Source organism: Bacillus sp. GZB (genome assembly GCF_001975995.1).
In the GTDB taxonomy this organism is placed as follows: domain Bacteria; phylum Bacillota; class Bacilli; order Bacillales; family Bacillaceae; genus Bacillus; species Bacillus velezensis.
Genome location: NZ_MTQG01000016.1, coordinates 515776 through 571371, shown reverse-complemented (window position 1 = coordinate 571371; position 55596 = coordinate 515776). Strand labels below are relative to the sequence as shown.

General features: G+C 46.9%; 63 protein-coding genes (2 of these 63 cut by a window edge). 38 read left to right on the top strand and 25 right to left on the bottom strand.

Annotated elements, in window-relative coordinates; all coding sequences use genetic code 11:
- On the bottom strand, window positions 1-149 hold the start of the coding sequence (locus BXO87_RS08680; protein WP_032875973.1) for a DUF5362 family protein. The gene continues 238 nt to the left of window position 1, outside the view; only the first 149 of its 387 coding nucleotides appear in the window; it begins with the start codon at window positions 147-149; its stop codon lies beyond the left edge, outside the window.
- Window positions 150-284: 135 nt separating this feature from the next.
- Entirely contained in the window at window positions 285-1733 is a 1449-nt protein-coding gene (cls, locus tag BXO87_RS08675; RefSeq protein ID WP_007407575.1) for a cardiolipin synthase, read from the bottom strand.
- A gap of 220 nt (window positions 1734-1953) precedes the next feature.
- Here cls and BXO87_RS08670 point away from each other — a divergent pair, with 220 nt between their 5' ends.
- Entirely contained in the window at window positions 1954-2391 is a 438-nt protein-coding gene (locus BXO87_RS08670; protein ID WP_014419085.1) for a DUF5392 family protein, read from the top strand.
- A 31-nt stretch (window positions 2392-2422) separates the two neighbouring features.
- Here BXO87_RS08670 and BXO87_RS08665 read toward each other — a convergent pair whose 3' ends face one another.
- Both BXO87_RS08665 and BXO87_RS08660 read right to left on the bottom strand, forming a co-directional pair.
- Window positions 2423-2872, bottom strand: a complete 450-nt coding sequence (locus BXO87_RS08665; RefSeq protein ID WP_007407573.1) for a DUF5362 family protein — start codon at window positions 2870-2872, stop codon at window positions 2423-2425.
- Complete coding sequence (locus tag BXO87_RS08660) at window positions 2869-3360, bottom strand: GNAT family N-acetyltransferase (RefSeq protein WP_087920810.1); 492 nt, start codon at window positions 3358-3360, stop codon at window positions 2869-2871. The genes BXO87_RS08665 and BXO87_RS08660 overlap by 4 nt, the downstream gene beginning before the upstream one ends.
- Window positions 3361-3498: 138 nt before the next feature.
- Between BXO87_RS08660 and spoIIQ the strand changes: the two genes are divergently transcribed.
- Both spoIIQ and BXO87_RS08650 read left to right on the top strand, forming a co-directional pair.
- Complete coding sequence (gene spoIIQ / locus BXO87_RS08655) at window positions 3499-4368, top strand: stage II sporulation protein SpoIIQ (protein ID WP_038460154.1); 870 nt, start codon at window positions 3499-3501, stop codon at window positions 4366-4368.
- A gap of 91 nt (window positions 4369-4459) precedes the next feature.
- Window positions 4460-4882, top strand: coding sequence for a VanZ family protein (locus BXO87_RS08650; protein WP_038460152.1), 423 nt, complete (start codon window positions 4460-4462; stop codon window positions 4880-4882).
- 16 nt (window positions 4883-4898) lie between these two features.
- Here the strand turns inward: BXO87_RS08650 and BXO87_RS08645 are convergent, their stop codons facing one another.
- Complete coding sequence (locus BXO87_RS08645) at window positions 4899-5474, bottom strand: undecaprenyl-diphosphatase (RefSeq protein ID WP_012118646.1); 576 nt, start codon at window positions 5472-5474, stop codon at window positions 4899-4901.
- Window positions 5475-5638: 164 nt separating this feature from the next.
- Here BXO87_RS08645 and ftsW point away from each other — a divergent pair, with 164 nt between their 5' ends.
- A complete protein-coding gene (ftsW, locus tag BXO87_RS08640) occupies window positions 5639-6793 on the top strand; it encodes a putative lipid II flippase FtsW (RefSeq protein WP_038460150.1) in 1155 nt (384 codons plus the stop codon).
- 51 nt (window positions 6794-6844) lie between these two features.
- On the opposite strand, the gene BXO87_RS08635 is transcribed toward ftsW, so the two are convergent.
- The gene (locus BXO87_RS08635; protein ID WP_003151222.1) at window positions 6845-7195 is read right to left on the bottom strand and encodes a P-II family nitrogen regulator; all 351 of its coding nucleotides are present in this window, start codon (window positions 7193-7195) and stop codon (window positions 6845-6847) included.
- 17 nt (window positions 7196-7212) lie between these two features.
- On the bottom strand, window positions 7213-8424 hold the full coding sequence (locus BXO87_RS08630; RefSeq protein WP_003151223.1) for an ammonium transporter: 1212 nt from the start codon (window positions 8422-8424) through the stop codon (window positions 7213-7215).
- A 252-nt stretch (window positions 8425-8676) separates the two neighbouring features.
- Here BXO87_RS08630 and BXO87_RS08625 point away from each other — a divergent pair, with 252 nt between their 5' ends.
- The 3 genes from BXO87_RS08625 to BXO87_RS08615 all read left to right on the top strand — a co-directional run bounded on the left by BXO87_RS08625 (window position 8677) and on the right by BXO87_RS08615 (window position 12221).
- On the top strand, window positions 8677-9243 hold the full coding sequence (locus BXO87_RS08625) for an isochorismatase family protein (protein WP_007614320.1): 567 nt from the start codon (window positions 8677-8679) through the stop codon (window positions 9241-9243).
- Window positions 9240-10604, top strand: a complete 1365-nt coding sequence (locus BXO87_RS08620; RefSeq protein ID WP_038460148.1) for an MFS transporter — start codon at window positions 9240-9242, stop codon at window positions 10602-10604. Before BXO87_RS08625 ends, BXO87_RS08620 begins: the two co-directional genes overlap by 4 nt.
- A 162-nt stretch (window positions 10605-10766) precedes the next feature.
- The gene (locus tag BXO87_RS08615) at window positions 10767-12221 is read left to right on the top strand and encodes an NCS1 family nucleobase:cation symporter-1 (protein WP_032875989.1); all 1455 of its coding nucleotides are present in this window, start codon (window positions 10767-10769) and stop codon (window positions 12219-12221) included.
- Window positions 12222-12255: 34 nt separating this feature from the next.
- On the opposite strand, the gene BXO87_RS08610 is transcribed toward BXO87_RS08615, so the two are convergent.
- On the bottom strand, window positions 12256-13452 hold the full coding sequence (locus BXO87_RS08610; protein WP_014419077.1) for an MFS transporter: 1197 nt from the start codon (window positions 13450-13452) through the stop codon (window positions 12256-12258).
- 22 nt (window positions 13453-13474) lie between these two features.
- Window positions 13475-13888, bottom strand: a complete 414-nt coding sequence (locus tag BXO87_RS08605) for a MarR family winged helix-turn-helix transcriptional regulator (RefSeq protein ID WP_038460146.1) — start codon at window positions 13886-13888, stop codon at window positions 13475-13477.
- Between the two features lie 331 nt (window positions 13889-14219).
- On the opposite strand from BXO87_RS08605, the gene spoIIID reads away from it, so the two are divergent.
- The 4 genes from spoIIID to BXO87_RS08585 all read left to right on the top strand — a co-directional run bounded on the left by spoIIID (window position 14220) and on the right by BXO87_RS08585 (window position 17486).
- Entirely contained in the window at window positions 14220-14501 is a 282-nt protein-coding gene (gene spoIIID, locus BXO87_RS08600) for a sporulation transcriptional regulator SpoIIID (protein WP_003151236.1), read from the top strand.
- A 180-nt stretch (window positions 14502-14681) separates the two neighbouring features.
- On the top strand, window positions 14682-15683 hold the full coding sequence (mbl, locus tag BXO87_RS08595) for a cell shape-determining protein Mbl (RefSeq protein ID WP_003151237.1): 1002 nt from the start codon (window positions 14682-14684) through the stop codon (window positions 15681-15683).
- A 159-nt stretch (window positions 15684-15842) separates the two neighbouring features.
- Complete coding sequence (locus tag BXO87_RS08590; RefSeq protein ID WP_038460144.1) at window positions 15843-16640, top strand: flagellar hook-basal body protein; 798 nt, start codon at window positions 15843-15845, stop codon at window positions 16638-16640.
- A gap of 24 nt (window positions 16641-16664) precedes the next feature.
- Window positions 16665-17486, top strand: a complete 822-nt coding sequence (locus BXO87_RS08585) for a flagellar hook-basal body protein (RefSeq protein ID WP_032876942.1) — start codon at window positions 16665-16667, stop codon at window positions 17484-17486.
- Between the two features lie 17 nt (window positions 17487-17503).
- On the opposite strand, the gene BXO87_RS08580 is transcribed toward BXO87_RS08585, so the two are convergent.
- Window positions 17504-18568, bottom strand: a complete 1065-nt coding sequence (locus tag BXO87_RS08580; RefSeq protein ID WP_007407559.1) for a tetratricopeptide repeat protein — start codon at window positions 18566-18568, stop codon at window positions 17504-17506.
- A 195-nt stretch (window positions 18569-18763) separates the two neighbouring features.
- Here BXO87_RS08580 and fabZ point away from each other — a divergent pair, with 195 nt between their 5' ends.
- Together fabZ and mscL are read left to right on the top strand one after the other, a co-directional pair.
- The gene (gene fabZ / locus BXO87_RS08575; protein WP_003151242.1) at window positions 18764-19189 is read left to right on the top strand and encodes a 3-hydroxyacyl-ACP dehydratase FabZ; all 426 of its coding nucleotides are present in this window, start codon (window positions 18764-18766) and stop codon (window positions 19187-19189) included.
- A 56-nt stretch (window positions 19190-19245) separates the two neighbouring features.
- Window positions 19246-19641 (top strand): large conductance mechanosensitive channel protein MscL, encoded by a 396-nt coding sequence (mscL, locus tag BXO87_RS08570; RefSeq protein WP_003151243.1) that lies wholly within the window; start codon window positions 19246-19248, stop codon window positions 19639-19641.
- Window positions 19642-19686: 45 nt separating this feature from the next.
- Here the strand turns inward: mscL and BXO87_RS08565 are convergent, their stop codons facing one another.
- Entirely contained in the window at window positions 19687-20097 is a 411-nt protein-coding gene (locus BXO87_RS08565) for a YwpF-like family protein (protein WP_012118638.1), read from the bottom strand.
- A 172-nt stretch (window positions 20098-20269) separates the two neighbouring features.
- Here BXO87_RS08565 and BXO87_RS08560 point away from each other — a divergent pair, with 172 nt between their 5' ends.
- The 4 genes from BXO87_RS08560 to BXO87_RS08545 all read left to right on the top strand — a co-directional run bounded on the left by BXO87_RS08560 (window position 20270) and on the right by BXO87_RS08545 (window position 22907).
- A complete protein-coding gene (locus BXO87_RS08560; RefSeq protein WP_003151247.1) occupies window positions 20270-20623 on the top strand; it encodes a hypothetical protein in 354 nt (117 codons plus the stop codon).
- A 97-nt stretch (window positions 20624-20720) separates the two neighbouring features.
- On the top strand, window positions 20721-21062 hold the full coding sequence (locus BXO87_RS08555) for a single-stranded DNA-binding protein (protein WP_007614303.1): 342 nt from the start codon (window positions 20721-20723) through the stop codon (window positions 21060-21062).
- Window positions 21063-21270: 208 nt separating this feature from the next.
- Window positions 21271-22053 (top strand): DeoR/GlpR family DNA-binding transcription regulator, encoded by a 783-nt coding sequence (locus BXO87_RS08550; RefSeq protein WP_003151250.1) that lies wholly within the window; start codon window positions 21271-21273, stop codon window positions 22051-22053.
- Complete coding sequence (locus BXO87_RS08545; protein WP_038460142.1) at window positions 22050-22907, top strand: Cof-type HAD-IIB family hydrolase; 858 nt, start codon at window positions 22050-22052, stop codon at window positions 22905-22907. Before BXO87_RS08550 ends, BXO87_RS08545 begins: the two co-directional genes overlap by 4 nt.
- A gap of 112 nt (window positions 22908-23019) precedes the next feature.
- Here the strand turns inward: BXO87_RS08545 and BXO87_RS08540 are convergent, their stop codons facing one another.
- On the bottom strand, window positions 23020-25794 hold the full coding sequence (locus BXO87_RS08540) for a DEAD/DEAH box helicase (RefSeq protein ID WP_038460141.1): 2775 nt from the start codon (window positions 25792-25794) through the stop codon (window positions 23020-23022).
- Complete coding sequence (locus BXO87_RS08535) at window positions 25781-27391, bottom strand: SWIM zinc finger family protein (protein WP_038460139.1); 1611 nt, start codon at window positions 27389-27391, stop codon at window positions 25781-25783. Before BXO87_RS08535 ends, BXO87_RS08540 begins: the two co-directional genes overlap by 14 nt.
- A 203-nt stretch (window positions 27392-27594) precedes the next feature.
- On the opposite strand from BXO87_RS08535, the gene BXO87_RS20515 reads away from it, so the two are divergent.
- The 12 genes from BXO87_RS20515 to BXO87_RS08470 all read left to right on the top strand — a co-directional run bounded on the left by BXO87_RS20515 (window position 27595) and on the right by BXO87_RS08470 (window position 37321).
- The gene (locus BXO87_RS20515; RefSeq protein ID WP_003151259.1) at window positions 27595-27738 is read left to right on the top strand and encodes a YwzD family small protein; all 144 of its coding nucleotides are present in this window, start codon (window positions 27595-27597) and stop codon (window positions 27736-27738) included.
- A 215-nt stretch (window positions 27739-27953) separates the two neighbouring features.
- Window positions 27954-28700 carry a protein-tyrosine kinase activator TkmA gene (tkmA, locus tag BXO87_RS08520; RefSeq protein WP_032876005.1) on the top strand — a complete coding sequence of 249 codons (747 nt, stop codon included), beginning with the start codon at window positions 27954-27956 and terminating at the stop codon, window positions 28698-28700.
- A complete protein-coding gene (locus BXO87_RS08515) occupies window positions 28687-29376 on the top strand; it encodes a CpsD/CapB family tyrosine-protein kinase (protein WP_038460137.1) in 690 nt (229 codons plus the stop codon). Before tkmA ends, BXO87_RS08515 begins: the two co-directional genes overlap by 14 nt.
- 45 nt (window positions 29377-29421) lie before the next feature.
- A complete protein-coding gene (locus tag BXO87_RS08510; RefSeq protein ID WP_038460135.1) occupies window positions 29422-30186 on the top strand; it encodes a tyrosine-protein phosphatase in 765 nt (254 codons plus the stop codon).
- Between the two features lie 199 nt (window positions 30187-30385).
- On the top strand, window positions 30386-31711 hold the full coding sequence (locus tag BXO87_RS08505; RefSeq protein WP_038460133.1) for a UDP-glucose dehydrogenase family protein: 1326 nt from the start codon (window positions 30386-30388) through the stop codon (window positions 31709-31711).
- Between the two features lie 63 nt (window positions 31712-31774).
- Window positions 31775-32563, top strand: a complete 789-nt coding sequence (locus BXO87_RS08500) for a YwqG family protein (protein ID WP_084191236.1) — start codon at window positions 31775-31777, stop codon at window positions 32561-32563.
- Window positions 32564-32844: 281 nt separating this feature from the next.
- Window positions 32845-33279, top strand: coding sequence for a coiled-coil domain-containing protein (locus BXO87_RS08495; protein WP_007407544.1), 435 nt, complete (start codon window positions 32845-32847; stop codon window positions 33277-33279).
- Window positions 33279-33539: a YwqI/YxiC family protein gene (locus tag BXO87_RS08490; protein ID WP_007614257.1), complete on the top strand. Its 261-nt coding sequence runs from the start codon at window positions 33279-33281 to the stop codon at window positions 33537-33539. Before BXO87_RS08495 ends, BXO87_RS08490 begins: the two co-directional genes overlap by 1 nt.
- A 19-nt stretch (window positions 33540-33558) precedes the next feature.
- A complete protein-coding gene (locus tag BXO87_RS08485; protein ID WP_038460131.1) occupies window positions 33559-35706 on the top strand; it encodes a ribonuclease YeeF family protein in 2148 nt (715 codons plus the stop codon).
- Window positions 35707-35715: 9 nt separating this feature from the next.
- Window positions 35716-36153: an SMI1/KNR4 family protein gene (locus BXO87_RS08480; protein ID WP_038460129.1), complete on the top strand. Its 438-nt coding sequence runs from the start codon at window positions 35716-35718 to the stop codon at window positions 36151-36153.
- A gap of 170 nt (window positions 36154-36323) precedes the next feature.
- Window positions 36324-36578 carry an SMI1/KNR4 family protein gene (locus BXO87_RS08475; RefSeq protein ID WP_228842197.1) on the top strand — a complete coding sequence of 85 codons (255 nt, stop codon included), beginning with the start codon at window positions 36324-36326 and terminating at the stop codon, window positions 36576-36578.
- Window positions 36579-36604: 26 nt separating this feature from the next.
- Complete coding sequence (locus BXO87_RS08470) at window positions 36605-37321, top strand: endonuclease V (protein WP_038460127.1); 717 nt, start codon at window positions 36605-36607, stop codon at window positions 37319-37321.
- 87 nt (window positions 37322-37408) lie between these two features.
- On the opposite strand, the gene BXO87_RS08465 is transcribed toward BXO87_RS08470, so the two are convergent.
- Complete coding sequence (locus tag BXO87_RS08465) at window positions 37409-38290, bottom strand: LysR family transcriptional regulator (RefSeq protein WP_038460125.1); 882 nt, start codon at window positions 38288-38290, stop codon at window positions 37409-37411.
- A gap of 122 nt (window positions 38291-38412) precedes the next feature.
- On the opposite strand from BXO87_RS08465, the gene BXO87_RS08460 reads away from it, so the two are divergent.
- Both BXO87_RS08460 and BXO87_RS08455 read left to right on the top strand, forming a co-directional pair.
- Window positions 38413-38958 (top strand): flavodoxin family protein, encoded by a 546-nt coding sequence (locus BXO87_RS08460; protein WP_038460123.1) that lies wholly within the window; start codon window positions 38413-38415, stop codon window positions 38956-38958.
- Window positions 38955-39173 (top strand): hypothetical protein, encoded by a 219-nt coding sequence (locus tag BXO87_RS08455; RefSeq protein WP_017418770.1) that lies wholly within the window; start codon window positions 38955-38957, stop codon window positions 39171-39173. The genes BXO87_RS08460 and BXO87_RS08455 overlap by 4 nt, the downstream gene beginning before the upstream one ends.
- Before the next feature lie 26 nt (window positions 39174-39199).
- Here the strand turns inward: BXO87_RS08455 and chrA are convergent, their stop codons facing one another.
- From chrA to chrS, 3 genes are read right to left on the bottom strand one after another with little or no spacing between them, the layout of a single operon-like run.
- Complete coding sequence (gene chrA / locus BXO87_RS08450; RefSeq protein WP_038460121.1) at window positions 39200-39736, bottom strand: chromate resistance efflux protein ChrA; 537 nt, start codon at window positions 39734-39736, stop codon at window positions 39200-39202.
- A complete protein-coding gene (gene chrB / locus BXO87_RS08445; protein ID WP_007407538.1) occupies window positions 39733-40323 on the bottom strand; it encodes a chromate efflux transporter subunit ChrB in 591 nt (196 codons plus the stop codon). The genes chrA and chrB overlap by 4 nt, the downstream gene beginning before the upstream one ends.
- A 13-nt stretch (window positions 40324-40336) precedes the next feature.
- Entirely contained in the window at window positions 40337-40813 is a 477-nt protein-coding gene (gene chrS / locus BXO87_RS08440; protein ID WP_007407537.1) for a chromate efflux transcriptional regulator ChrS, read from the bottom strand.
- Between the two features lie 207 nt (window positions 40814-41020).
- Here chrS and ggt point away from each other — a divergent pair, with 207 nt between their 5' ends.
- The gene (ggt, locus tag BXO87_RS08435) at window positions 41021-42598 is read left to right on the top strand and encodes a gamma-glutamyltransferase (RefSeq protein WP_038460118.1); all 1578 of its coding nucleotides are present in this window, start codon (window positions 41021-41023) and stop codon (window positions 42596-42598) included.
- A 7-nt stretch (window positions 42599-42605) separates the two neighbouring features.
- On the opposite strand, the gene BXO87_RS08430 is transcribed toward ggt, so the two are convergent.
- The 3 genes from BXO87_RS08430 to BXO87_RS08420 all read right to left on the bottom strand — a co-directional run bounded on the left by BXO87_RS08430 (window position 42606) and on the right by BXO87_RS08420 (window position 44441).
- Window positions 42606-42896 (bottom strand): DUF4181 domain-containing protein, encoded by a 291-nt coding sequence (locus tag BXO87_RS08430; RefSeq protein WP_046702387.1) that lies wholly within the window; start codon window positions 42894-42896, stop codon window positions 42606-42608.
- Window positions 42897-43100: 204 nt separating this feature from the next.
- On the bottom strand, window positions 43101-43721 hold the full coding sequence (locus tag BXO87_RS08425; protein WP_038460114.1) for a flavin reductase family protein: 621 nt from the start codon (window positions 43719-43721) through the stop codon (window positions 43101-43103).
- A gap of 156 nt (window positions 43722-43877) precedes the next feature.
- The gene (locus tag BXO87_RS08420) at window positions 43878-44441 is read right to left on the bottom strand and encodes a CotG/ExsB N-terminal domain-containing protein (RefSeq protein ID WP_038460112.1); all 564 of its coding nucleotides are present in this window, start codon (window positions 44439-44441) and stop codon (window positions 43878-43880) included.
- Window positions 44442-44581: 140 nt separating this feature from the next.
- On the opposite strand from BXO87_RS08420, the gene BXO87_RS08415 reads away from it, so the two are divergent.
- From BXO87_RS08415 to BXO87_RS08405, 3 genes are all read left to right on the top strand, one after another.
- Window positions 44582-45676 (top strand): CotH kinase family protein, encoded by a 1095-nt coding sequence (locus tag BXO87_RS08415; RefSeq protein WP_076851310.1) that lies wholly within the window; start codon window positions 44582-44584, stop codon window positions 45674-45676.
- A gap of 122 nt (window positions 45677-45798) precedes the next feature.
- Entirely contained in the window at window positions 45799-46692 is an 894-nt protein-coding gene (locus BXO87_RS08410; protein WP_076851309.1) for a spore coat protein, read from the top strand.
- Between the two features lie 41 nt (window positions 46693-46733).
- Complete coding sequence (locus tag BXO87_RS08405) at window positions 46734-47408, top strand: hypothetical protein (protein WP_007407530.1); 675 nt, start codon at window positions 46734-46736, stop codon at window positions 47406-47408.
- 49 nt (window positions 47409-47457) lie between these two features.
- Here BXO87_RS08405 and BXO87_RS08400 read toward each other — a convergent pair whose 3' ends face one another.
- A complete protein-coding gene (locus tag BXO87_RS08400; RefSeq protein ID WP_012118610.1) occupies window positions 47458-48789 on the bottom strand; it encodes an arsenic transporter in 1332 nt (443 codons plus the stop codon).
- A gap of 195 nt (window positions 48790-48984) precedes the next feature.
- Window positions 48985-49893, bottom strand: coding sequence for an acetoin biosynthesis transcriptional regulator AlsR (gene alsR / locus BXO87_RS08395; protein WP_007407528.1), 909 nt, complete (start codon window positions 49891-49893; stop codon window positions 48985-48987).
- 156 nt (window positions 49894-50049) lie between these two features.
- Here alsR and alsS point away from each other — a divergent pair, with 156 nt between their 5' ends.
- The 3 genes from alsS to BXO87_RS08380 all read left to right on the top strand — a co-directional run bounded on the left by alsS (window position 50050) and on the right by BXO87_RS08380 (window position 53217).
- Window positions 50050-51762 (top strand): acetolactate synthase AlsS, encoded by a 1713-nt coding sequence (gene alsS, locus BXO87_RS08390; RefSeq protein WP_007407527.1) that lies wholly within the window; start codon window positions 50050-50052, stop codon window positions 51760-51762.
- A 60-nt stretch (window positions 51763-51822) separates the two neighbouring features.
- On the top strand, window positions 51823-52590 hold the full coding sequence (budA, locus tag BXO87_RS08385) for an acetolactate decarboxylase (protein WP_003151318.1): 768 nt from the start codon (window positions 51823-51825) through the stop codon (window positions 52588-52590).
- A 102-nt stretch (window positions 52591-52692) separates the two neighbouring features.
- Complete coding sequence (locus BXO87_RS08380) at window positions 52693-53217, top strand: NAD(P)H-dependent oxidoreductase (protein ID WP_003151320.1); 525 nt, start codon at window positions 52693-52695, stop codon at window positions 53215-53217.
- Between the two features lie 124 nt (window positions 53218-53341).
- Here the strand turns inward: BXO87_RS08380 and BXO87_RS08375 are convergent, their stop codons facing one another.
- The 3 genes in view from BXO87_RS08375 to rbsC are tightly spaced (at most 60 nt apart) and all read right to left on the bottom strand, a layout consistent with a single transcriptional unit that may run on beyond the window.
- Window positions 53342-53875 carry an SH3 domain-containing protein gene (locus tag BXO87_RS08375; RefSeq protein ID WP_076851308.1) on the bottom strand — a complete coding sequence of 178 codons (534 nt, stop codon included), beginning with the start codon at window positions 53873-53875 and terminating at the stop codon, window positions 53342-53344.
- A 60-nt stretch (window positions 53876-53935) separates the two neighbouring features.
- Window positions 53936-54853, bottom strand: coding sequence for a ribose ABC transporter substrate-binding protein RbsB (gene rbsB / locus BXO87_RS08370; RefSeq protein ID WP_038460100.1), 918 nt, complete (start codon window positions 54851-54853; stop codon window positions 53936-53938).
- A gap of 13 nt (window positions 54854-54866) precedes the next feature.
- On the bottom strand, window positions 54867-55596 hold the 3' portion of the coding sequence (rbsC, locus tag BXO87_RS08365) for a ribose ABC transporter permease RbsC (RefSeq protein ID WP_012118605.1). The gene runs 242 nt beyond the window's last position; only the last 730 of its 972 coding nucleotides appear in the window; its start codon lies off the right edge, out of view; it ends in the stop codon at window positions 54867-54869.

The following is a 55596-nucleotide window of genomic DNA, read 5'->3' as shown; positions in this document are numbered from 1 at the left end:
ATCTGCAGAACGCCGGGAATGGCTCCGATTAAAAAGAAAAACGCGCCCGACAGCGCCGCAAACGCACCCATGATAATAAATAAAATACCTGTCGCTTTTCCCCATTTCGAAATAGAAATAAGCGAACGATTCACTGATTCAGGTTTCAAACTATGGCACTCCTTTACAAAAAAATACTCACTTTTCATTTATACACTATTCGGTCATTCTTTTGAATATAAAATGTGTTTTTTCGTGCCGTGTCCGTTTTTATATCAGAAAATTCCCGAGAAACACCCCGGGAATTACAAAATCGGCGAAAGAAGTCTTGAAATCGATTCTTTAATGCGGATCCGCAGCGAACGCTCCTGATATTCTTCATACGTATATTTTCTGGAGACGAGCAGATCTTCTTTAAATGAGGAAATGAGTTTTTTCGCGATGGTGACGTCATAAATAAAGGCGTTGACTTCAAAATTAAGTCTGAAGCTTCTGACGTCGATATTCGCCGTACCGACTGAAGCCGTCTCATCATCGACGACAATCGTTTTTGCATGAATAAAGCCGTTGTCATAAATGTAGACTGAGGCTCCGGCTTTCAAAAGATCGCCGATGTAAGATAAAGTCGCCCAGTAAACGAAAGCGTGATCCGGCTTGTTCGGAATCATGATTTTGACGTCGATGCCTGACAGACAGGCGATCCTGAGGGCATCTAAAAGACTTGAGTCAGGAATAAAGTAAGGCGTCTGAATCAGGATTGACCGTTTGGCCGTTGAGATCATCTTGATATAGCCGTTTTTAATTTGTTCCCATTCTGAATCCGGTCCGCTCGTGACAATCTGCATCCCGACATTGCCCTTCGGCTCGCATTCCGGAAAATGATTCGGAACGTATGTGAGCGTATGATGATGGGAGGCTTGGTTCCAATCGAGGATAAACCGTGTCTGAATGGCGTGTACCGCCGTGCCTTGAAGCCTGAGGTGCGTATCGCGCCAGTAGCCGAATTTCGGATTCAGGCCGAGATATTCATCTCCGACGTTAAAGCCGCCGACATAGCCGGTTTCGCCGTCAATGATGACGAGCTTGCGGTGATTCCGATAATTGAGCCGCAAATTAATTGGACGAAGCCTGGAAGGAAAAAAGACTTCCACATGGCCGCCGGCGTCCCGCAGCGGTTTGAAGAATTTTTTTCTGAGTGATCTTGAACCGAGTTCATCATATAACACTCTGACTTTTACGCCTTCGCGTGCTTTTTTCACTAAGGCATCGCGCAATTTTTTTCCCAGTTCATCACCTTTATAAATATAGTATTGAAGGTGAATGTGATCTTTTGCGTTGGAAATGTCCTTCATTAAGCGTTTGAACTTATCGCGTCCGTCCGTCAGAATCTCCACCGAATTATCCTCTGTAAAGACTGCGTGGTTGTTCATGACAAGCATATAGATGAGGTCTTTATTATCCACAGTCGCTCTGTTGTTAAATTGGAATTGCCTCGACTTCAGATCTTTCAGCTGAGACTTCAGCAGCTTTTCAATCCCGATTTTTTTACGGTCTTCCCATTGAAACAGATGCTTGCGTCTCAGGTTATGGCCGAATAACAGGTATAAAATAAACCCTAAAATGGGAATAAAAAAAAGAACCAAGAGCCAAGCCCATGAAGCGCTGGCATCGCGTCTTTCTTTGAAAATCATGATGACGGCCAAAAGTATATTTAAAACGAAAAAAAATCCGAATAAAATAAATGAAATGCTCACTTTGCAACCCCGCTATATCATATTTATCAAGACTGTGCCCATTAGTATTCCGACAAGTGCAGCAATCTGATTCCCATTTCAAATTATAACATTGACATTTTGAAAGAATAAAGAGCCGGAATCAAAGATGAATGCAGTTTTCTTTCAAAGAAAGTTCCGGGTGCGTTAAAATATGCATATATGAAAAAGAAGACAAAAATGACAGCAAAGGGGAGAGGGCATGAAGCTGGAGCATGCGGAACAATTGCCGGGATTCATAAAAAAAGAAATTCAGAAAATACAAATCGCCATTGCGCCGCTGATGAAAAAAAGCATCATTTACCGTTTTCTTGCTTTCCCGCTCGCCGCTTTTAGTCTGTTTCATCTGGCATCGCTTTTGATTCAGGCCCCTTCCGGGAGAGGAGCTCTCGTGTCGGCCGGCATTTTTGCACTCCTTGCGGCCTTGGGTCTTGCGTTGTTTAAGGAAGCCGGCTATCAGCGGAAACAGGTGCAAAAAACGATCCGCCTTTATATGCTGAACAGAATCAGAAAAAGCGATATTCTGTCCGAGGAACGGAAAAGCGCCTATACCCGGCTGATTGCCGAGGAGCCGTCTGCGATGAAGAGCTTTATTGAATTTTTAACGGAAGAAGACCGGAAAAAAGAAATGCTTTATTAAAAAAGAGCTGACGCGCGATCAGCTCTTTTTGTCATTCAAACACCGGGTCGTTCTCATAGTAATATGAATCAGGCGTGTCATACGTATCAGTGCTGTGATAAGCGATAATTCCGATGACAGCGAAGATGACGACTAAAATAAAAGCGAGAATGCCCAATACCACACTGGATGCCGCGTAAAAAAACTGCATTTTGATAAATGATGCGTAATGTGCAAGCATATTTTCTTCCGCGTTTTCTTCTAGTCCTTCCTGAAGGGCGGCAGCCGCTTTTGCCGAGCGCATCAGCATGACGCCGGAAATGATGAGCAGGACCCCCGGAATGGCTCCAAGCAGCGTCACAATGGCTGACAGAGCGGAAAGAGAGCCCGTGATGATCAGAAACACGGCGGTGATCTTTCCCCATTTGGCGATGTCGGCAAGGGAACGGGCTTTTTTATTGAGCGGCTGGTTTTCGTCTTTGTCTTTATCGATGGTGATCATGACAGTTCTCTCCCTAAAATGTTCAAGTCATATCGTTTTCCGTCCATTTCGGCGATACCCGGGAATACGCCCCATTCGGTAAAACCGAATTTTTCAAACAGCTTAATGCTCGGCACATTATGTCCGAAGATAAAAGCCATCAGGCTGCGGATGCCGATTGCCGGAGCGAGTGCCAGGGCTTCTTTCAGCAGAAAGCTTCCTGCTCCTTTGCCGCGGCAATCCTGATGCAGATAGATGCTGATCTCCGCCGTTTTGTCATAGGCCGGACGGCCGTAAAACGTTTCAAAGCTGATCCAGGCCGCCACTTTGCCGGTTTCATCTTCCGCGACCATCAGCGGGCGCCGGTCCGTGTGCCGCAAAAACCAATCCATCCGGTCTGCGGGCGTCACTTCTTCCGTATCAGCCGTTACCATTCGTGAGGCAATCGTCGAGTTGTAAATGGCCACCACCGCATCTAAATCCTCCAATACGGCTTTGCGCAGGGTCAAATTCATATTCCGGGATCTCCCTTCACATTTCATTACATAATCAAGTGCAATCTGCACATACTATTTCCAAAAAAGTTTTTTATGGATGTGTATATATTTTCAGAAAAGTGTTCAGAATGTTGCTGAGGTGATGAACAAATGAGAGAGGAAGAAAAGAAAACTTCTCAAGTCAAAAAACTTCAGCGGTTTTTTCGCAAACGCTGGATATTCCCTGCAATCTACTTAGTCAGTGCGGCCGTCATTTTAACAGCTGTCCTTTGGTATCAATCCGTTTCGAATGATGTGAAGGACAATCTGACGAACAACAGCGGAAACTCCGCGTATGACAGCGGCAAAGATGATGCCGTCGAAGTAGGCAAGTCAATGGAAAACGTCGCAATGCCGGCTGCTCATTCTGAAAATGTTTCTGTTGTGAAAAAGTTTTATGAAACTGATGCCGCAAAAAAAGAGAAAGAAGCAGCACTTGTTAACTATAATAACACGTACAGCCTCAGTAAAGGAATTGACTTAGCTGAGAAAGACGGAAAATCATTTGATGTTTCTGCTTCTCTGAGCGGTACGGTTGTTAAAGCTGCTAAAGACCCGGTACTGGGATATGTGGTTGAAATTGAACACTCAGACGGCCTGTCTACTGTCTATCAGTCTTTATCTGAAGTCAGCGTGGATCAGGGCGACAAAGTAAAGCAGAACCAGGTCATCGGTAAATCCGGAAAAAACCTTTACAGTGAAGAAAGCGGAAATCACGTACACTTTGAAATCCGCAAGGACGGCGTAGCGATGAACCCGCTCAATTTTATGGACAAGCCGGTAACATCTATTGAAAAAGCGGCGGCTGAAGAGAAAAATGCTGTGACAGAAGAAACGGAAGGGGCAATTCAGCAGTCTTCCGAGAAAAAAGATGTGACGCCTAAAAAAGAAACCGAAGAAAAACCAGGTGACAAAGAGGACGGCACAAAAGACAAGACAGATGGTAAAGATTACGGCTCAATGAAAGATTCGGGCAAGTAATCTTGATCCCAAAGCGCCTATCAGCTCTGATAGGCGCTTTTCATATTGCCGCAGGTGCCTTTATACTAGTAGAAAACGAAGGAGATGCTGAATGAATAAATGTCTGGCGGCCGGGTGGCTCGTCTTTGTTTTCGTTTCTGCTTTGACTGAAAGCTTTCACGATATGATTGTGTCGCAGACGGTGTCCTTCCGTTTCACGCCCCATCCGGATATGTCCGGTTTCTTTGTGTTCGATATGGCGGAGCTCGCCATACCGGAAGCGGCGATTCAAAAGCTTGGGCACGCGTTTTCATTTTTTGTGCTCGCCTATTTGTTTTTCAGGGAGCGCAGGCGCATGAAGAGGGCGGTGCTGTATGCATTGGCCGCCGCTTTCCTGACAGAAATCGTCCAGCTCTTTTTCGGGAGAAACGGATGCCTCCGCGATGTGCTGATTGACAGTCTCGGCATTGCCGCATTCTGTGCTTTACAAAGGAAAAAGCATACAGCCAAACATACAAAAACCGGCAGTCTGTGACAGACGCCGGCTTTTTTTATATATTATGGTTTGTCGATTTGCTTTTATGAACGATACTTTCATAGATTCGCACGATCAGATCGACAATCGGACGAAGCACATTTGAGAATCTGAACAGCAGGAATCCGACAATGAGGGAAACGATAATGCTTCCGAGCACATCGATCGGATAATGGTGGCCGACCCAAATTCTTGAGAAGCCGGTCAAAAGGCCGAAAATCACAAGCGGCCAGCCGAGTTTTTTGTTGCGGAACAGAATCGCAATTGAAATCGCCAAAGCGCCTGTCGTATGGTCACTCGGAAATGAAGCATCCGCGGCATGAGGGATCAGCGTATGAACCGTATGCTCGACAAAGGGGCGCGGCTCGATATAGACCTTCGTGATGAGGTAGTTGACGATAAGCGCCGCAACACCCGTGAAGCCCGCGTACAGTGCGTTTTGTCTGCCTTTTGTGCTTCCGAACAGCCACATGGCAAGCAGGAAAAGGGCGTAGGCGTAAATGGCGTATTCCGTAATAAATACCATGATAGAGTCGAGAATGGCACTATGGTGCGACAAACCATTGATCGCTTTAAATAGTTCGTAATTCACAAATATCACCTTTTATCTTTATTTTATATGAACAGTGTAATGCTTTTTTCTATGAGACACAATTGGTATTAAAAATAATCATAAAAAAGTAAACAGAATGAAACGTGACTGTATTACTGTGCGTCAAGTATGCGGGAAAAGAATAGCCGAAGGAGTTTTGTCCGTTGCTGAAACGTTTGAAAAACGCCGATCTGCCGCTTGTGTTTGTCATTATGCTGCTTTGCGGATTCGGCTTGTTAATGGTGTACAGCGCCAGTGATGTGATGGGGTCTCAGCGGTACGGAGATCCATCCTATTTCTTCCATAAACAAAGTACCTCTTTACTGATCGGATTATGCTTATTTCTATTTGCCGCCTGTCTGCCGTATAAGCGGTATGCGCGGCTTGTACCGCTGTTTGTGGTCGGTTCGCTGGTATTGCTGCTGCTCGTATTGATACCGGGAATCGGGCTGGAGCGGAATTTTTCCCGCAGGTGGCTGGGAGCGGGCCCGCTTGTCGTACAGCCGTCTGAATTGGCGAAGATCGCCATGATTTTGTATTTCGCTTCGATTTATACGAAAAAGCAGCCGTACATTCATCAATTCGTGAAAGGGGTTCTGCCGCCATTAGTGATTTTGGGGACCGCTTTTCTGCTGACATTGGCGGAGCCTGATTTAGGGACGGCTTCCTTAATCCTGGCGGCGTGCGGGTCGATTTTATTATGTGCCGGCTTGAAAAAACGCCATCTGTTCGTGCTCGGCGCGACGGCGGTGTCGGGGGTTGTTTATCTCGCATTTTCCGCTTCCTATCGTGTGAAGCGCCTCGTTTCCTTTACCAATCCGTTTGGTGACGCGAACGGGGACGGCTATCAGCTGATTCAATCCTATTTTGCTATTTCCGGAGGCGGGTTTTTCGGAAGAGGGCTTGGAAACAGTGTTGAAAAAATGAACTATCTGCCTGAGGCGCATACCGATTTCATTATGGCCGTGATCAGCGAAGAGCTGGGGATATTCGGTGTTCTGATCGTTTTGGGATTATATTTTGCGTTAATGCTTCTCGGCGTAAAAACGGCCGTGCGGGCTGATGACCCGTTCGGGAAGCTTCTTGCCATCGGAATTACGTTTCAATTAATGTTTCAGGTTGTATTGAATTTGGGAGCGATGAGCGGACTCCTCCCGGTTACGGGTGTACCGCTTCCGTTTATCAGCTACGGCGGTTCTTCATTGATTATGACGCTGTTTTTGTGCGGCATACTGGTCAATATCAGTACATATGCGAAAAAACAACCCGTACGGCATAAGCGTCCTGCCCCGCATGAAAAAAAGGTTTCTTCTTTTTAATGAAGCCAGAAAAAACGCCCGGGACATTTCTGTCTCCGGGCGTCTGTCTGTTTATAAAGCTCCTGGTCCTTCTTCTCCGGTGCGGATATTAATCGTGTTTCCGATTTCATAGACGAATATTTTGCCGTCTCCGGGCTCTCCCGTTTTCAGCACTTTTTTCGCCGTTTCCACGACTTGATCAACGGGAACCTTGCTGACAACGATTTCCACTTTCAGCCGTTCATACACATTGCTTTCAATTTTGACTCCGCGGTACAGTTCGGTGTGGGCTTTTTGAAGGCCGCAGCCGTGTACGTTGGAGAAGGTCAGCGATGTGACTCCGATTTTACCGAGTTCCTGTTTCAATGTTTCAAACTTAGCCGGACGCGTAACGATTTCTACCTTGAACATTTGACCGCTCATCTAAGCCACTCCTCACTTTATAAGTCCTGATATGCTTTTTCCCCGTGCATCGTTAAATCAAGCCCAAGTGACTCTTCTTCTTCACTGGCGCGAAGGGGAATGAACAGACCTACAATTTTAATGATAACGAAAGTGACAATAAATACAAATACATAGGTTGCCGCAATGGCCGCAATCTGCTTCCAGAGCAGTCCCGGATCGCCGTAAAACAGCCCGTTTGCCCCGCCGTCATTGACGGAAGTGGTGGCGAATAAACCGGTCGCAATGCCGCCCCATGTCCCGCCGATCCCATGCAGGCCGAAAGCGTCAAGCGCATCATCATAACCGAAAGTCTTTTTGAGCCAATACACGCCCCAGAAGCAGACAAGCCCGCCGATGAAACCAATTACGATGGAAGAGAATGGCGTAACGAACCCGGCAGCCGGCGTAATGGCGACAAGCCCGGCAATAGCGCCTGATACAGCACCCAGCATGGTCGGTTTTTTGTTCAGCATCCATTCGATTAAAATCCAGCCGATAATTCCGGCCGCAGCCGCGGTGTTTGTGTTAATGAAGGCAAACATCGCGATACTGTCAAGCGTGAGCGCGCTGCCGACATTGAAGCCGAACCATCCGAACCAAATGAGCGCCCCGCCCAAGAACGTGTAAATTAAGTTGTGAGGGGAAGCCGCCGTGCCGTCCTTGCGTTTCCCGAGCACAATCGCCAGCACGAGCCCGGCGACTCCGGAAGAAATGTGGACGACGTTTCCGCCTGCGAAGTCAAGAGCGCCCATTTGGCCGATCCAGCCGCCGCCCCATACCCAGTGCGCAACGGGGGTATATACGAGGGAAGCCCACAAAAAGGAAAATACAAGAAAAGCACTGAATCTCATGCGTTCAGCAAATGCTCCGGAAATAATGGCCGTCGTCAGTACGGCAAACGTCATTTGGAACATCATGAACAAGGAATGCGGGATCGTATCACTGTAACTTCCGGGTTCAAAGCCGACCCCCTTCAGCCCCGCCCATTCAATCCCGCCAAGCCATGTATTGCCGGGGGCAAAAGCAAGTGAATATCCGTACAAAACCCAAACGACGGATACGATGGCGAGAGAAGAAAAACTATGCATCGCCGTGCTGAGCACGTTTTTGCTTTTTACCATTCCGCCGTAAAACAAAGCCAGCCCGGGGGTCATCAGCCACACGAGTAAAGCGCAAAAGAACATAAATACTGTATCGCCCATCTGCATGTTGTATTCCTCCGTCTCATTCAGAATGTAATTGTGATTAATTCATTATTATAGAGAAAAAAGAACGATAAAACATTTTCATGTAAGGTTATCTGACATGGTTTTTTGCGTTCATAATGCTGCTTTTTCAAATGGGCGCCGTGCGACTTTATATCCATAAAAAGAGCGCCGGAGCACGGCGGAAGAAATCCTGTCCGGGAAAGAGTAAAATAAACGGGGTGAGAAACACTAACTGCATCAGGAGGAATCATTATGACAACATCATTAAATCTGCAATTTGAAAAAACGGCTTTGGTCATTATTGATTTACAAAAAGGCATTGTGCCGATGGATAAAAGCGGTACGGTTGTGCCGAACGCGAAAAAATTAATTGATGTGTTCCGGGAAAAAGGCGGATTTATCAGCTTTGTGAACGTGGATTTTCATGACGGAGCGGATGCGCTGAAGCCGCTGACGGATGAAGAGGCGGCGGGCCATTCGGCTCCGCCGGCGGATTGGGCTGAATTTGTGCCTGAAATCGGAGTGAAAGAAAACGATTATACGGTAACAAAACGGCAGTGGGGCGCGTTTTTCGGCACGGACCTGGACCTTCAGCTCAGAAGACGGGGAATCGACACAATTGTGTTATGCGGGATTGCGACAAACATCGGTGTGGAAAGCACGGCGCGAGAAGCTTTTCAGCTCGGGTATCAGCAAGTTTTCGTAACTGACGCGATGGCGACATTCAGCGATGAACAGCACGAAGCGACACTCAAGTTTATCTTCCCGAAAATCGGCAGAAGCCGGACGACGGAAGAATTTATCGCACAGACAAAATGACATTCTCCAAAAAAAGCCGCGTCCTGTTTTTGACGGCCGTGGCTTCGGGGACGATGCTGAACCCATTGAACTCGTCGATGATTTCTCTTGCGCTTCACAGTATTCAGCATGAATTTCACCTGTCGTTTACAACGGTGTCCTGGCTGATATCGTCCTTTTATCTGGCCAGCGCGGTGGCGCAGCCTGTTACCGGGAAGCTCGGTGATATGCTCGGCAGGAAGAAGCTGTTTTTGATCGGGCTTCTGCTTGTTGCCGTCTCGGCGGTCGGCGCGCCGTTTGCGCCGACTTTTATGACTTTGCTGATCATGCGGCTTTTTCAATCGATCGGAAGCAGCGCGATATATCCGTCCGGCGTCGGATTGATCCGTTCAAATATACAGGAGAAGCAGGCTTCGGCGCTGGCCGTCCTGTCAATCTTTGCATCAGCCATGACGGCGCTCGGTCCGACTCTCGGCGGTTTTCTGATCGTTTGGGGAGGGTGGCCGGCAATCTTTTTCGTCAATCTGCCGTTTATCATTCTCAGCTTTTTTCTTGGAATGTATATGTTTCCGAAAGATGAAAAACGCGAGATCGGCGGCTTGAAAGGCGTGCTCCGCCAGCTTGATACGATCGGGATACTCCTGTTTGCCGGAGCGATTATCCTTCTCCTGTCGTTTTTATTGTCCTTCAGTACGAAGCCTCACTATACAGAAGGCGTATTCGGGCTTTTGTTTGTCGGGCTCTTTATCTGGCGTGAGCTGAAAACAGAGAAGCCGTTTATAGATGTCAGGCTGTTTAAAACGCACCGGAAACTATCGTCGGTGTATATTCAATTTATTTTGCTGAATATATTCTTTTACTGCATCTTTTTCGGGCTTCCGAGCTATTTTCAGGATGAAATGCATTTGTCCGTTCAGACAAGCGGATTGATTATGCTGTTTATGTCGGGCATGAGTATCCTGGTGTCGCCCCTGACCGGAAAATGGATAGATAAGAAAGGGCTTCTTCAGCCGATTGTTGCCGGAACCTGCCTGACTGCGATCGGGGCGGTGCTGTTAACGTTTTTCTTTCTTCAGGCGCCTATGATAGGAAAAGGGCTGATCCTGTCCGTGCTGGGTGTCGGCTACGGCCTCGGAAATGTCACGTTTCAGGCGGCCATGCTGAAAACGAGCCCCGGCGACATGGTCGGAACAACGTCCGGCCTGTTTCAGACCTGCCGGTATCTCGGTTCGATTTTGTCTTCTGTCATTTTGGGCATTCTTTTCGGAAAAGAAATTACCGCCGGCCATTTTCATATGCTCGGCACGATTCTTATCGTTGTCGGCGCCGTAAGCCTTTTGATGGCGTTCCGGTTTTCGGTTCTCCTCAAAAAAGCCTCTTAACAGGCGCAAAAAAAGAGACGGGCTCTCCCCGTCTCTTTTTTTGTGTAATGTGCTCAAAAATTAAAACGATTATTGTCGACAGCGACCAATGTTATTTACGGAATTTTCAGTTATATTTTTTCACATGTGATGTAAGGAAAACGTACATGTGGGAGGGAGAAAATGAAAAAAACAACGAGTGATCGGCTAAGCAACAAAGATTTACTGCCTTTAGAAGACGGCGAACGGACATGGAAAGCGGTGAATTTTGCATCCATTTGGATGGGCTGTATTCATAATATCCCGACCTATGCGACTGTGGGCGGGCTCATTGCGATCGGCCTTTCTCCGTGGCAGGTGCTTGCCATTATCGTGACGGCGTCACTCATTTTGTTCGCCGCTTTGGCCTTGAACGGCCATGCCGGAACGAAATACGGCCTGCCTTTTCCGGTCATTATCAGGGCTTCTTACGGAATATACGGAGCTAACATTCCGGCGCTTCTCAGGGCGTTTACAGCCATCATGTGGCTCGGAATTCAAACATTTGCCGGAAGCACGGCTTTACACATTCTGCTTTTGAACATATGGCCGGGCTGGGGGAGTCTCGGAGGAGATTGGAATATATTCGGGCTTCATCTGCCGGGCTTTCTGTCGTTCATTTTCTTTTGGGGCATTCATCTGCTTGTGCTGCGGCACGGCATGGAATCAATCAAAAAATTTGAAGTGTGGGCGGGCCCGCTTGTTTATCTCGTCTTCGGCGGTATGGTCTGGTGGGCGATAGATATTGCCGGCGGGCTCGGACCGATTTACTCACAGCCTGGAAAGTTCCATACCTTTTCTGAAACGTTTTGGCCGTTTGCCGCCGGAGTGACGGGCATTATCGGGATATGGGCGACATTGATTTTGAATATTCCTGACTTCACCCGGTTCGCCGCGTCGCAAAAAGAACAGATTCGCGGCCAGTTTTACGGCCTGCCGGGAACGTTTGCGCTGTTTGCGTTTGCGAGCATTACAGTGACATCCGGATCACAGGTAGCATTCGGAGAACCGATTTGGGACGTGGTGGAGATTTTGGCCCGGTTTGATAATCCTTTCGTTATCGCTCTTTCGGTCATCACGCTTTGCATCGCCGCCGTCTCGGTTAACGTGGCGGCAAACATCGTGTCACCGGCCTATGACTTGGCGAATGTCCTGCCGAAGTATATTACATTCAGGAGGGGAGGGTATTTGACCGCTGTTCTGGCCCTGTTCACAATACCGTGGAAGCTGATGGAGAGCGCCACGAATGTTTATGCGTTTCTCGGGCTCATCGGCGGGATGCTCGGACCGGTGGCCGGGGTGATGATGGCTGATTATTTTATCATCAGAAAAAGGCAGCTCTCAGTTGAAGACCTTTATTCGGAAACCGGACAGTATACTTATTACAAAGGCTATAATTATCGGGCCTTTGCCGCGACTTTTCTCGGCGCGTTTATTTCTTTAATCGGGATGTACGTCCCGGCGTTCGCCGGCATCTATGATATCTCCTGGTTTGCGGGTGTCATTTTGTCATGTCTCGGTTATACGGCGCTTATGTATATTCATCCTCCTTATGTAAAAGCGGCGGGACGAATCGCGCGGGAAAGAGCGGCCGAATAAAAAAAGCCGGGGCTGCCCCCGGCTTTTTGTCATATCAGTCTGCGATTGAAACGTTTCCGTCCGCTTCAAGCGGCGTTCTTTTTTTCTGGCTCCAGCCATACAGGAGTAAAGCAATCAGGACGAACAGCCCCGCGGCCAGATAAATCGAATGGAATCCGGCCGAAGCGACGAAGAGGCCGAATACATAGGACCCGCCGGCAATCCCGCTGTCAAAGAAAGTGAAGAAGGTAGCCGTCGCAAAGCCTGAACGGTGTCCGGGCGAGTTCTGAATCGCCAGCGTCTGCATACACGGTACGATAGAGCCGTATCCGAGACCGATTACGGCACCGGACAAGAGAAGCATGAGGGCGCTGTTTGTCATCGCCAGCATGCAAAGCCCCGCGGAGAACACGATAATCGACGGATAGATGACGATTCCCGGCCCCACTCTGTCAAACAGCTTTCCTGTGAAAGGACGGGCTGCCATCATCGTCACGGCGAAACAGACGAAGAAATAGCCGCTGACATCCAACAGGTGGATCGTCTTTGCATAAACGGATAAATATGAAGTCACACTTGAATAACAGAAAGAAATGGACAACCCGACAATCGCGATTTTAAGCGCGCCTTTTTCAAACATGTCGGAGAAAGAAAAACGGAAGACAGTCGTTCCGCTGTTGTTTTGATCCGGCACACGAATCATAAAAGCAATCAGCAAGCCTAAAGAAACAAATACGGCAAAAATCGTAAAGAAAACCGGGAACGAAATGACTTTCACAAGGCTCAGCCCGAGAAACGGACCGATCGCCATGGCAAGGTTCATAGACATCGCAAAATAACCGAGCCCCTCGCCGCGCCGCTTGGCGGGAATAATGTCAGCGGCAATTGCGCCCGTAACCGTCGTTAAAATGCTGAACCAGATGCCTTGGAAAAAACGCAGTCCGAGCAGCAGATAGAAATTGTGTATCGGCAAATACAGATAAGAAGACAGGGCGAACAGCGCCAAGGATACAATCGTCATTCTTTTCTTGCCGAACCGTTCAATAATCGCCCCTGAAAAAGGACGGGTGATAATAGCAGATAACAGGAACAGGCTGATCAAAAGCCCTCCTTGCGATTCACTGCCGCCAAGCTCCTGAATCATATAGATAGGCAGCACGGCCAAAAATGTATAAAAGAACACAAAGACAAATAAATTCACGAGTACGACCATAATAAAATCTTTGGTCCAGATCGAGTCAGATTTACTCAAAAGTACAGCACTTCCCTTTTTATTATTTCGTTAAAAACACATTCAGAAACTCAGAAAAAGCTTCCTTATCTCCATTCTGGAAATCCGCAAGCATGTCTTCCTCGAACTTCAGCATCTCTTGATTGATGCTGTCGTATTTCAATTCAGCTTCCTTCGTCAGGACGACGAGCTTTTCCCGCTTGTCTTCTCCCTGTTCCCGCTGAATCCAGCCGTTTTCTTCAAGGCGTTTGATCGTTCTGGTAACGGTCGGCGCCTCAACGTTCAGATAGGACCAGATTTCTTTTTGGGTCATCGGTCCGATCGTTTTTAAGCAATATAGGATTGACCATTGAGAGGAGTACAGGCCGAATGGTTCCAGCCGTTCATTGGCTTTCTTCGTAATCAGGCGGGCGCATTGATTGATTTGATGAATGAGGCGTCTGTTGACGTGGATCATTTCCGTTCTCCTTTTCAAAAAACTTACCTAAGTAACTAATTGTGCTGTTTCATTCTACAGCAGGATCGCGCGGATGTAAACCCCCCGATCAAAAAGCAGAAAATTATGACCCGCCCCTTGTCCTTATTGAGTTTTTAGCATATTCCCAATTCATTGCTAATACACTGTTACAAACCTATCAAAGAGAGTGTTTGAGGTGAGGGATCGTGGGCATATTTCTAAAACCTTCTTATATAATCGGACAACGAAGAAGCTGCATCATCAGTGAATCTGTTACAGAATACGGATCTCATTTCACACTTCTCACATCCAACTGGGGAGGTCGAGTGGTGTGCACGATTACATCAAAGAGCGAACAATCAAGATTGGTAAGTATATCGTGGAGACGAAAAAAACCGTTCGTGTCATTGCGAAAGAGTTTGGTGTTTCCAAAAGTACCGTACACAAAGATCTGACAGAGCGTCTGCCTGAAATCAATCCTGACTTGGCGAATGAAGTAAAAGAAATACTCGATTATCATAAATCCATCAGACATTTAAGAGGGGGAGAGGCGACGAAATTAAAGTACAAGAAGGATGAAATTCTTGAAGGGGAGCCCGTTCAGCAGCCGTAGCGCCTGACGTCTGCCGGGCCCTTTTTTCTCCTCCCGGGCGGTTTCGCGAATATCCGCAAAATTTTGTCAAGAACTTATATCGTTCAGCAGCTTTTTTTTGATAAATTATGATAATATATATAATTAGGGCACAATGTGGATATTTTACTGTGAAACAGATATCAAGGAGGATATAAATAGATGTTTGCAAGGGATATTGGAATTGACCTCGGTACTGCAAATGTACTGATCCATGTAAAAGGAAAAGGAATTGTTCTGAATGAGCCTTCCGTTGTGGCACTTGATAAAAACAGCGGCAAAGTGCTGGCTGTCGGTGAAGAAGCCAGACGAATGGTTGGACGTACACCTGGGAATATTGTTGCGATCCGTCCGCTGAAAGACGGCGTAATCGCAGACTTCGAAGTAACAGAAGCCATGCTGAAACATTTCATTAATAAGCTGAATGTAAAAGGACTTTTCTCAAAACCGCGCATGCTGATCTGCTGCCCGACGAATATTACATCCGTTGAGCAAAAGGCGATTAAAGAAGCAGCTGAAAAAAGCGGCGGAAAGCATGTGTACCTTGAAGAAGAACCAAAAGTTGCCGCTATCGGCGCGGGTATGGAAATCTTCCAGCCGAGCGGTAACATGGTTGTTGACATCGGAGGCGGTACGACAGATATCGCAGTTATTTCTATGGGCGATATTGTCACCTCCTCTTCTATTAAGATGGCTGGGGACAAGTTTGACATGGAAATCTTAAATTATATCAAACGCGAGTATAAGCTGCTGATCGGTGAACGTACCGCTGAAGATATTAAGGTGAAGGTCGCAACGGTTTTCCCAGACGCACGTCATGAAGAAATCACCATCCGCGGCCGTGACATGGTTTCCGGTCTGCCGAGAACGATTACAGTAAACAGCAAAGAAGTAGAAGAAGCCCTTCGTGAATCAGTTGCCGTCATTGTGCAGGCCGCCAAGCAGGTTCTTGAAAGAACACCGCCTGAATTGTCCGCTGACATCATCGACCGCGGCGTTATCATTACCGGCGGGGGAGCGCTGTTAAACGGGCTTGACCAGCTTCTTGCCGAAGAGCTGAGGGTGCCTGTTCTTGTCGCTGAGAACCCGATGGATTGTGTTGCGGTCGGAACCGGCGTCATGCTGGATAACATGGACAAGCTTCCAAAACGCAAACTGAGCTGATGATAAAACCTCATTCTGAAAAAGAATGGGGTTTTTTTCTGTCAAACCCTTCACGAACGTGAATGTAAATCCGATAATAAGAAAAAATGCTGATTTTCATTATAGAACAAATGTTCCGGTGAGGCAACTGGAAATAATGCTATTTCAGAGGTGGAAGACTTGTTAAAAGGATTATATACCGCAACGTCCGCAATGATTACACAGCAAAGAAGAACGGAAATGCTGTCAAATAACATCGCAAACGCGAATACATCAGGGTACAAAGAGGATCAAGGTTCAATCCGCGCCTTTCCCGAGATGCTTCTGAGCCGAATAGAAGGCGATAAAAAAACGAAAATCGGTTCCGTCAACACAGGCGTATACATGCAGGAGCTGAAACCGTTGTTTACGCAGGGAAGCCTGAAAACGACCGATCAGCCGACGGATATCGCGCTGATGGAGAATCAGGTTCCCAAGAACGCTGAAACGAATGAAAACGCCGAGCTGTTTTATTCCGTGCAGACCGGAGGAGGCGTCCGCTATTCAAAAAGCAGCACTTTCTCATTAAATGAAAACAATCAGCTTACGATAAACGGAAACCTTGTGTTATCAACAAACGGACAGCCGATTACAGTCGACAATGAAAAATTCACCGTATCAGAAAACGGAACGGTCACGACAAACGGCCGGCCGGCGGGGCAGATTGATATCAGGATGGAAGAAGACGTGCGCAATCTGAAACGGGACGGCAATGACCTATACAGCACGGCCGACGGCTCTGAACTGCCGAGCGCGGCGGCGAATCCCCAAGTCTCGTATTCATTAAAGCAAGGCGTCTCGGAGCTTTCGAACGTGGACGTGACGAGCACGTATACAGAAATGACGGAAGCATACAGATCATTTGAAGCCAATCAAAAAGTCATTCAGGCTTACGATAAAAGCATGGATAAAGCCGCAAATGAAATCGGCAAAGTGTAACAAAATGGGGGACATTCAATTATGATGCTCAGATCAATGCTGACGGCTTCAACAGCCTTAAATCAGCTTCAGCAGCAGATGGATACAGTCAGCAGCAACCTTTCAAACAGTGATACGACAGGCTATAAAGCGAGGGACTCCCGCTTTTCCGAGCTGATCAGACAGCAGTATGACCATATAGATGACAAAAAGGAAAATTCGCCGAACATGCGGAAAACGCCGCCCGGCCTGCGTCTCGGCGCCGGAACGGTCATGACTCCGCAGCTGGACTCAGGGCAGGGAAGCATCAAAAAAACCGACCGTGACCTTGATATCGCGTTCACATCACCTTATCAATATCTTCAGGCAGAAGCGGACGGACGGCGGGTGTATACAAGGGACGGCTCACTTTCCCTCAAGCCGGCCGGCGGAAATGACCGGCTGCTTCAGCTGATGACAGCGGGAGGCAATCCCATTCTCGATGAGAACGGTCAGCCCATACAAATTGACAGTTCGCTGACTCAGCTGAAAATCAGCAAAACCGGAACGCTGACTGCTTCAGACCAGGCGGGAACCCGTTCGCAGACGTTTAATCTCGGCATCGTCAATGTCAATAATCCGCAGGCGCTTCATGCGGAAGGGGATAATCTGTTTTCCGTAAACGGCGCGGGGGCTTCAGCGATTGAAGAGCTTACCGGCGCAAACCGGCAGGCAATCGGCATGGAGCAGGGCGCGCTTGAAGGTTCAAATGTCGATATGTCAAAAGAAATGACCGACTTAATCGTGTCTCAGCGTTCCTATCAGCTGAACAGCCGCACGATTACATTGGGAGACCAAATGCTGGGCTTAATCAACTCAGTCAGATAAAAGAAGGGGCGTTTTGATCAGCCGCGCATGATAAAAAATGCGGCTTTCTCAAAATCGCCCTTTTTTTTGTAGTAATCAGTAATATCCTGAAGCAGCACTTCCAAATCCACCCACGCTTCAATTTTCTGCAGCTCCAGCACAAGCTTCTGCAATCGGTCGTACGGGTCCTCCTGAGCGGTGTACAGTATGTTGAGCGCGGTCAGCTTCAATTTCATAATCTTGTTCTGCACTTTTTCAGATATGTATAAACCTTTCTGCAGCACGGTTTGTCCTTCGGCGGCAGATCCGGTTTTAAAAAGTGCTCTGACCGCTTCGTATACACAATGCAGGTAGGAAACGGGAGACTCTTTCTCGAAACGCTGATTGCCCAATACCTTTTTGTAAAAAGGGAGGGCCTCTTTATCTTTTTTCTGGGCGGTCTTTAAAAAACCAAAATTATAATAGGCGTGGCACAGCAGGTTATTGTCATTGATCCGGTCCGTTATCTTTATGGATTCATTAAAGAGCTGTTCTGCGTCGTCATAGCGTGCCTCGTCTATATAATTCACGGCGAGAAGCAGCCGGCAGCTGAGCGTTTTTTTGATGTAGCCGGCTTCATCTTGATAGATTTCCAGCGCTTTATTGACATATTGAATGGAGAGCGCAGGCGACTTCATCATGTAATATGCACCCGCTGTTTTATAATAAAATTCAGCGGCTTCGAAACGGTCCTGAATGGCCGGCAGGTACTGTTCAGCTTCTTTAAAGCGGCAGACAGCACGGTTCGGAGCGCCATTCACCATATGGAATAACCCTTTGAAAAAATAGAAATAATAAGTTAATTCATGATCCATCTCATCTTTGCGCCGCTTCAGCTCGCAGAACAGCTTATTCAGACCGTCTTTTTTTTCAAACAGCAGCTGAAACCGTGCGAAAAACAGCTGATATCTGAGTTTGAGCTTTGCATTCTTTTGTAATTTGGGGAGATGCTGATTGATTTGTTCGTGAAGGGAACGGGCTAGATCGAATTGGCGTTTTCCCATGGCGTCATACCACTCATTCAGCATCACCAGCGTACGTTTTTCAGTAAACTTAGCAATCATCTTCCAACCTCTTTGCATAGGGTAAAAATCTTTATTTATCATAACACATTAATGGACGAGGCTCATTGCCAGCTGGTTACAGTTTACAGCGCGGTTGAAAAAGAAATTGATTCATAATATACTTCCAAATGTACAGATTGGTTGCCACATATGCCTTCTATACATACTATTGTCGATGAAGGAGATGTCAAGAGAATGCTTGATACTCAGCAAATTAAAGAAATTATTCCCCATCGCTATCCGTTTCTTCTGGTAGACAGAATTACGGAAGTCGAAGAAGGAAAACGGGCGGCGGGATATAAAAATGTGACGGCGAATGAAGATTTTTTCAACGGCCATTTTCCTGAATACCCTGTTATGCCGGGCGTATTAATCGTAGAGGCTTTGGCGCAGGTCGGAGCGGTTGCGATGCTGATTAAAGAAGAAAACCGGGGCAGACTCGCATTTTTTGCGGGGATTGATAACTGCCGTTTCAAAAAGCAGGTAAAACCGGGTGACAAGCTGGAGCTTGAGGTTGATATTACCCGCGCGCGCGGTACGATCGGACGCGGCAAAGGCGTTGCCAAAGTTGACGGCGAGCTCGTGTGTGAAGCTGAATTAACCTTTGCGCTCGGAGAATAAAAACAAACAAATGGGCTTATAAAAAAGCCCATTTTGTATAGAAAGAGGTGAATGTAATGTGGTCAGAATTTAAAAGCTTTGCGATGCGGGGCAATATCATGGATCTGGCTATCGGTGTCGTCATCGGCGGCGCTTTCGGCAAAATCGTGACGTCGCTCGTTGAAGACATCATCATGCCGCTGGTCGGCCTGCTTCTTGGCGGTCTTGACTTTTCAGGGCTGGCCGTGACATTCGGCGATGCTCATATCAAGTACGGAAGCTTCATTCAAACGATTGTGAACTTCTTCATTATTTCATTTTCTATTTTTATCGTGATCCGCACAATAGGCAAGCTGAGACGTAAAAAAGAAGCAGAAGAAGAGGCTGAAGAAGCCGAGGAAACAGATCAGCAGACAGAACTGCTGACTGAAATCAGAGATCTGCTGAAACAGCGGGCTCCTCACAATGACTAAGGCACAAAAAAAGGCTGGATGATTAACGTCCGGCCTTTTTCATGATTATAATTTTTGTTTGAACGCTTCAATCAGCCGGCTGCCCGAGTAGCCTTCTTTCACAAGCGACTCCAGAATGCTTTCTGATCCGGGGTGATTTCTTGACACCATTTGACCGTAAATTAAAACTTGTATACTTCTTTCCAGCTCGACAATATTTTTGATGCTTCCCGTCAGCTGGGCGGGGCGGTTGCTTTTTTTCGTAATCGTTACAAACACCTTCGCTTCTTTCTGGCTTTTCATCAGCATGTCAAAAAAAGACAAGTGTTCGGCCGGGACCAGTGCTTCAATTAACCAATGATTTTCTCCGTCCTCTTTGTTAATAATCAATCCGTCTAAAAGGGGAAACTGTTCAATCGGCTGATCGTCTTTATCTAAACGTTCCACATTCAGATCAACCAGTTTAAAGGTTTTCATCTCTTATTTTCACCCCTGTTGTCCATGTTTTTCGTTCATTTATTATAACACATATCATTTTTCCCGGGAAAATGCTGTAAGACATGCTTCATCATTTTTGTAGGCGGTCAACATTTAATCATTTCTATTTTTTCATTATAATGTAAAAGAATATGGTCATGGAGAGATGCTTATGAATCAATTGCGCCTGAAGGAAATCTATATAGAAGACGGTTCAAGGCGAAAAGACGATCATTCCTACTTGGTATGCAAAAAGGAAGATTGTGAGGTGCATCTTAACAGAAGGGGAAATGTCGTCTTTTTATATGAAACAAAAGACCGCATGGAACAGTATAAAATTCAGCTTTCACTGACTGATAAAAAGCTGAGTTTTTACTGGTTCGCATGGGACGGCGGAAAGTTTGTCCGCATGTTTGAGAAAGACTGGCTCAAAACGAAACTTTTCTCGCGGCTGCTCAAAAATACATATTACATAAGCGGTCAAAAACAAAAGTTTTTTTTATCAGAAAGAAAAACGAAAACATAAGAGCAGCCTGAACGGATAACGGTTTTATCCGCTTTTTGCTTTCACGAGCCCTTGTACTACAATGAAGCCAGCCTCGAAAAAGAGAGGAGGATACGGCTTGTTTAACCACGTTATGCTTGTCGGCCGGCTGACGAAAGACCCGGAGCTCCGTTTTACATCAGCGGGCATTCCCGTCGCGCATATTACGTTGGCGGTAAACCGCAATTTTAAAAGCGCGTCGGGTGAAACCGGAACCGATTTCGTCAACTGCACCATCTGGAGAAAAAACGCTGAAAACACGGCATTGTACTGCCAAAAAGGGTCAATGGTCGGTGTAAGCGGCAGAATCCAGACGAGAAGCTATGAAAAGACAGACGGCGTAAAAGTTTATGTGACCGAGGTCATGGCTGATACCGTTCGGTTTATGGATCAAAAACAGAAAGAGCCGCTGGCTGAATAGCATTCTTTTTCCCTCGATTTCCCGCCTTTCAGCGGGCCCCGCAATACCTCCTTCCCACTCGCCAGTCGAAAGACTGGTTTTTTTGTGCGGGAGCTGAAAAATGGTTAAAAAGAAGTGATTTCGCTTATGAATACTTAAAAACATTGAATATATTGGGATAAAAACTTATAATTACTTACAGATAAGTGACGAAAAAGGGAATGAGGACGTGTATCAAGAAGAAAGACTGATTGCGATAATGGAATATTTGAAACAGCATCGGCGAATTACCGCGGAACAGATATGTTCGCTGCTTCATATTTCAAGAGATACCGCAAGAAGGGACCTTGTAAAGCTGAAAGAGCGCGGGGCCATTATCAGAACACGGGGCGGCGCGATTCTGCCGTCGGTGAATCAGGAGGTTCCTGGCTATTCGGGCCGGCTGAAAACTGTTTCTGAAGAGAAAAACAAAATCGGCAAGCTGGCCGCATCCCTGATCCATAAAGGAGACCGGATCATTCTGGACACCTCGACAACCGTGCAGGCCTGCGCGGAGCATTTAAATGTCACCGGCTGTACTGTTATTACAAATTCGATCAATCAGGCCGATATCCTTTCCGCAAAAGAGGGAATTGATATTCACCTGCTCGGCGGAAAGCTCCAGAAGGAACACCGGTTTTTATACGGGGCTTCCGTCGTAGAAAAACTGGGGGATTATCACGCCGATAAGGTGCTGATCGGCGTTGTCGGCATCTCGGAAAACGGTCTGACGATACCTCACGAAGAAGACGGCATGGTAAAGCGTAAAATGATCCGACAGGCGGAACAGGTGATTGCGCTGAGCGATCACTCCAAGCTTGGCCGTACGAGTTTTTATCAGTATGCAGACCTGCACGAGGTTGACCTGCTGATTACCGATCGGCTGCCTGATCAGGATTTTTGCGATCTGCTCGACCGGCACGGCGTAGAATTGCTTGTAACTGAATCTGAAGAAGAGGATGAGGACATGTGAAACTGATTGCCATAGATCTGGACGGCACACTGCTGAACAGCAGTCATCAAGTAAGCGATGAAAATGAGCGGGCTTTAAGGGAAGCCCGGCAAGCGGGAATTGAAATCGTGGTTTCCACGGGACGCGCGCATTTTGACGTGCACTCCATCTTCGAACCGCTCGGCATAAAAACATGGATTATCAGCGCAAACGGAGCCGCCATTCATGCTCCTGACGGCAGCCTGTACCACTGTGATGCGATTGCAGAAACAAGAGCCCGCGGCATTTTGTCATGGCTTGAAGAGAATCAATATTACTATGAGGTGTTTACAAACAAAGCCATCTATACGCCTGAAACCGGCAGGCAGCTGCTCGATATCGAAATGGACCGGGTGAAAAGCGCCAATCCGGAAACCGATCTTTCCGTTTTGGAACAGGCGGCTTCAGTGCAATACAGCCAATCCGGCTTTGCTTATATTCATTCATACCGTGAGCTCTTTGAGAAAGAAGAGCATCTGGATTTTTATAATATTCTCGGATTTTCGTTTGATGAGCGGAAGCTGAAAGCGGGCTGGGACCGATTCAGCGGTCAGAAAGATCTCACCCTTGTCAGCTCTGCCGACCACAACTTCGAACTGGCGTCTCGAAACGCCTCTAAAGGGCAGGCGCTCAAACGGCTGGCGCTAAAGCTCGGCATTCCGATGGCTGAAACCGCCGCGGTCGGTGACAGCTTAAATGACTATTCAATGCTTCAGGCGGCCGGAAAAGGCATAGCGATGGGGAATGCGAGAGAAGATATTAAAGAGATCGCTGATGCCGTTACATTGACAAATGATCAAAATGGCGTTGCGCATATGATCAGGAATTTACTGTGAAAGGTATGGCGATACTGTTCATGACTGGCGTGACGCATTCATGGCAAATGCGGCGTAACAGTAAGGACGACATAAAAGACCGGCTCTTCTGAGAGAGCCGGTCTTTTTGCGTTTAATGTGATTGCGCTGATGCGCTGAGGGTGAATAATTCTTCAAGCTCAGCGGATGACAGCTCGGTAATCCAATTTTCACTTTGGATAATCTGATCGTTCAGCGTTTGTTTCGTTTCGAGCATGGCATCAATTTTTTCTTCAATCGTTCCCGTCGTAATGAGTTTGTGAACATGGACGAACCGTTCCTGGCCGATTCGGTAGGCGCGGTCGGTCGCCTGGTTTTCCACCGCCGGATTCCACCATCTGTCATAGTGAATGACATGATTGGCAGCCGTCAGATTAAGGCCGGTTCCGCCCGCTTTCAATGACAAAATCAGCGTCGGGTATTCTTTCTTCTGGAACCGTTCGACGAGAGAATCGCGTTCCTGCTTGGATAGGCTTCCGTTTAAAAACTGAACCGGTTCTCCGAATGCTTTTTCCAGGAGGCGCTTCATCATGTTGCCCATCTGAATGTATTGGGTGAAAATGAGGCAGCTTTCCCCTTGTCCGCGGATCGCCGCCATTAAATCAAGCAGCTTTTCCAGTTTGACGGATCTCCCGTTTAACAGCTCTGTCTGTTCTTCCTTCAAATAGAGCGCGGGATGATCGCATATTTGCTTCAAGCGGCCGAGCATGCTCAGAATCAGCGCTTTCCGCTGCATCCCGGTCAGAGAAGCCATATGTTCAAATGTATCTTTGACAAGCTGTTCATAAAGGGATGCCTGTTCGGCTGAGAGCGGGATAAACTCTTTTTGTTCCAGCTTTTCAGGAAGATTAAGCGCCACTTCTTCATCCCGTTTTGTCCGGCGCAGTAAAAACGGCCGGATTAACTGCTGAAGCTGGTTGATTCTTTTTTCGTCACGGTCTTTCTCAATCGGCAGCACATAGCGTTTATGAAAGCCGGTCAGACTGCCGAGATAGCCTTTGTTCATAAAATCAAAGATCGACCAAAGCTCTGTCAGGCGGTTTTCCATCGGTGTTCCGCTCAGCGCGATATGATGGACGCCTTTCAGCTTTCTGATCGCGCGGGACTGCTTCGTATGCGCGTTTTTAATATTTTGCGCTTCATCAAGGCAGATGGTGCTCCATGTCACGGAAGAAAGCTCTTCCTGATCGGCGTGCGACAGGCCGTAAGAAGTAAGAACAACATCCGCGTCCTGATAGGCCGGGACAAATGCTTCCCCCTTCGGCCGGCGGGGGCCGTAATGAAGCATGGCCTTCAGCTGCGGCGCGAAGGTCTGGAGCTCACGCTGCCAGTTGCCGAGCACAGATGTCGGCGCAATGATTAAGGCAGGCGCTTTTTGCCGGCCGCTTTCCTTCACATGGAGAAAATAAGCGATCATCTGAATCGTCTTTCCAAGTCCCATGTCATCTGCGAGACAGGCGCCGAAGCCGTTTTCCCGTAAAAACAGAAGCCAGTTCATGCCGTACATCTGATAAGGGCGGAGCTGGCCCTGAAACGCGGCGCTGACTTCATGCTCCGGCAGATCCCGGGCATCCGTCAGTTTGCGGATCAGGCTTCTGAGCTGCTTTGATAATTCGATCTTGATCCCGGCAAATGCCGATGAGTCAATGATGTCTGTGTCCTCGGCTCCGTTTTCCCCGTGATCCATCAGTTCGCGCGCCAGCACGTCGGACATGTGGAGGCCCTCAGATTCTGCTTTTTCCATCAGTTTTTTCATTTGTTTAATGAATTGAGGATCAATTTTCACCCATTGGCCGCGGATGTTGACGAGACGTCTGTTGTTTGCGACGAGCTCATTGAATTCATCCTCTGTCAGCTCAATTCCGTTTGTGGCGAATCTCCAGTTGAAATCAAGCAGAGCGTTCATGCCGACGAAGGACTCGCCCCGCGGGGAGGATGACACTTTCGCCTTGAGCATCATATTGCTGTCCCGGACAATCTGCCACCATGATGGGAGAAGAATCTCCACACCCATATCGACAAGCGTCTCACTCGCTTCCGATAAGAAGATCCAAGCCTCTTCTTCAGAAATCAGCGTCGTTCCTGAATCAAACGAAAGCCAGGGAACCGTTCTGCGGAAGCGGTCCTGTTCGCGCGCGATTTTTCCGCTGTATGCCTGCCACGCTTTTTTCAGTCCCTTCAGTCCGTCGAAAAAGGTGATGGAGCCGGTTTTTTTCTCACGTAAAAACATTTCGATTTTCCAGTCATCACCGTCAAAATCAGGCTCGTTTAATCGGAGCCCGACGGTAAACGGCGTCACATCGTCAAGCCAGCCGATTCCCTCGAGAAAATCATCTTCATCCAAAAAGGAGCCTTTAAACGTATGAACGGCCGGTGAGCGGGTTTCGATCTGCCGCCATTTTTCCAGCAGGTCATCATTGTACTGAATGTAGTCCTGGACCGCGGCTGAGAACCAGTCTGCCGTAAAGCCCTCCAGCAAAAGCTCGCGGTCTTTGAAGCGCAGGACACCATTTTGCCAAGCCTCATAATCCGGAAGAAAATCGCCGTCGGCAATAAATTCGTATATCGTCGAAGCCGCTTCGATTAATGGTTCCGTTTCCTTTGTCAGCTGCACGGTGCTGAATGAATTGAACGAGTTTTTTCCGAGCAGCTCGACGGTCATCCACGGGCTGAGCAGAACGGCCGGGGTGCCGATGAAGCTGACGTCTTCAAGAAACGTTCCGTAAAAGGTGGACTCATGCCATTGGAACAAATGAGTCTTCATCTGACTGAGAGTAAGCGGCTGCTCCTTCTCATCATGGCTTGACAGCGTAAATGTCCAATCTTCCATTTGTTCTACATGAATGAAAATTTCCTTAAGACTCGCCATCAATCAACTTTCCTTTCTGCAATTCTTCTTGAAGGGCGCGCAGCCTCTTGTAACTTGCGCTCAGCCGGCTGATATACCGCTCCCATACCTGTTGTTTTTTTGCCTTTTTATAAAGCGTCCGCAGTTTTTTCAGATGGCGTGCAGCCTCTTTATAGGCGCTGCGGTTTTTTTGATCGATAAAAAAGGCCGCCGCCCGGTGATAGGAGGGGATGAGCGCTTCCGGATCACTGGCGGCAATTTCCTTCAGGATGTCCTTTTCGATTTCCCAGACGGAAAAACCGACGAGGCTGTGAATCTCCACCCACTCCGCGTACCGCCGTTTTTCGTACAGGTACTGGCTGTATTCGGTAAAGGTATAGGGAAGGCAGCCGGAAGCAAACCGTTCAAACAGCTGATCATCCCGTGAGTGCCGCGCATAATCCGCCAATAGCGCAAACAGCTCTCCGATAATGTCGCGCATTTCTTTAAACGGCTTATCAAGCTTCGTATAGTTCACGGCAAGCGGCTCGATCCGGCCATACCATGTTTTCAGCCGTTTCCAGTCTTTTTTCGCGGTGAGTTCACCGAGCCATTGAAAGGTATACGGCAGCGCATCAGGAGGGAAGCGGGACATATCTTCAAAGACAGATTCATCATCCTTTTGCAAAAAGGCCAGATGAAGCCGTCCGAACCGCACTTCCGGTGAAAAACGGCGCCCGCTTTCCTGTGCGAGAATCTCCTGTTCACGCGCGACCCACTTCGGACGGTTCAAAAGCGCGCTCCACATTTCACTGAATACCCGGAGGCGTTCGTATTGAAAAAGCTCTTCTTTCACAAGCAGTCTGCGGAGCACCGGAGGCGTCCGGTCTAAAAAAGGATCGAGTGAAAAAGACAAGGCGTACGTTTTCAGTCTGTCAATGGAGGAATAAATTGTATCCATCAGCTGTTCCACGTATGGATTGATGCTGTAATAATCTTTTTCGGCATCCAATCTGCCTGACTCAATCAAAGTGAACATGTGAAGCCAGACGGCAAGCGCCGAATGAATCTGATATAAGCTTTTAAGCTCGGGTTTTTTCGGGGCGTGTTTTTTGAGCGCTGACAGATAGCCGTAATAAAGGCCCTGCATCGTCTGGCTTCCGGCCGGCGTCCGCGCCTCCCACAGTGAGAATTCCGAATCAAAAAAAGCGAGCCAGCTTGACAGCGACTCTTCATTCGGCAGCACTTTTTCCTGAAACTGCCGGCGGACAAGCTCCCTGCTTTCCTCAAGCTTTTCTCTTTCCAGCCAATGTTCGGTAAAGGTACCGACCCGCTCGAATTGGGCATATACGTAAAGAAAAACGGCCAGCACGTGGCGGCAGATCGCCTCAGACGGGCATGCGCAGCCGCTTTTCACCATGAAAAATAAGTTCAGCGTGACCCTTACAGGCACAACATCCTGCACATATGCGGAAATCTCTGTCGGGGTTTGAACCTGTATACGATAGACGGAATCCTGCCGATATAAAATGAGTGCTTTCTTCATCAGCTGAACATTGTCTTCATTGTAAGGAAGAAGTTCTTTAAGCTGTTCAGCCGCTGCGAGCACATCTTCTTTAGCAATCATATCCTGAAGCATGATTATCGCTCCTAACGAGTCACAAAATAAAAAGATTCCAATTCCTCTATTATATCGCAACACATGGCCCGGAAAAAGTTTTTCCTAAAAAAGGACATAAAAACCCGAATGTGTCGAATGATGTATTAGAGATTGCAAAACAGCACCCGACAGCATATAATAATCTTGTTTTCAATTTAATGGAAGCCGAAAGGAAACGAATGATGAAGAAAACGAAGTTAGATCAAGAGGAGTTTCTGAAGATTTTAATGCATGCGCACGACATTGGTGAGCAGTCCTCTGAGATGACCACAAAAGAAATGCTTGAGAATTTGATTTCTTATATTAAAAATGGATATGCAACATAAAATCCCGCAGGCTCTTGGCCGCGGGATTTTTTAATCTTCCTGTAACAACAGTATTTAAAGCGCTTACAAAGATAAAACAGATTGAAGTGTTTGTCTATTTTTGTCGAATTTTGTCATTTGAAAAGGTTAGAAATGACAGTTTAAAGCTGTATAATCGTAATTGGAAAAGATCATTGGAGGGAATGGGAATACGCGGATAGTGATATGGAGGTTATATGGGAGAATCTACAAGCATAAAGGAAATATTCGCAATACTAAGAAAGCGTCTGCTGTTTATACTTATTATTACCGCGGCGGCATCTGCCGCAGGCGGACTCATCAGTTTCTTCGCTCTTACGCCGGTCTATGAAAACTCAACTCAAATTTTGGTCAGTCAATCCAAAAACAATCAAAAAGAAGTCCAATTCAATGACGTTCAAACCAACCTCCAATTAATCAACACGTATAATGTCATCATCAAAAGCCCGGTCATCCTCGATGAGGTGATTAAACAGCTGAATCTGTCCATGACTTCGAAAGAGCTGGAATCGAAAATCACGGTGTCCAGCGAGCAGGATTCACAAGTCGTGACGATTGCCGTGAGGGATACGGATGCTAAGCGGGCGGCCGTTATGGCAAATGCGGTTGCAGCCGTTTTTCAGGACAAGATCACCGCCATCATGAACGTGGATAATGTCAGCATCCTTTCAAAGGCCGAAGCGGCGGACAGCCAGTCACCGGCAGAGCCTAACCGTAAGCTGAACATCGCGATTGCGTTTGCCGCCGGACTTTTGGGCGGAATCGGTCTCGCCTTTTTGCTGGAACATCTGGATAATACGATCAAATCGGAAGAACAGCTGGAATCACTGCTCGGCATCCCGGTCCTGGGAACGGTTACTTCAATCAGTACTAAAGACAGCGTTGCCAAAAACTTGAGGATGGCGGAAACCAAACAAGCGGGGGGCGGACATGTTGACGCGTAAAAAAGACAAACTCGGAAAACGAAGCGTGATTGCGATGTCTGAGCCGAAATCCATCAACTCAGAACAATATCGCACGATCCGCACAAACATTGAATTTTCTTCCGTTGATACGGAGGTGAAGTCTCTTTTGATCACATCCGCCGGTCCGGAAGAAGGAAAATCGACAACCGCGGCCAACCTTGCCGTCGTATTTGCACAGCAGGGGAAAAAAGTGCTTTTAATTGATGCGGATCTGCGCAAACCGACGGTTCATTTCACCTTCAAATTGGATAACGGAACCGGATTAACGTCGCTGCTGTTAAAACAGATGCCGTTTCAGAAAGCCGTCCTGCCGGCTGATGAAGCAAACCTGGATATTTTAACGAGCGGGCCGATCCCGCCCAATCCGGCGGAGCTTTTATCGACGGGTGCCATGAAAGATCTTCTGTCAGAAGCCGCCGCAGTTTATGATAAGGTGATTTTGGATACGCCTCCCGTTTTGGCCGTAGCCGATACGAAAATATTAGGCAGCTACACTGACGGGGCCATTATGGTGATCTCAAGCGGGAAAACGGACAAGGAAAAAGCGGCCAAGGCGAAAGAAGCGCTCGATTACTGCCCGTGCAAGCTCCTTGGGGCCGTGATGAACGGGAAGAAACAAACGAAACACTCGGACTACGCCTATTACGGACAATAATGTCATAATGGGCGCGGTCCATTCTTTTTAAGGAGGGGTTGAAATATGATAGATATCCATTGTCACATCCTTCCTTCCATAGACGACGGCGCGGCGGATGATACAGAAAGTCTGAAGATGGCGAGAGAAGCGGTCAGACAGGGGATTGATACGATCATCGCGACGCCGCATCATGTGAAATACCGCTATGACACGGACCGGCATACGGTCAACGAAGCGGTCAGCCTGTTAAACAAACGTTTGAACAAGGAAGGCATTCCGCTGACTGTTCTGCCCGGCCAGGAAATCAGAATAGACGGAGATCTGCTGGCAGGTCTTCAAAGCGGCTCGCTTGTCCCGCTCCATAATACAAAGTATGTGCTGGCGGAATTTCCGGCGGATCATGTCCCGGCCTACGCTGAAAGGCTGTTTTATGAACTGCAGCTGAACGGATATGTCCCCGTCATCGCCCATCCGGAGCGGAACAGGGAAATTCGCGAAAACCCTTCCGTCCTATACAGCCTTGTGAAGAAAGGCGCGGCCGCCCAAGTGACGGCCGGCTGCATTGCCGGAGCATTCGGGCGGAAAGCGAAATCCTTTTCGCTGCAGCTGATTGAAGCGAATTTGATCCACTTTCTCGCATCTGACGCCCATAATCTCGGACCGAGAAATTTTTATTATCAGGAGGCGCTCGGCGTTCTGAAAAAAGAAGCAGGGGCGGAGCTGATTTACATGTTCACGGAAAATGCGGCGCTTCTCGCTGAAAACAAAGCCGTTTATAAGGAACCTCCGCTGCCTGTGGCCCGCCGTAAGCGCTGGGGTCTTTTTTAATCGTCGTCTCCATCCCGTTTAAATGAAGCGTAAGCGGCTGTTTTGCAAGATGATTCTTTTATGCTTATGCTATTATCAGCGGCCGGCACCGTTTTTTCCTATCATGACCTCAGGCTTCCGGCATTCAGCCGGCGCCGGGATCATATGATAATAACGGTAAGCTGCCCAGCAGCAATTTCTAAACGGTTGGGGGAACACGATGAAAATAACAGTGATCGGAACAGGCTACGTCGGTCTTGTGACAGGAGTGTCTCTTTCAGAAATCGGCCATGACGTAACATGCATAGATATTGACGAACGTAAGGTTGAGCAGATGAGAAAGGGATTGTCCCCTATCTTTGAACCGGGCCTTGAAGATATGATGAAACGAAATATCGGCCGGCATCGGCTGGCATTTGAAACAAGCTACGAAAAAGGGCTTGCGGAAGCGGACGTTATTTTTATAGCGGTCGGAACGCCGCAAAAAGAAGACGGGCACGCAAACCTTACTTATATTGAAAATGTCGCCGAACGGATTGCCGAACATATTTGTAAAGATGCGATTGTCGTGACAAAAAGCACGGTTCCCGTGGGAACGAATGACAGGATCAGCGAAGTTATTCAGTCACGGCTGAAAGCGGACGTGAACATTTCAATCGCCTCGAATCCGGAATTTCTCCGTGAAGGTTCAGCGATTCACGATACCTTTCACGGCGACCGCATCGTGATCGGGGCTGAAGACCGGCAGACGCGGGAAACGCTTGACCGGGTTTTCGCGCCGCTTGCGATTCCGGTATATCATACGGACATCAGAAGCGCTGAGATGATCAAATATGCGTCAAACGCTTTTTTAGCGGCAAAAATCAGTTTTATTAATGAGATTTCTCATATATGTGAAAAAGTCGGTGCGGATGTGGAATCAGTCGCACACGGAATGGGATTGGATAAACGGATCGGCAATCAATTCTTAAGAGCCGGCATCGGTTACGGCGGTTCCTGCTTTCCGAAGGATACAAACGCCCTCGTGCAGATCGCGGGACATGTGGAGCATGATTTTGAATTGCTGAAGTCCGTCATTAAGGTCAACAATAACCAGCAGTCCATGCTGGTTGATAAAGTGCTGAACAGGCTCGGCGGTGTGACGGGGAAAACCATCGCGTTATTAGGGCTGTCTTTTAAGCCAAATACAGATGATATGCGGGACGCGCCGTCCATTGTCATTGCGGATCGTCTGGCGGCTCTTGATGCCCGGATGACAGCGTACGATCCGATTGCTTCATTCCGGGCTTCCGGGCTGCTTCCGGCTGCGGTTTCCTATCGGGAGTCCATAGAAGAAGCCGTCAGGGGAGCGGATGCCGTCCTGATTCTGACCGATTGGGAACAAATTAAACACTTCCCGCTTGAAGCGTACAAAGAGCTGATGGAAACCCCGGTTATTTTCGACGGGAGAAACTGCCACTCGCTTGAGGAAGCGGAACAGGCGGGCGTGGAATATATCTCAATCGGAAGAAGAGCCGTCGTGCCTCAGACTGATTCTGTCACTTAAAAGGCCGGCGGTCCGCGCCGGCCTTTTATCATACAATCATTAGAGACGAAGGGGACATTAATCGTGGAAAACACATGGAAATTGCCGAAGCAAATGGAATCATCCCGCGGTCTGCTGGAAACGTCAGCACGGCCCTTTATCAAACTGCACGTCAAAAAAGCTGAAACGGGACGGTATGACAGTAAAATCGCCGGAGACCCCTATTTTCCGAAACATGAACCATACCCTGAAGATGAAAGCGGCAGGCCGATGAAACTTCTCGCCCAAATCAATTTTGCGGATATGCCCCGACTACCTGATTTTCCGGACACCGGCATTCTTCAGTTTTACATATCGGTCAGTGATGACGTATACGGTTTGAATTTTGACGACGGGTGCGCGCAAACGGGTTTCTGCGTTAAATATTTTGAACATGTGACAGCAGAAGAAGCGGAGCTCATGGATGATTTTTCTTTCGTTCAGGTTGAAGAGGAGTACGATTTTCCGATTCAATCCGAAGCGCTGATCACCCCTGAGCTGTCTGCTGAATGGGTGCTCCCGTCTGATTTTCAATTCAGGCAGTATGCCGGGATGGATGCCTTCGACTATTTCGAGCAGTTTGACGATGAGGTGTATGACGAATATACGGCGAACGCATTCGGCCATAAAATCGGCGGCTATGCGTCCTTCACCCAGGAAGATCCGCGGTCTTACTCCCATCAAAACCATACGATTCTGCTTTTGCAAATTGATTCAGATGATGACATTGATTCGATGTGGGGAGATGTGGGAATCGCCAATTTCTTTATCAGACCGGAAGATTTGAAGAAAAAAGATTTCTCAAACGTTTTGTACAACTGGGACTGCAGTTAACGACAGTATGATGATCATGATACAAGGCAAAGGAGACGGTTAATCACTGTCTCCTTTTTTTTTAGGGAATTTATCATGGATACATAGAGGAGATCAATGAATGGATATGCCGTTTATGTGAGTCTTTTGGCGTTAATGATGAGCATCTCGGCTGCTGAAAATAAGCCATTTAACCTATTTAAGCTGCTTTCTGTCTATTTTAAAATATAATATATGGAAATATAGTATGGAAAAGTCTGTGCTTTTTGTACGACTTTTTGCGTAAGACGAGGTGAAAACAGATGAGCCATTCAAGCACATTAAGCCATATTAACAGCACAATCAGCCATAAACTGGGCGAGGTTGAACACCAAATTGATAAATTAAAAGAAGCGAAAAGAGAGATAGAATCTCTGCAGGAAGAGGGCGTGTCTGAAATCAGAGACATCCTCAGGCCGCACCTGGATCATCATTGGACTGGCACTTTTGCTGAAGAATTTGATGACCGGCGCGATCAGGCCCATACAGAAGCATACAGAATCGTTACAGACAAATACGACGGTTATATTTACCGAATCGGCTTAAAGATGACACAGCTTGAAATTGAAAAAGGAGGGCTCCTTGCCGCCAGAAGCATCGCGAGAGAGGCAGAGCACCTGCTGACGCTGGGAGAAGAAGCCCTTGACACAGTCGGAGAAAAAATACAATCAATCAAAAGAAGCTGGAGTTGGTTTTAATGGCAGAAATAAAACTCAAATACGGAGCTGTCATGAAGCAGCTTGAATCCGTCAGCAGCGCTTTGGAGGCCGTTTCGATCGGGAACGCCGGTTCAAACGGAAAAAACAAGCTCGACTATACCTCCAAATACCAATCCCGCGAGGCAAAGCTTGTATCGATGATCAGCGAATACAAGCAGGCCGTTCATAAGAATATCGCGGACGTTAAAGACAACGTAGATTCTTTGAAAGAACAGGACGAGGCGATCGCCGTAAAATAACGAAAGAAAGGACTTGCCGATGAGCAAAGTGTTTGAATCACAATCGTTAACGGACGAAGCAGATAAGAGAAAGAAACAATACGAAGCCCTTGAAGAGCAGCTGCGTGCGCTCAAACAAGCCTTTCAAGGCGTGGCCGATCTGGGTGATGCTTTGAAAGGGAAAGGCGCAGACAATATAAAAGATTTTTTTCAGGGACAAGCGGAAATCGCCGACAGCTGGCTGACGCTTGTCTCTGCTCAAATTGCGTTTTTAAATGGTATTTCAGGTGACATTAAAGATCAAGAACTCAGCGATACATATGCGGAGACTTCATTTTTGGAGCATGAGCTGCCCAACGCGGATTTGAAAGCTTCAGAGATTGTCTCCGCTCATAAAGCAGAAATCGATTCAATTTTGTCAGGCATCAGCGATATTATTCATCTCGACACATATACGCTGGATGATTACGCTGATAAAATGGGCGATGCCCAGAAAACCAGACGCGATACGATCACGGCAGTCGATACGCTTGATGAATCCCTGACCGCTGAATATCAAAACTTAGAATCTCTGGACAACGCAGTGCTCAGCAAATATTCCGTTCTCATGCAGGCCACCAGCAACGGGAAAAGCGCATCCCCTATGTACTATGACAAAAAAGCCTTCCACAGCAATGAAATCTACAAAAGCGTCATGGCGACAGAAAAACAGGGAACAGACTATATTGACGCAAAAGCCCAGCAGGCCGAAGCAAGACGGCTTCAGGAAAAGGCTGAAGAAGAAGCCAATAAACCATGGTACGAAAAAACATGGGACGGTATCTGCAACTTTACCGGCGAAGTCACCGGCTATTATGATTATAAAAGAGCAGCCGAAGGCGTTGATCCGGTGACCGGAGAAAAGCTCTCCACTGCAGAACGCGTCACAGCAGGAGCGATGGCCGCCGCCGGATTCATACCGGTCGTCGGCTGGGCGGGCCGCGCTTTCAAAGGCGGAAAAGCCATTTACAAAACCGGAAAAACCGTCATTGCCGCAGAACATGCTTTAGATGCCTATAAAACCGGAAAATCCTTAGACATTCTCAAAATGACAGAAATGGGCGCATACGGCCTTGTCGCCTCAAACGGATTCACAGAAGCCGTCACAGGCCGGGATATGTTCGGAAACAAAGTGTCTGAGGAGAAGCGGAAGCAAGGGGCGCTGGAAGCTGCGCTGAGTTTGGTTGGAGCGGGCAGTCTGGCCAAATCGGTTGATCATAGTGTATCAATGTATCGAAATGTGGATAAAGGTTCGACAGTTAAAGTGAAACTATCAGATATACGACATGTCGTGAATCCGACCCATGTGAAAAAAGTAGCTCATCAAACCTATCAATCAGTTACAAAACGATCTTTATCGGTGATAGAATCAGCTGGTGAAACCGTACTTTTTGCGAAACAGCTGATGGGAACATTCCGAAATCAGCCAGCATACGCATATGCTAAAAGCAGCCACTATACTGAGAGTTTGATTAATAAAGAAGCTGTCAAGAAAGTCGCACAGTATCCAGTTAATTACCTAAAACAAGTTGCTAAAGACCATATTCACTATATTACACAAACAGGGAAGGTATTCTATGATGCCTCGTCGAAAGTGTTTCGCACAAGCGATGGAAAATTTGCGAAAAAACCGAAAGCAGATCATGTAGAAGAGCCTAAGGTGCTGAAAGTTGAGAGGCAAAAAACAGACGTTCATAGTGAAGGCACTAAAGCTACTGGTGAACTAAATAAAGACTTAGCGAAAGCATATCTCAGAGATATAGAAGCCAAAACTGGACGAAAGGTTTGTAAAGAGCAGATCGACCATATAAAAGAAGCTTTAAGAAATAATAACTATGAGAAATTAACACCAAAAGAAACAGCTAAGCATAGGAGCAAATTCACATCAAGTTTGAAAGATAGATTGATTGCAGAATGGGAAGAAAAAACCAATCAAAAGTGGCCTAGATATACAGAAGAGGTTTTTGATAAGCATGGAGAAGTTGCCCGAAGTATTGGTCAACCGTACGATGCCCATCATATCATAGAGAACAACTTTGGTGGCCCTCACGAATGGTGGAATATTCATCCGGCAAAATATCCGGATGAACACCAAGCGGGTATACATGGAAAGGGAGCACCATCAGGAAAACTTTTTCCAAGGAGGTAAAAATAGTTCATGGCTGAATTTGAATTTATAAATCATTTAGAAAATAAAACATATAAGGTACCTGAAGAGGATATATTAAAAGCTGAACAAAGAATGAACGTAGATATTCCAAATGATTTAAAACAACTATATTTAGAAGTCGGTTATGGTTTTATTAAAGGTGAAAGTGATAATGCAATTAATAGGATATTGGGGCCAGGGGCAGTAGCCGACATTAGACTAAGAGAAGGAATTTTTGAGTTTGACCCAGATTTAGATGAAATTTATGATGATGAAAATAAACTTATTTTTTTTGAAGTAAACGAGGGTGTTTATATTTCTATAGATTTACAATTGGAAAATAATCCAATATTTTATTTTGACACTCAAATAGCTGAATCGTTAGAGGATTTTTTTAAAAAGTTCCTCAATGATAACGAATATTATATTGATTTAATTGAGGATTAGACTTAAAAATTGGATAGTTAGAAGAATTAATTGACCTTGATTGGCTAGTGAAGCCTTTCAAGGTTTTTTACAAATGAATTGTTATTTTCTGTTTAAGATGACTTAAATGTCTGTTGGGCTATGAACCCGTCACAGGAGAAAAACTCTCCACTCAAAGGAGGTAAATAATTGTGAAATATGATTTTATTAAAACTTACAAGGAAAATACATTTTATCCGGTAAGCGAGAATGAAATTTTAGAAGTAGAAAATAAGTTGGGATCAAGGTTACCTTATGATTTGAGACAGTTTCTTCTAGAGGTTGGTTACGGCTTTCTAAAAAAATCAGAATATAATATTAATGGCATTCTTGGACCTGCTTCAATACGGAAGTTTTATTGCGTTGTATATCGAAATGAAGAACTTGAATTGAAAAGACGATTTTAGAAATGAAAACGAGGAAAACTAATGAAATGAAAATACATCAAATTCACGATTTTGATCTAAAAGATGAATCGGATTTTGTTCAAACACAACAATCCCTTATACATAAAATCAACCTATCCCCCGTCATCCATCCAGACTCCGTCAACACCTGCGCAGGCGTCGACCTCGCTTATTGGGAGCAGGACGGGGAACCGTACGGCGTATGCAGTATCATCGTGATTGACGCTGATACAAAAGAAGTGATTGAAAAAGTGCACAGCATGGGGAAAATAGGCGTGCCGTATGTTTCCGGTTTTCTTGCGTTTCGCGAGCTGCCGCTGATCATTGAAGCGGCCAAAAAGCTGGAGGCGGAGCCGGATGTGTTTTTGTTTGATGGCAACGGGTATCTGCATTACAATCATATGGGCGTTGCCACCCATGCGGCTTTTTTTCTGGGTAAGCCTACAATTGGGATTGCGAAAACCTATCTCAAAATCAAAGGCTGCGATTTCAAGATGCCTGAAAATGAAGTCGGCGCCTACACCGATATTCTCATTGACGGCGAGGTATATGGCCGGGCGCTTCGGACACGGCGGGACGTGAAGCCTATCTTCTTGTCTTGCGGACATAACATTGATTTAGAAAGCAGCTATCAGATCACAATGAAAATGATCAATCGAGAAAGCAGGCTGCCGATCCCTGTCCGTCTGGCTGACCTTGAAACGCATGTTTTGCGAACGTTTTATCGGAAAAATCACGTGTAACACTTGGGGCTCTGAGCCACCAAGTGTTTTCTTTGTATGCCTGGTGTCTGCTTTATTAAAAACTTTGTCGTCCTTGCAGATAGGTTTTTATTTGAATGTTTTTCGCGTCAAATCGATAAAAGCCTTTAATGGCGCAGACATCCACTTGTCCTTATGCCATGCTAGTTGAGTAAAAACAGGACATTCATTCTGCCAGTTGAGTTCTTTCATCCGTCCTTCGGCAATATCGTCTTTTACTGTCATTTCAGGCAATAGTCCAATTCCAAGTCCGGCCATCACGCATTGTTTGATGGCTTCTATGCTGACGAATTCTAATTTGTTAGGGTAGACTCCGGCGTCATGTAAAGTGTTCTCAAAGAGCGTGCGATATGAACAGCCGTCCTCTGTCAGCAGAAGGGTTTCGTTTTGAAGATCCTTCAATGTTGCTGGTGAGTCTGCTGGAAAAGGATGGTCATTGGCGGCTACCATTTTGATTTCGTCCTGAATCAAAGATTCAACGTGCAGTGCGTCTTCCGTCCGATTTACATCCAAAATGAAAGTGATATCAAGCTGGCCTTGTAAGAGCTGTTCTTTCGCTTGTTCGTTGGAAACATACGGTTTGAATATGAGCTTTACTTGAGGAAAAGCTTGTTTGAATTCTTTTATGATAGGCGGAAGGCGGTATGTGCACTGGCTTTCCGTCGCGCCGATTTTCAAGGTTCCGGTTGTTTCTCTTACTTGATTTGCGGCCATTTTTGCTTCTTCTGTTAACGCAATGATCTTCTCCGCATAGGATTTGAACGTTTTACCGGCTTCTGTCAGGATGAGCCGCTTGCCGAGCCGTTCAAATAAAAGAGTCCCGATTTCTTCTTCAAGTGATTTGATCTGAGAGGTAACGCTTGATTGTGCATAGTTAAGCATCTTGGCGGTTAGGGTGAAGTTTACATGTTCTGCTGCGGTAATAAAGGTGATCAGCTGCTTCAATTCCATATGTTCTCGCCCTTTCTAAATCGGTTTTGTCGATTGGAATAATCGAAATAATCATCTGTATTGATTGATAAATCCATTATATGATGAAGAAAATCATTCGTAAACAAAGGAGCAGATGCATCATGAAAATTGCGGTTATTCATGGCGGAACGAGGTCTGGCGGAAATACGGATATTCTTGCGGAGAAGGCTGTTCAAGGATTCGATACGGAGCACATTCATTTGCGGAAATATCGGATCCAGCCAATTGAAGATCTGCGTCACGCTCAAGGCGGCTTTCGTCCTGTTCAAGATGACTGCGATTCTATCATTGAGCGGATATTGCCGTGCGATATTCTTGTATTCGCCACCCCAATTTATTGGTTTGGCATGTCAGGGACATTAAAGCTTTTTATTGATCGCTGGTCACAGACGCTGAGAGATCCGAGATTTCCTGATTTTAAACAGCAAATGTCAGCGAAGCAGGCATATGTAACAGCAGTGGGAGGAGACAATCCTAAACTAAAAGGGCTGCCGCTGATTCAGCAATTTGAACATATTTTTCATTTTATGGGGATGTCCTTTAAAGGCTATGTGCTGGGAGAAGGCAATCGTCCCGGTGATATTCTTCACGATCATCAGGCGCTGAGCGCGGCGAGCAGCTTATTGAAAAGAAGTGATGCTCTATGAAGCTGCTGCTGGTTATCTCTGGTATGTTGATTCTTGCACTCTTTTTAGCTTGGAAAGCGCCGACTTCTGTTTGGATACAGGCTGAAACCAATTCGCCTCAGGTTCAGCAATTTGTGAGAATGGCAGGCGCAACGCTGCAAGTTAAGCAAATCATCAAGAGTGATGCAGGCGAAGAAACAGTTGTCATATCAAATGGTATTTCCGGGCCAAAATAAAAAAGCACCTGTCCAGGTGCTTTTCTTTATAAATGAGGAATCACAAGCCCTCCATACAAAAACGCCGCGATAATCAGAAAGGCCGGATGCATCTTGAATTTTGTCAAGGCAAGGAGGGAAATCCCCGCAATCACTATCGCTTGAACCCAGCCGATCGCTTTGATGCCGTCTGCGCCGATTTGCCAGGTAAGAATGAGCATCATGACGGCGATGACAGGCTGGACGGACAGCGTCATACCTTTGATGACGGGGGATTGGCGGAAGCGCTGAATGATGCGCAAGAGGACGATCAATGCGAGCGCCGACGGTACGACGGTGGCGATCAGCGCAATCAGGAACCCGGGCCACCCGCCTGCGCTGTAGCCTACATACGCCGCGATTTTGGTTGCGATCGGGCCCGGCAATGCGTTCGCAAGTGCGAGCATATTTGAGAATTGATCGTTTGAGAGCCAGCTGTATCTGGTGACGACTTCTTCAAACATCAGCGGGATCGACGCCGGTCCGCCTCCATATCCGAGTACGTTTGCGACAAAAAACGCCATAAATAAATAGATTATGATCATGAGGCCGACATTCCTTTATCTTTTGAACGTTTATTTGTGATTTTGTCCTTTAATTTAAAATGAAACGCGCCGTACGCCAAGAAAATGATAATGACAAAGCCGGGATTGATCTGCAGCGTTTGCAGGCCGATAAAAGCGATGATGAAAAACAGGATGCCCGTGACCCAGCCGAAACCTTTAAGCGCTTTTTGGCCAAACTCGTACGCCATAATGCCGAGCATTACCGCAATCACCGGTGTTACAGCACCAATCATGCCGGCAACAATTGCTGAGTGGCTTAAGACATTGACAGCGGCAAACAAGCCTGCCATAGCAAGACATGTAGGCAGAATGTGGGCGAGGGTTGCCAAGATTGCGCCTAACGTGCCTTTCAGCTTGAAGCCCAGATACGCAGCCATTTTTGTGGCAATCGGTCCGGGAAGCGCATTAGCGATCGCTAATATTTCTCCGAATTCATCATCATCTATCCATTTGTATTTATTGACGGCTTCATGGCGGATGAGCGGGATCACCGACGGGCCGCCCCCGAATCCGAGAATGCCCGTTCGGACCATCGCCGCCGTAATGTCCCAATAGGGATGTTTCATGGCTATGTCCTCCTTACAGCTTCATGCCCGTTCTGCTTTTATACCGTTTAATCAGCATTTGGCAGTCGACGCTGACGACGCCTTTTTGCGTATAGAGCCGTTTTGTCAAAAACTCTTCCATCTCCTGATCATTTGCGAAAATGCCGTGCATATGCAGCTTGCTCGGTCCGGTCATATGATAAAGGCTTGTCACGGCCGGCTCCTTTTCAAGCTTTAATGCGGTTTCCTCCAAATACTGCGGCTCCACCTCCACATTAAAAAACACGGACACATGGCGGCCGATTTTCGCCGGGTTGATGACAGCGGTGAATTTTTCAATCACGCCGGCATCCAGTAAATGCTGAATGCGGTGCTGAACCGCCACTCGCGACAGGTTAACCCGCTTTCCTACGTCTGTATAGGAAATCCTCCCTTCCTCGTGCAAAATCGAAAGAATCTGTTTATCCGTTTCATCAAGGACAAGATTCGGAATGCTGTATTCATGTTCCAACCCGCTTCACCTTCCTTCATTTGGTAGACATTATTGTATCATGAAACATTACGGTATGAAGAGAGAATTTTTTTGTTGTTTACGATGCGTAATAACTTGGAATCATTTCTTATCGAAAAGTAAATAGTGTGTGAGATTTTCTTTCAGGAATGTGGATGGCCGCGAAGCCGCTTTTTATAATTGAGAAAATTTGTAAAGGGGCTTGTCATGAATACTTCAACCATCGGAACGAAACAAATGGTCGTCAGTCCGCATTATCTCGCTTCTCAGGCGGGGGCCGGCATTCTGGAAAAGGGCGGAAACGCGTTTGACGCGGCAGTGGCGGTCAGCGCCTGTCTGGCAGTCGTGTATCCGCATATGACGGGTCTTGGCGGGGATTCATTTTGGCTCACTTACCATAAAGAAACGGGACGAATCAAAGCTTATAACGGGAGCGGACGTTCAGGGAAGCATGTGACGAGAGACTTGTATCGGGGCAGAGAAGCGATCCCTCTGCGCGGGACAGAAAGCGCCATTACCGTTCCGGGAATGGCGGACAGCTGGGATGCCGTGCTTTCGGCGTACGGGCGTCTTTCTCTCGCTGAGGTGCTGAAGCCAGCTCTTGATTATGCGGCAAACGGATTTCCGGTGTCCGCCGACCAGTGCGTCCACACAGAACGCAATCTCGCTCTTTTAGCCTCGACGCCTTACACCTCGGCCATTTTTACGAGAAACAAAAAAGCGCCCATGCCCGGTGAACGGTTTGTCCAAAAGGATCTGGCGGCCAGCTTGGAGCAGCTTGCCGAGAAAGGCAGAAGCGCTTTTTATGAAGGAGATCTCGCTCAACGCATCATATCCTTTCTGCAAAACAACGGCAGCCGTCTGACACTTGATGACTTTAAAGCCCACCGCGGCGAGTGGGCGAACCCGGTATCCTCCGATTACCGCGGGTGCAAAATCTATCAGGCTCCGCCGAATTCACAGGGCTTTACAGGCTTAATGACGCTCAATATATTGGAAAACTATGATTTTTCTCAGATCGAACACGGTTCCTTTGACTATTATCATCTGCTGATCGAGGCGCTGAAGAAGAGTTTTCAGCACCGGAATGAAGTGCTGACTGATCCGGCATTTTCTCATATTCCGCTGGATCGGCTGCTTGATAAACGGTATGCAAAGCAGCTTGCGGAAGAAATCGGTAACGTGGCTGCGCCGGCGGTAAGCCGGCCGGTCGGAAGCGACACAGCTTATGCCGCCGTCGCCGATGCGGAAGGAAATGCCGTTTCCTTTATTCAGAGCCTCTATTTCGAGTTCGGATCTGCCGTTACAGCGGGAGAGACGGGCATTCTGCTGCAAAACCGCGGGTCATTTTTTTCGCTGGACGAATCCCATGTCAATACACTTGAACCCGGCAAGCGGACGTTCCACACCCTCATGCCGGCGATGGCCTGTAAAGAAGGAAGGCCGCGCATCCTGTACGGAACCCAGGGAGGAGAAGGCCAGCCGCAAACTCAGACAGCGATGATTACGCGCATCATTGATTACAAAATGGACCCCCAGCAGGCGATCAATGAGCCGCGCTGGGTCTGGGGACGGACATGGGGAGAGGAGTATGAAGGGCTGAGGGTTGAAAGCAGAATCAGCCCTGAAACGAGAGAAGCCCTAAGGCAGAGCGGCCACCGCGTCGAGACCGTTGGTGATTTTGACGGGCTTATGGGCCATGCGGCAGCGATCGTCATTGATGAAGAAGGCTTTCTCCAAGGCGGTGCCGACCCGCGCGGCGACGGAGCGGCCGCAGGAGTATAGAGCTACGCTAACTGATGAAAAAAATAAGCACGCCAAGCGCGGCAGAAAGACCCGCGTAAAACGAATCGTACACATATTGCTTTTCCTCCCGCCGGTGCCGCCATTCCATTATGCCGGTGCAGAAAAATACCATGAAAACAACTCCCGCAAATACGTACATTTCATTGAAAAAATTCACCGCTGCGATGCCCGTAATAAGCAGTGTGATTTCGATTAATCGATGTGTGCCGTTTATCGGCTTCTGCTTTTTAGCAGGCTTTGGCAAATTGAGAACTTTGACGGCAAATACTTGAAACATAAGGCTGAGCAAAATAAATACGGCTGAAAAAATCAGTAACTGTCTGCCTCCTAAAAATGTGTCACTCGTTTCATACGGGTGAGAAGCTTGTAAGTTTCGCCATTCTATAAGACATTAGGCTGAGTTTAATGGTAAAAGACTCAAAAAGACCCCCTTTGAAAGGGGTCTTTTTGACTAGTTTCTTCTATTATAATGGTTCCTGCTTCAGGTCGGGCGGACAAGCGTATATGTCTTCCCGAGTCTGACGTATTCATTCCCCGCGAGCCTTGCCGCAGGCTTCAGCTCATCTGTCCGTATGTAGCCTTTATCGGCGTCATATACTTGGTCATTCAAATGAAAACAAACGACTCTGCCGATGATGAGGTCTGTCGTCGTTTCTCCGCTGTCATTTTGGAACGTGAGATGGCGTTCGAGTATACATTCAAACCTGACTTTTGCTTCTTTTATACCGGGAACGCTGATGCAAGCGCTGTCTGTCACAGAAAGGTCTGTCATGCCAAGCTCACTGACATCAGGATCAAGCCTTGCCGCCGTTTTGTTAATGTCTTCAATAATGGATTCATCACTGACGTGCACCACGAATTCCCGATGAGCGAGTGCGTTTCTCGCGGTGTCTTTCTGCCGACCGTCCGCGCGGCTGACTGAGATGGCCAGAAGCGGCGGTTCTGCGGAGACAACGTTATAGAAACTGAAGGGCGCCGCGTTTACGGCGCCGTTGATGGATGACCGCGTAGTGACAAATGCGATCGGTCGGGGAACGACTGTGCCCGAAAGCAATTTGTAAGTGTCTTTTGCGTTCAGTTCGTCTGCTCGTAAGATATGCATGATTTCGGCCGCCTTTCTTTATCGTATGACCTGATTATACAGAAAGAAAATCCGGAAACACAACAAAAGAAAACCGGCTGCATATCTTATCACGTGGCATATATCTGATTGAGGAAAAAGGCTTCCGTTTAGCCGGCAGCCTATTTACGAACGGTGTTACTTGTAGTTTTTCTTTACAACCCAGATGTTCCCGTCTTTCCAGTACTCTGTTTTGCTGCAGTAATCGTCTTTTTTGCAAGGGTCTTTTTTATGAGGACGATAAGGTTTTTTCTGCGTGCGTTTTTTCTTGCGGCGGCATGATTTTTTGTGGCTGCGAGATTTTTTGTGAGAACGGCAAGATTTTTTACGGCTGCGAGATTTTTTGTGAGAGCGGGACTTTTTATGGCTGCGGGATTTTTTGTGGGAACGGGATTTTTTATGGCTGCGAGATTTTTTGTGAGAACGGGATTTTTTATGGCTGCGAGATCTTTTGTGAGAACGGGATTTTTTATGGCTGCGAGATCTTTTGTGAGAACGGGATTTTTTATGGCTGCGAGATTTTTTGTGAGAGCGGCACGATTTTTTATGGCTGCGAGATTTTTTGTGAGAACGGGATTTTTTATGCTTGCGAGATTTTCTCTTCTTACTGCTTTTTGGTTCTTGATACAAATAATCTTCCAATCCCTCGGTGCTTGCGGACTTTACTGCTTCTTCGATATCAGAATGGGAATAGTGGCCCATTTTGAAACCTCCTCATGATATATGTTTTAAGGATGCGATCCTTACTACCACATAGTACGCATGAATGAAAAAAGTGTATGTGTGATTCGCTGAGTTTTATATAAAAAGCACAGCCTAAATTAATACAGGGAGGTTTACCGATGAAAGACCAATCAACATTGCCTCTATACCAGCTGTTTATTCACCCGAAAGACTTAATGGAGCTGAAAAAAGACATTTGGGATGATGATCCGGTGCCCGCGGTGCTGAGAGTGAATCAAAAACGGCTTGACATTGATCTGGCGTACCGCGGCTCTCATATAAGAGATTTTAAGAAAAAATCGTATCATATCGCTTTTTATTCGCCGAAAACATTTCGCAGGGCGAAAGAGATACATTTAAACGCTGAATACAAAGATCCGTCGATGATGCGGAATAAGCTGTCTCTCGATTTCTTCGCGGAGCTTGGGACGCTGTCACCAAAGGCGAATTTCGTAACCCTGCAAATCAATGGCAGACATGAGGGGGTGTATCTTGAGCTGGAGTCAGTGGATGAATATTTTCTGGCGAAACGGAATTTGGCGGACGGCGCTGTTTTTTACGCGGTTGATGACGACGCCAATTTCTCCCTCGTCAGTGATCTGGAGCGGGATACGAAAACATCGCTCGAACTTGGTTATGAAAAGAAAACGGGAACGAAAGAAGACGATTTATACTTGCAGGATATGATCTATAAAATTAATACCGTGCCGAAGTCAGAGTTCAAGGGGGAGATCGTCAAACACTTGGACGCCGATAAGTATTTGCGGTGGCTTGCGGGCATCGTGTTTACCTCAAACTACGATGGATTTGTTCATAATTACGCTTTGTACCGGAATCATGAAACGGGACTTTTTGAAGTCATTCCGTGGGATTACGATGCGACGTGGGGAAGAGACATTCATGGTGATCGGATGGAGGCCGATTATGTCAGAATACAAGGGTTTAATACCTTGACTGCAAGGCTTCTGGATGAACCGTATTTCCGCAAAGCGTACAAACGGCTTTTGGAAGAGACGCTTCAGACCCGGTTTACTATTGAACATATGAAGCCGAAGGTCATGTCACTGTATGAGCAGATCAGGCCGCATGTCGCGAAGGATCCATATAAGAAAGAAGAGATTGATTGCTTTGACCGGGAGCCTGAAGTGATTTGCGAATACATTAAGGAGCGGTCAGCCTTCATCAGCAGTGAGCTAGAGCGGTGGAATACCTGATTTGGGAAAGAAGCAAGATTTTTTACAAATAGGCTGGTGAATCAGTTCCCGAAAATAATCGTGATACGTATATATGCATTATGCTTTTTACATTATGAGAAAAATGACTAGGAGGACAATAGATGAAACGCAATACGAAGCGGCAGCGGTCTGATGACAACTTTTTGCATGCGATGGAAGGAAAAGTAATTACTGTCTACCGGGGAGGCCCGGAGTCCAAGACAGGGAGATTAGCAGACATTCAATCGGATTATATCGCTCTTCAGGTTGATAATAAAATCGTTTATTATCAATGGAAACATGTGAAAAGTGTGACGGAAAATACGAGTGAAACCATATCGCCGGCCGAAGCGGCAGAATGTGAAAAAGCTGATGATTTTCAAGACCTGATCAGCCGGATGACCAATCGCACGGTGCAATTGAATCAGGGAGGTCCGGAATCGAAAAGAGGAAAGCTTCACGAAACAGGGGATGATTTTCTCGTGCTGGAAACGGAAGATGACGGAATTGTATATTTTAACGCCGACCATGTCAAAAGCATCAGCGCGGAACAAGAAGAGGACGGCCAAGAGGAGGAGCGCCCGGAATTTGAAATGGCTGATGATTTTCACGGCATATTTAAACGCCTGATCCACAAATGGGTATCCATCAACCGCGGAGGTCCTGAAGCCGTTGAAGGTATACTTGTGGATAATTCCGACGGCCACTACACTCTTGTGAAAGATAAAGAAGTGCTGCGGATCTATCCTTTTCATATCAAGAGCATCAGCGAAGGGGCAAAAGGAGCAGCTAAAAAAGAGGAGAATAAAGACGACGAGAATAAAGGTGAGAAAGAGAGCGCCGAAGAAGAAAAGCCGCATGAAGAAGAATCACGCGAAGAGCAGCGTACTTCCTCTAAAAAGTCGAAAAGATCATCAAGATCCGTTCGATCCTCAAAACGGGAGGAAGAGAACTCTTATAGCTACGCCACTGTATTAAGGACAATAGATTATCGGTGGAAACACGGCCGTAAATGATTGGAAAGATTGTCCGTAAACGCGGGAGAGGGGGGAATGAAATGGCTGGATTAAGCAGATTTCTGGATAAACAAGTCGATATTGAGATATCGGGGAATACGACATTTTCAGGAACTCTTTTGGATATCGGTCAGGATATCATTGTGATTCATGACGGCCGGACGTTTCTTTATATTCCGCTGCTGCATCTTCAGAGGATGACATTGACGCTCCCGGACGAAGAGAATAAAGAACCGTACGCAAGAAAAAAAAGTCCGCATCCCGAAAAACAGGAACATTCCTTTTCTTACCGGAATACCCTCCAGCATATAAAAGGCAGATTCACAGAAATATTTGTTACGGGAGACCGTTCCATTCATGGGTATGTGACAAGTGTTTTAAATGATTATTTTGTTTTCTTCTCTCCGGTTTATAAGACTCTTTTCATCTCGATGCATCATTTGAAATGGCTGACACCCTATTCCGATGAGCAGACGCCGTATACATTAAACAGTTCAGAGCTGCCGGTTGTTCCCGCTAATGTGCCCCTTGTCCGGAATTTTGAGGAACAATTAAAAAGATATATCGGGAAGCTGATTATTCTGGATTTAGGAGATATACCGAATAAAGTGGGGCTGTTGCAGGATGTCTCAGATAATATTCTTGAATTGACCAATGCAGACGGCGATACTGTTTTTTGGAAATTGAATCATTTAAAAACCATGCACCTGCCATAAATGATAAAACTGCCTCTCTTATACAGCAGGCAGTTTTTTTTCATGGGAGCTAAAGGTAAATCCAACTGATCCAAACATATAAAACGGTAATGGTAAACACGACAGTGAGAGGGACAACGATAATGGTCGTTTTGATATATTCTGACCAAGAAACTTTTTCGCCGTGCTGTCTGATGATATGCATCCAGATCAGCGTGGCTAATGTCCCGATCGGCAGAAGCAATGATCCGATATCACTGCCGATAATATTAGCCAGATAAATGATTTTTACGGTTAATGGGTCGATGGACATTTCAGTTAAGGTCAAAGTGCTGATCATTAAGGCGGGATGGTTATTGAACAAATTAGAGAGGACGGATGTAGCAATGCCCATAATAGATGCAGCGTGGGCAATGCTTTGTGAGACATAAGGCTCAATAGACTGAACAAGCAGCGCCGTCAGTCCGATATTATGCAGTCCGTAGATGATAATGTACATCGTGAAGGCAAAAATAAAGATATGCCAAGGCGCTTTCCTTAATAAATCTGCCGGTCCGATTTTTAAATAAAACCATCTCCAGCCAAGCAGGATGACTGAACTGATGACAGCCACGAGCGAAACGGATATGCCGTTGTAAGAAGCTGCAAACAGACTGATCCGGACGAACAATACAAATGCCAAAACACAAAACATGATGTTCGTACGGCTGTTTTGGGTCGGGTCTGGCGGAGGCTGAAGCGGATGATATCGTTTGTGTTCCAGCGAGTCAAAATGAACCGGAATATCGGGGAGCTGTTTCGGCAAACGGCGGTAAAAAACGGCAAACAGCAGAAAGGCCATAAACACCAGTCCCAGCGTGCCGGGGATAAACATCATATTGGTGTACAAATAAAGGTCCATGCCTATCATTTTGAGAGAAATTAAATTGACGATATTACTGACGCCGATCGGGGTGCTTGCGGCTGTCGCAATTAATACGCCGCTTATTAAATACGGTGTTTTCTGATGTCTTTTAAGTCCGAGATATTGTAAGACCAATAGTAAAATAGGAGTGGTGATTAAGACGCTGCCGTCATTATTCAGAAAAAGCGTCATTGAAAAACAGAGCAGGTTGGTCAGCCAAAAAAGCCGAATGCCCGATCCCTTGGCGCGGTGAAGCAGTTTGGCCGCCGCCCAGTTAAAAAAACCGAAGCTTTCCAGCGCGATTGCCATAATCATTGTGGAGATAATGGTTATTGATGCTCCGGTGACTTTTGACCCTATATCCCCCAAATCATGAAAGGAAACGGTTCCGCATAACAAAACGAGAATGGCGCCCAGCGACGCCGGAACGGCTTCATTTAATCCCCCGGGTCTCCAAAATATAAAAATAATGGTCACAAAGAAAGAAATCAGGGTCAAAATGACGGTAATATGTGTAATGTGTTCTGCCTCCTTTTAGATGGGTCATTGCCGCCCCGTTATTTTTATCCCTCCTGATCAGTTGTACTGTATGTATACGGGTACAGGTCGTAAGGTGTACTGAGCGTTTCTACCAATTTAGTAAAAATCCATAAAAGCACAAAAAAAAGAGGCTGCTTTCGGCGGCCCTCTTTTTTATGCATTTTCCTTATCCGCCTGCAATAAAGCCTGGCGTTTATTCATAATATCCAGAAAATGTTTCAGAATCGGATTTTGATTATCCTTGCGGTAGGCAATGACCCATTCGGCCGTGAGCTGCACCTGATTAATGCCGCGGTAGGCGACTTCGAGATTAAACAGCTTTTTAGCAGAAGAAGGCACGAAGGTTACACCGATGCCGGCACTAACCAATCCGATCACCATTTGATACTCCGTCGCTTCCTGAACGATTTTCGGTTTGAAGCCCGCCTGCTCGCAGTAGTTTACAAACTCTAGGTATAAAGTCGGCCATGTTTCTTTCGACAGTGTGATAATCGGTTCATTTTTTAAATCCTGAATGTCGATTGTCTGTTTAGCGGTAAGCGGGTGCTGCTTCGGCAAGGCCAGAATGCACGGACTGCTCTGCACCTTTTCCATATGTAACGCGGAATGCTGTAAAGGCGGATGAAGGATGCCGATATCAATGTTCCCCTTCAGAAGTTCTTCCTGCTGTCTGAAAGAAGAAATTTCACGCAGATCAAGCTTGACGGAGGGGAATTTTTCGCGGAATTCCCGAATGATCGGCGGCAGAAATTCATATGTGGCCGAGCCGACAAAACCGACGACAAGGCGGCCGAGCTCTCCCCGCGCCGTTCTCTGCGCCATTTCAATCGCTTTGTCTATTTCTTCGATCGCGTTTCTGCTGTGTTTTAAAAAACTTTCTCCGGCAGCTGAAAGCTCTACAACCCGTTTCGTGCGCTTTAATAAGGTCACGCCGACTTCCTTCTCAAGCTGTTTGATCTGCTGGCTGAGAGGCGGCTGTGTCATATTTAACCGAAGCGCAGCTTTGCCGAAATGAAGTTCTTCGGCAACGGCAATAAAGTATTGAAGATGGCGAAGCTCCATCCTTATCCATTCCTTTCTCTTTGTTAATTATTCGTGAAACATATTAATCATACGGCGAATTGATATTGGAGGTCAATTTCCAAAGAGTGTATAGTGAATAATATCACAAATTACTTAAAATTTTATATTTAATATGCATAATAAGGAGTGAGGGTGTTGGCAAAAGCAACAAATGAACTAAAAACCTCTGGAAAAAATCGGGGGGCGGAGCTTGTTGTTGATTGCTTAGTGGAGCAAGGTGTCACACATGTTTTTGGCATTCCGGGTGCAAAAATTGATGCAGTATTTGATGCGTTAAAAGATAAAGGACCTGAACTGGTTTTATGCCGTCACGAACAGAACGCTGCATTTATGGCTGCGGCTGTCGGAAGACTGACTGGAAAACCAGGCGTTTGTCTCGTTACTTCAGGCCCGGGGGCATCCAACTTGGCGACCGGCTTGTTAACGGCTAATACAGAAGGTGATCCGGTAGTGGCGCTGGCGGGTAACGTAATTCGCGCAGACCGGTTAAAACGGACACACCAATCATTGGACAATGCGGCGCTATTTCAGCCGATTACAAAATACAGTGTAGAAGTACAGGAAACAGGGAATATACCAGAAGCGGTAACAAACGCCTTCAGGGCAGCGTCAGCAGGTCAGGCAGGCGCGGCTTTCGTGAGCTTTCCGCAGGATGTTGTGAATGAAATCACAAATGTGAAAAACGTACGCAGCGTGCCGGCGCCGAAACAAGGCCCTGCACCGGAAGAAGCGGTCAGCGCGGCTATCGCGAAAATCCAGACGGCAAAACTTCCCGTTCTGTTAGTCGGCATGAAAGGCGGAAGACCGGAGGCGGTAAAACAAATCCGCAAACTGCTTGCCAAAACAAAACTGCCTTTCGTAGAAACGTACCAAGGGGCCGGCACATTGTCCAGAGAGCTGGAAGACCAATATTTCGGCCGGATCGGACTGTTCCGCAACCAGCCGGGCGATCTTCTGCTTGAACAGGCGGATGTCGTATTAACGATCGGTTATGATCCGATTGAATACGATCCGAAGTTCTGGAACGTAAACGGTGACCGTGCTATTATCCATCTTGACGAAATCCAGGCCGATATCGATCATGCCTATCAGCCGGAATTAGAATTATTAGGCGATATCGCCGCTACGGTTAAACAAATTGAACACGACGCTGTGACATTTGATATGGGCAGCCGTGAACAAGAAGTGCTGAGCGAATTAAAACAGATGCTCACAGACAGCGAGAAGGCGCCAAGCGACCATAAATCCGACAGAGTGCATCCTCTGCAAATCGTCCAAGAACTGCGCAATGCAATTGATGACGACGTAACCGTCACTTGCGATATCGGTTCTCACGCGATCTGGATGTCCCGCTACTTCCGCGCTTATGAGCCGCTGAAACTGTTGATCAGCAACGGCATGCAGACATTGGGCGTAGCGCTTCCTTGGGCGATTGCCGCCACATTGGTGAATCCGGGTGAAAAAGTCGTATCCGTTTCAGGAGACGGAGGATTCCTGTTCTCTGCAATGGAATTGGAAACGGCAGTCCGCTTAAAAGCGCCGATCGTTCACCTTGTATGGAATGACAGCACATATGATATGGTCGCATTCCAGCAAATGAAAAAATATAACCGTACATCATGCGTAGATTTCGGAAACATTGACATCGTAAAATATGCAGAAAGCTTCGGCGCCACCGGCTTGCGCGTTGAGTCACCGGAACAGCTGGCAGACGTGCTGCAAAAAGGCTTGAACACAGAAGGTCCTGTCATCATTGACATTCCTGTCGATTACAGTGACAATGTCCATTTATCAAGCGACATGCTTCCGAAGCAATTCAAAGAAAAAATGAAAGCAAAAGCTCTCTAGCACTCTGCGCACCATGACCTGTTTTCTAAAACAGCCCAATTTAAAAGGAGTGAAGGGAATATGAAAAACGCAAGCGACATCCATATGATGAGCCGCGGAGAAAAAGGCTCACCTGAGGATCAGATCTATCAAGTATCCACCATGACATCTCTGCTGGACGGAGTATATGACGGAGATTTTGATATGGCTGACATTCCGAAGTTCGGTGATTTCGGAATCGGCACGTTCAACAAACTGGACGGCGAATTAATCGGATTTGACGGCGAATTTTACCGTCTGCGCGGCGACGGAACGGCTACGCCTGTTAAAGGCGGAGACCTGTCACCATTCTGCTCATTCACATTTTTCACGCCGGACATGACGCATACGATCGACGGCGAAATGACCCGTGAAGAATTCGAGCAGGAAATCGCCAGCCTTCTGCCTAGTAAAAACTTATTTTATGCGATCCGTTTAGACGGCGTATTTAAAAAGGTGCAGACAAGAACGGTAGAACGCCAGGAGAAACCGTACGTTCCGATGATCGAAGCGGTGAAAACACAGCCTGTGTTCAACTTTGACGACATTCAGGGTACAATCGCCGGCTTCTGGACGCCGGGTTACGCAAACGGCATCGCTGTTTCCGGATATCACCTGCACTTCATTGATGAAGGACGCAATTCCGGGGGACACGTGTTTGACTATGTCATTAAAGATTGTAAAGTGACCATTTCTCAAAAAATGAATATGAACCTCAAGCTTCCGAATACGGCGGACTTTTTCAACGCAAATTTAGATAATCCGAATTTTGCGAAGGATATCGAAACAACCGAAGGAAGCCCGGAATAAAATAAAAAAGAAAGCCTCATTTTTCTCGGGGGCTTTCTTTTTATTTGGCTGAACCGGCAAAGATTAGGTAAAATACAGTCAAAAGGGAAAGGTGTGGTAGCTGTGAAAGTATTGGTATTAGCGGTTCATCCTGACATGGACAACTCAGCGGTCAATAAGGCGTGGACAGAAGAATTAAAAAATCATGATGACATCACGGTCCGTGAGCTTTATAAAGAATATCCGGACGGGAAAATAGATGGGGAAAAGGAACGGCAGCTGTGTGAACAGTATGACCGGATCGTATTTCAATTCCCGCTGTACTGGTACAGTGCGCCTCCGCTTTTAAAAACATGGATGGATCATGTGCTGGCGTATGGCTGGGCTTACGGTTCCAAAGGAAAGGCGCTGCACGGCAAAGAATTGCTGCTGGCTGTTTCTGTAGGTGCCGGAGAGGATGCATATCAGGCAGGCGGGTCTAACCATTTTTCACTGAGTGAGCTCTTAAGGCCGTTTCAGGCAATGGCTAATTTTACGGGAATGACCTATTTGCCGGCTTTCGCGATGTACGGGGTTAGCAGCGCCGATGCTGCGGCTATCCGTGACAATGCCAAACGCCTGGCGGATTACATAAAGAAGCCATTTTAGAGTCGTATACATTCATCTTCATCCGACAATATTTCCTGAGAAATATTTCGAACCTTAGACGTTTCTGACTGCTCAAGAAAGAAAAAACGGATTTCGCGCTGAATTTGCGAAATCCGTTTTGATATTATGTCAGTTTTTGCAGATCTTTTGTGCTGATATATCCCGTTGCGCCCCCGTAATCGACAAGCGCCCAGCTGAAATCAATGCCGCCGCCGGCTGTCTTTTTCCATCCGAGGAAAGAAACGCTCGTGTTTTTGGCAAGGGAAGCTTTGACCGCTTGTTTGTCTGTATATACTTTTGTTTTTGCCGTCGTTTTTACGGTTGTTGCTTCTTTAACAATATAATGAGTAGATACAAATCCTGTTTTTCCGTTTTTATAATGTACTTTTGCCCAGTCAGCGTTCTGGAATGAAACGATCTTTAAGCTGTCGCCTAAATGAAGGGTATCAGCTCTCGGACTGGCTGATGATGCTTTTGTTCTGACGTTCAATGCTTCCGCGGAAACGAGATAAGAGTCAAGCGGGTAGCTGTACAGATCGTCAATTTTGACCGCTTCTTGCGCGTGTGTCTCCGGAAGAGGCGTTATTCCGGCAGCTGAAGCCGCTGATATTCCGGCTGCAAGGGTCAGAATGGATGCCGCTTTGGCTGTTTTCTTCATCTGTATCTCTCCTTTTACTTCATCCTTTCACGTTTTACCGGAAGTCTAAACATCGGCCGGTTATTTTTGTGTTTGAAGTTTCAATGGAGCGGAAATGGTTTTTTTGACTTTTGCTCCTTTGAGCACCTGCTCCGCCGCTTCGGCCGCCAGTTTTCCGATCAGCTCCGGCTGCTGGGCGACCGTGGCTGTCAGCTTTCCGTTTTTAATGGAAGAAATCGCATCTTTATTTCCGTCGAAACCGACGACCAAAATGTGTTTGCCCGAGCTGTTAATCGCTTCGAGCGCCCCGAGTGCCATTTCATCATTATGGGCGAACACGGCTTTGATATCCGGATGTCCCTGCAGCAGGTTTTCCATGACGGTCAATCCTTTTGTACGGTCAAAATCCGCCGCTTGCTTTGTTACGACATCCAGCTTTTTGTCGGCAATATGATGAAAGCCCGTTCCGCGTTCCCGTGTCGCGGATGCGCCCGGCACCCCTTGCAATTCAGCCACTTTGGCGCCTTTTCCGAGCTGATCGGCGAGGTAGTCGGCCGCCATTTCTCCTCCTTTGACATTGTCAGAGGCGACAAGCGTTTCGACTTTGCCGTGTTCGGCTGAACGATCAAGCGCAATGACGGGAATGCCGAGGGAATTTGCCGATTCGACGGCTGTTGAAATCGCTGATGAATCGGTCGGATTGATCAGCAGCGCATCGACTCCCTGCTGGATCAAATCTTCTACGTCATTTGACTGTTTAGATGAATCATTTTGAGCATCGACAATAATGACCTTCATGCCCCGTTTTTTGGCTTCCTTTACAACGCCTTCTTTTAATGAAACGAAGAACGGATTGTTCAATGTGGAGACGGAGAGCCCGATAGTGAATTCTTTTTTATGTTTTGTGTTTGACGGTTTTGCCCATTGTGGCGGTTCAAGTGAACAGGCGGACAGCAAAAACAGTGATAATGCCGCGATCGTGATGATGGCTTTCTTCATAATGGTCCTCCTACTATGCCGATTTTTTGCGGTCCAGCAGCACCGCGATTAAAATGACGATTCCTTTGACGACGAGCTGATAAAAAGATGATACGCCGAGAAGGTTCAAGCCGTTGTTCAGCGTACCGATAATCAAAACCCCGATCAGCGTACCGATGATGCGCCCTCGACCGCCGGACAGGCTCGTTCCGCCGAGAACGACCGCCGCGATGGCGTCCAGCTCGTATGATTCCCCGGCCGTCGGCTGTGCGGAATTTAAGCGTGATGTCAGAATCGCTCCCGCCAGCGCCGATAATAAACCTGTCAGAGAATAGATCATGATCTTGATGCGGGGCACTTTGATTCCCGATATCAGCGCCGCTTTCTCATTGCCGCCGATGGCGTATGTCCGGCGGCCGAACGGTGTTTTGTGCAGAAGAACCCACAGGGCCGCAAATGCAATCAGCATCGTAATGGCAGGTACGGGAATTCCGAGAAAATAACCGCGCCCGAATAATTGAAATGCGTAATTTGAACCGAGCCCCGTAATCGGATTTCCGTCCGTATAGACGAGGGTCAGTCCGCGAAAGACGGTCATTGTCGCCAAAGTGGCGATGAACGGCGCCATTTTTCCTTTTGTGATTAATAATCCGTTTATCATGCCGAGTACGGCGCCGATCACGCAGCCGATGATGACGGCTAAGATCGGGTCGATGCCTGATACCATCATACCTGCGACCAATGCGCTCGATAAGGCGAGGATG

What these genes read in the sequence shown, in the direction of transcription:
- BXO87_RS08465 (WP_038460125.1), bottom strand. Translation starts at nt 38,290, where the DNA reads ATGGAATTGAAGCAGCTGATCACCTTTATTACCGCAGCAGAACATGTA.
- BXO87_RS08495 (WP_007407544.1), top strand. Translation starts at nt 32,845, where the DNA reads ATGAGCCATTCAAGCACATTAAGCCATATTAACAGCACAATCAGCCAT.
- BXO87_RS08535 (WP_038460139.1), bottom strand. Translation starts at nt 27,391, where the DNA reads ATGCTTCAGGATATGATTGCTAAAGAAGATGTGCTCGCAGCGGCTGAA.
- BXO87_RS08670 (WP_014419085.1), top strand. Translation starts at nt 1,954, where the DNA reads ATGAAGCTGGAGCATGCGGAACAATTGCCGGGATTCATAAAAAAAGAA.
- BXO87_RS08605 (WP_038460146.1), bottom strand. Translation starts at nt 13,888, where the DNA reads ATGATCCACGTCAACAGACGCCTCATTCATCAAATCAATCAATGCGCC.
- BXO87_RS08505 (WP_038460133.1), top strand. Translation starts at nt 30,386, where the DNA reads ATGAAAATAACAGTGATCGGAACAGGCTACGTCGGTCTTGTGACAGGA.
- BXO87_RS08515 (WP_038460137.1), top strand. Translation starts at nt 28,687, where the DNA reads ATGTTGACGCGTAAAAAAGACAAACTCGGAAAACGAAGCGTGATTGCG.
- BXO87_RS08635 (WP_003151222.1), bottom strand. Translation starts at nt 7,195, where the DNA reads ATGAGCGGTCAAATGTTCAAGGTAGAAATCGTTACGCGTCCGGCTAAG.
- BXO87_RS08510 (WP_038460135.1), top strand. Translation starts at nt 29,422, where the DNA reads ATGATAGATATCCATTGTCACATCCTTCCTTCCATAGACGACGGCGCG.
- fabZ (WP_003151242.1), top strand. Translation starts at nt 18,764, where the DNA reads ATGCTTGATACTCAGCAAATTAAAGAAATTATTCCCCATCGCTATCCG.
- BXO87_RS08405 (WP_007407530.1), top strand. Translation starts at nt 46,734, where the DNA reads ATGGCTGGATTAAGCAGATTTCTGGATAAACAAGTCGATATTGAGATA.
- mscL (WP_003151243.1), top strand. Translation starts at nt 19,246, where the DNA reads ATGTGGTCAGAATTTAAAAGCTTTGCGATGCGGGGCAATATCATGGAT.
- BXO87_RS08490 (WP_007614257.1), top strand. Translation starts at nt 33,279, where the DNA reads ATGGCAGAAATAAAACTCAAATACGGAGCTGTCATGAAGCAGCTTGAA.
- spoIIQ (WP_038460154.1), top strand. Translation starts at nt 3,499, where the DNA reads ATGAGAGAGGAAGAAAAGAAAACTTCTCAAGTCAAAAAACTTCAGCGG.
- BXO87_RS08455 (WP_017418770.1), top strand. Translation starts at nt 38,955, where the DNA reads ATGAAGCTGCTGCTGGTTATCTCTGGTATGTTGATTCTTGCACTCTTT.
- chrA (WP_038460121.1), bottom strand. Translation starts at nt 39,736, where the DNA reads ATGATCATAATCTATTTATTTATGGCGTTTTTTGTCGCAAACGTACTC.
- ggt (WP_038460118.1), top strand. Translation starts at nt 41,021, where the DNA reads ATGAATACTTCAACCATCGGAACGAAACAAATGGTCGTCAGTCCGCAT.
- BXO87_RS08620 (WP_038460148.1), top strand. Translation starts at nt 9,240, where the DNA reads ATGACATTCTCCAAAAAAAGCCGCGTCCTGTTTTTGACGGCCGTGGCT.
- BXO87_RS08625 (WP_007614320.1), top strand. Translation starts at nt 8,677, where the DNA reads ATGACAACATCATTAAATCTGCAATTTGAAAAAACGGCTTTGGTCATT.
- BXO87_RS08375 (WP_076851308.1), bottom strand. Translation starts at nt 53,875, where the DNA reads ATGAAGAAAACAGCCAAAGCGGCATCCATTCTGACCCTTGCAGCCGGA.
- BXO87_RS08650 (WP_038460152.1), top strand. Translation starts at nt 4,460, where the DNA reads ATGAATAAATGTCTGGCGGCCGGGTGGCTCGTCTTTGTTTTCGTTTCT.
- BXO87_RS08485 (WP_038460131.1), top strand. Translation starts at nt 33,559, where the DNA reads ATGAGCAAAGTGTTTGAATCACAATCGTTAACGGACGAAGCAGATAAG.
- tkmA (WP_032876005.1), top strand. Translation starts at nt 27,954, where the DNA reads ATGGGAGAATCTACAAGCATAAAGGAAATATTCGCAATACTAAGAAAG.
- BXO87_RS08420 (WP_038460112.1), bottom strand. Translation starts at nt 44,441, where the DNA reads ATGGGCCACTATTCCCATTCTGATATCGAAGAAGCAGTAAAGTCCGCA.
- BXO87_RS08630 (WP_003151223.1), bottom strand. Translation starts at nt 8,424, where the DNA reads ATGCAGATGGGCGATACAGTATTTATGTTCTTTTGCGCTTTACTCGTG.
- BXO87_RS20515 (WP_003151259.1), top strand. Translation starts at nt 27,595, where the DNA reads ATGAAGAAAACGAAGTTAGATCAAGAGGAGTTTCTGAAGATTTTAATG.
- BXO87_RS08460 (WP_038460123.1), top strand. Translation starts at nt 38,413, where the DNA reads ATGAAAATTGCGGTTATTCATGGCGGAACGAGGTCTGGCGGAAATACG.
- BXO87_RS08425 (WP_038460114.1), bottom strand. Translation starts at nt 43,721, where the DNA reads ATGCATATCTTACGAGCAGACGAACTGAACGCAAAAGACACTTACAAA.
- BXO87_RS08585 (WP_032876942.1), top strand. Translation starts at nt 16,665, where the DNA reads ATGCTCAGATCAATGCTGACGGCTTCAACAGCCTTAAATCAGCTTCAG.
- alsR (WP_007407528.1), bottom strand. Translation starts at nt 49,893, where the DNA reads ATGGAGCTTCGCCATCTTCAATACTTTATTGCCGTTGCCGAAGAACTT.
- BXO87_RS08615 (WP_032875989.1), top strand. Translation starts at nt 10,767, where the DNA reads ATGAAAAAAACAACGAGTGATCGGCTAAGCAACAAAGATTTACTGCCT.
- budA (WP_003151318.1), top strand. Translation starts at nt 51,823, where the DNA reads ATGAAAAACGCAAGCGACATCCATATGATGAGCCGCGGAGAAAAAGGC.
- chrB (WP_007407538.1), bottom strand. Translation starts at nt 40,323, where the DNA reads ATGAAACATCCCTATTGGGACATTACGGCGGCGATGGTCCGAACGGGC.
- rbsB (WP_038460100.1), bottom strand. Translation starts at nt 54,853, where the DNA reads ATGAAGAAAGCCATCATCACGATCGCGGCATTATCACTGTTTTTGCTG.
- BXO87_RS08470 (WP_038460127.1), top strand. Translation starts at nt 36,605, where the DNA reads ATGAAAATACATCAAATTCACGATTTTGATCTAAAAGATGAATCGGAT.
- BXO87_RS08540 (WP_038460141.1), bottom strand. Translation starts at nt 25,794, where the DNA reads ATGGCGAGTCTTAAGGAAATTTTCATTCATGTAGAACAAATGGAAGAT.
- BXO87_RS08415 (WP_076851310.1), top strand. Translation starts at nt 44,582, where the DNA reads ATGAAAGACCAATCAACATTGCCTCTATACCAGCTGTTTATTCACCCG.
- BXO87_RS08665 (WP_007407573.1), bottom strand. Translation starts at nt 2,872, where the DNA reads ATGATCACCATCGATAAAGACAAAGACGAAAACCAGCCGCTCAATAAA.
- BXO87_RS08565 (WP_012118638.1), bottom strand. Translation starts at nt 20,097, where the DNA reads ATGAAAACCTTTAAACTGGTTGATCTGAATGTGGAACGTTTAGATAAA.
- BXO87_RS08410 (WP_076851309.1), top strand. Translation starts at nt 45,799, where the DNA reads ATGAAACGCAATACGAAGCGGCAGCGGTCTGATGACAACTTTTTGCAT.
- mbl (WP_003151237.1), top strand. Translation starts at nt 14,682, where the DNA reads ATGTTTGCAAGGGATATTGGAATTGACCTCGGTACTGCAAATGTACTG.
- BXO87_RS08560 (WP_003151247.1), top strand. Translation starts at nt 20,270, where the DNA reads ATGAATCAATTGCGCCTGAAGGAAATCTATATAGAAGACGGTTCAAGG.
- BXO87_RS08580 (WP_007407559.1), bottom strand. Translation starts at nt 18,568, where the DNA reads ATGATTGCTAAGTTTACTGAAAAACGTACGCTGGTGATGCTGAATGAG.
- BXO87_RS08480 (WP_038460129.1), top strand. Translation starts at nt 35,716, where the DNA reads ATGGCTGAATTTGAATTTATAAATCATTTAGAAAATAAAACATATAAG.
- BXO87_RS08430 (WP_046702387.1), bottom strand. Translation starts at nt 42,896, where the DNA reads ATGTTTCAAGTATTTGCCGTCAAAGTTCTCAATTTGCCAAAGCCTGCT.